The 56,684-nt window shown below is 68.1% G+C and carries 53 protein-coding genes and 3 pseudogenes (1 of these 56 running past the window's edge); 7 read left to right on the plus strand and 49 right to left on the minus strand.

The window, feature by feature from the left end:
* From C2868_RS00320 to C2868_RS00430, 23 genes and pseudogenes are all read right to left on the minus strand, one after another.
* The coding region (locus C2868_RS00320) for a cation-translocating P-type ATPase (RefSeq protein WP_103662770.1) at positions 1 to 2,341 on the minus strand (2,341 nt) is incomplete at its 3' end.
* Between the two features lie 259 nt (positions 2,342 to 2,600).
* Positions 2,601 to 3,263, minus strand: a complete 663-nt coding sequence (locus tag C2868_RS00325; RefSeq protein WP_103662758.1) for a hypothetical protein — start codon at positions 3,261 to 3,263, stop codon at positions 2,601 to 2,603.
* A 55-nt stretch (positions 3,264 to 3,318) separates the two neighbouring features.
* Entirely contained in the window at positions 3,319 to 3,912 is a 594-nt protein-coding gene (locus C2868_RS00330) for a DUF305 domain-containing protein (RefSeq protein WP_100814303.1), read from the minus strand.
* A gap of 96 nt (positions 3,913 to 4,008) precedes the next feature.
* Positions 4,009 to 4,449, minus strand: a complete 441-nt coding sequence (locus tag C2868_RS00335; RefSeq protein WP_100814304.1) for a DUF6153 family protein — start codon at positions 4,447 to 4,449, stop codon at positions 4,009 to 4,011.
* Between the two features lie 31 nt (positions 4,450 to 4,480).
* Positions 4,481 to 6,097 carry a cation-translocating P-type ATPase gene (locus C2868_RS00340; protein ID WP_232711669.1) on the minus strand — a complete coding sequence of 539 codons (1,617 nt, stop codon included), beginning with the start codon at positions 6,095 to 6,097 and terminating at the stop codon, positions 4,481 to 4,483.
* Positions 5,989 to 6,498: pseudogene (locus C2868_RS00345) on the minus strand (IS5 family transposase); the annotation flags it as partial. The gene C2868_RS00340 and the pseudogene C2868_RS00345, both read right to left, overlap by 109 nt.
* The gene (locus C2868_RS17605) at positions 6,488 to 6,703 is read right to left on the minus strand and encodes a helix-turn-helix domain-containing protein (protein ID WP_232711325.1); all 216 of its coding nucleotides are present in this window, start codon (positions 6,701 to 6,703) and stop codon (positions 6,488 to 6,490) included. The pseudogene C2868_RS00345 and the gene C2868_RS17605, both read right to left, overlap by 11 nt.
* 559 nt (positions 6,704 to 7,262) lie before the next feature.
* Positions 7,263 to 8,786: a multicopper oxidase family protein gene (locus tag C2868_RS00355; RefSeq protein ID WP_036298348.1), complete on the minus strand. Its 1,524-nt coding sequence runs from the start codon at positions 8,784 to 8,786 to the stop codon at positions 7,263 to 7,265.
* Positions 8,783 to 9,802: a DMT family transporter gene (locus tag C2868_RS00360; RefSeq protein ID WP_100812072.1), complete on the minus strand. Its 1,020-nt coding sequence runs from the start codon at positions 9,800 to 9,802 to the stop codon at positions 8,783 to 8,785. Before C2868_RS00360 ends, C2868_RS00355 begins: the two co-directional genes overlap by 4 nt.
* Positions 9,799 to 10,017 carry a DUF2933 domain-containing protein gene (locus C2868_RS00365; protein WP_021010678.1) on the minus strand — a complete coding sequence of 73 codons (219 nt, stop codon included), beginning with the start codon at positions 10,015 to 10,017 and terminating at the stop codon, positions 9,799 to 9,801. The genes C2868_RS00360 and C2868_RS00365 overlap by 4 nt, the downstream gene beginning before the upstream one ends.
* A gap of 54 nt (positions 10,018 to 10,071) precedes the next feature.
* Positions 10,072 to 11,130, minus strand: coding sequence for a type II glyceraldehyde-3-phosphate dehydrogenase (locus C2868_RS00370; RefSeq protein WP_033107657.1), 1,059 nt, complete (start codon positions 11,128 to 11,130; stop codon positions 10,072 to 10,074).
* A gap of 38 nt (positions 11,131 to 11,168) precedes the next feature.
* Positions 11,169 to 12,815, minus strand: coding sequence for an AarF/ABC1/UbiB kinase family protein (locus tag C2868_RS00375; RefSeq protein ID WP_103662759.1), 1,647 nt, complete (start codon positions 12,813 to 12,815; stop codon positions 11,169 to 11,171).
* Positions 12,815 to 16,021 carry an HAD-IA family hydrolase gene (locus C2868_RS00380; protein ID WP_051513456.1) on the minus strand — a complete coding sequence of 1,069 codons (3,207 nt, stop codon included), beginning with the start codon at positions 16,019 to 16,021 and terminating at the stop codon, positions 12,815 to 12,817. The genes C2868_RS00375 and C2868_RS00380 overlap by 1 nt, the downstream gene beginning before the upstream one ends.
* 19 nt (positions 16,022 to 16,040) lie before the next feature.
* Positions 16,041 to 18,635, minus strand: a complete 2,595-nt coding sequence (locus C2868_RS00385; RefSeq protein ID WP_103662760.1) for a cation-translocating P-type ATPase — start codon at positions 18,633 to 18,635, stop codon at positions 16,041 to 16,043.
* Positions 18,632 to 21,085 (minus strand): phosphoketolase, encoded by a 2,454-nt coding sequence (locus tag C2868_RS00390; protein WP_033107645.1) that lies wholly within the window; start codon positions 21,083 to 21,085, stop codon positions 18,632 to 18,634. The genes C2868_RS00385 and C2868_RS00390 overlap by 4 nt, the downstream gene beginning before the upstream one ends.
* 58 nt (positions 21,086 to 21,143) lie before the next feature.
* Positions 21,144 to 22,001, minus strand: coding sequence for a F510_1955 family glycosylhydrolase (locus C2868_RS00395; RefSeq protein WP_036302054.1), 858 nt, complete (start codon positions 21,999 to 22,001; stop codon positions 21,144 to 21,146).
* A 196-nt stretch (positions 22,002 to 22,197) separates the two neighbouring features.
* Positions 22,198 to 22,833, minus strand: a complete 636-nt coding sequence (locus tag C2868_RS00400) for a DUF305 domain-containing protein (RefSeq protein WP_036302052.1) — start codon at positions 22,831 to 22,833, stop codon at positions 22,198 to 22,200.
* 105 nt (positions 22,834 to 22,938) lie between these two features.
* Entirely contained in the window at positions 22,939 to 23,430 is a 492-nt protein-coding gene (locus C2868_RS00405; protein ID WP_036302050.1) for a DUF6153 family protein, read from the minus strand.
* A gap of 154 nt (positions 23,431 to 23,584) precedes the next feature.
* A complete protein-coding gene (locus C2868_RS00410) occupies positions 23,585 to 24,166 on the minus strand; it encodes a hypothetical protein (RefSeq protein WP_021065011.1) in 582 nt (193 codons plus the stop codon).
* Positions 24,167 to 24,195: 29 nt separating this feature from the next.
* Positions 24,196 to 24,459: a YHS domain-containing protein gene (locus C2868_RS00415; protein ID WP_021010667.1), complete on the minus strand. Its 264-nt coding sequence runs from the start codon at positions 24,457 to 24,459 to the stop codon at positions 24,196 to 24,198.
* A gap of 21 nt (positions 24,460 to 24,480) precedes the next feature.
* Positions 24,481 to 26,760, minus strand: coding sequence for a cation-translocating P-type ATPase (locus C2868_RS00420; protein WP_021065010.1), 2,280 nt, complete (start codon positions 26,758 to 26,760; stop codon positions 24,481 to 24,483).
* Entirely contained in the window at positions 26,757 to 27,110 is a 354-nt protein-coding gene (locus tag C2868_RS00425; protein ID WP_051513309.1) for a heavy-metal-associated domain-containing protein, read from the minus strand. Before C2868_RS00425 ends, C2868_RS00420 begins: the two co-directional genes overlap by 4 nt.
* A gap of 46 nt (positions 27,111 to 27,156) precedes the next feature.
* On the minus strand, positions 27,157 to 27,441 hold the full coding sequence (locus C2868_RS00430; protein WP_036297866.1) for a metal-sensitive transcriptional regulator: 285 nt from the start codon (positions 27,439 to 27,441) through the stop codon (positions 27,157 to 27,159).
* Between the two features lie 95 nt (positions 27,442 to 27,536).
* Between C2868_RS00430 and C2868_RS00435 the strand changes: the two genes are divergently transcribed.
* On the plus strand, positions 27,537 to 28,058 hold the full coding sequence (locus tag C2868_RS00435; RefSeq protein ID WP_021010663.1) for an AAA family ATPase: 522 nt from the start codon (positions 27,537 to 27,539) through the stop codon (positions 28,056 to 28,058).
* A gap of 113 nt (positions 28,059 to 28,171) precedes the next feature.
* Positions 28,172 to 28,660 (plus strand): hypothetical protein, encoded by a 489-nt coding sequence (locus C2868_RS00440; RefSeq protein ID WP_081766238.1) that lies wholly within the window; start codon positions 28,172 to 28,174, stop codon positions 28,658 to 28,660.
* Here the strand turns inward: C2868_RS00440 and C2868_RS00445 are convergent.
* Positions 28,650 to 29,234 (minus strand): hypothetical protein, encoded by a 585-nt coding sequence (locus C2868_RS00445; protein ID WP_232711316.1) that lies wholly within the window; start codon positions 29,232 to 29,234, stop codon positions 28,650 to 28,652. The two genes, C2868_RS00440 and C2868_RS00445, sit on opposite strands and share 11 nt — an antisense overlap.
* 78 nt (positions 29,235 to 29,312) lie before the next feature.
* Here C2868_RS00445 and C2868_RS00450 point away from each other — a divergent pair, with 78 nt between their 5' ends.
* On the plus strand, positions 29,313 to 30,329 hold the full coding sequence (locus tag C2868_RS00450; protein ID WP_081766240.1) for a hypothetical protein: 1,017 nt from the start codon (positions 29,313 to 29,315) through the stop codon (positions 30,327 to 30,329).
* On the opposite strand, the gene C2868_RS00455 is transcribed toward C2868_RS00450, so the two are convergent.
* Genes C2868_RS00455 through C2868_RS00475 form a run of 5 tightly spaced genes read right to left on the minus strand, consistent with a single transcriptional unit; the run spans position 30,330 to position 34,066 of the window.
* Positions 30,330 to 30,647, minus strand: coding sequence for a hypothetical protein (locus tag C2868_RS00455; RefSeq protein ID WP_036297871.1), 318 nt, complete (start codon positions 30,645 to 30,647; stop codon positions 30,330 to 30,332).
* Positions 30,648 to 30,658: 11 nt separating this feature from the next.
* Positions 30,659 to 31,189 carry a signal peptidase II gene (locus C2868_RS00460; RefSeq protein WP_036297873.1) on the minus strand — a complete coding sequence of 177 codons (531 nt, stop codon included), beginning with the start codon at positions 31,187 to 31,189 and terminating at the stop codon, positions 30,659 to 30,661.
* Positions 31,186 to 31,794: a cadmium resistance transporter gene (locus tag C2868_RS00465; protein ID WP_036297875.1), complete on the minus strand. Its 609-nt coding sequence runs from the start codon at positions 31,792 to 31,794 to the stop codon at positions 31,186 to 31,188. Before C2868_RS00465 ends, C2868_RS00460 begins: the two co-directional genes overlap by 4 nt.
* Positions 31,794 to 33,710: a cation-translocating P-type ATPase gene (locus C2868_RS00470; protein WP_036297919.1), complete on the minus strand. Its 1,917-nt coding sequence runs from the start codon at positions 33,708 to 33,710 to the stop codon at positions 31,794 to 31,796. The genes C2868_RS00465 and C2868_RS00470 overlap by 1 nt, the downstream gene beginning before the upstream one ends.
* Positions 33,707 to 34,066: a helix-turn-helix transcriptional regulator gene (locus tag C2868_RS00475; protein ID WP_036297877.1), complete on the minus strand. Its 360-nt coding sequence runs from the start codon at positions 34,064 to 34,066 to the stop codon at positions 33,707 to 33,709. The genes C2868_RS00470 and C2868_RS00475 overlap by 4 nt, the downstream gene beginning before the upstream one ends.
* A 167-nt stretch (positions 34,067 to 34,233) precedes the next feature.
* Between C2868_RS00475 and C2868_RS00480 the strand changes: the two genes are divergently transcribed.
* Positions 34,234 to 36,087, plus strand: a complete 1,854-nt coding sequence (locus tag C2868_RS00480) for a cation-translocating P-type ATPase (protein ID WP_232711474.1) — start codon at positions 34,234 to 34,236, stop codon at positions 36,085 to 36,087.
* A 9-nt stretch (positions 36,088 to 36,096) separates the two neighbouring features.
* On the opposite strand, the gene ccsB is transcribed toward C2868_RS00480, so the two are convergent.
* From ccsB to C2868_RS00515, 7 genes are all read right to left on the minus strand, one after another.
* Positions 36,097 to 37,143 (minus strand): c-type cytochrome biogenesis protein CcsB, encoded by a 1,047-nt coding sequence (gene ccsB / locus C2868_RS00485; protein ID WP_036297881.1) that lies wholly within the window; start codon positions 37,141 to 37,143, stop codon positions 36,097 to 36,099.
* Between the two features lie 221 nt (positions 37,144 to 37,364).
* A complete protein-coding gene (locus C2868_RS00490) occupies positions 37,365 to 38,303 on the minus strand; it encodes a cytochrome c oxidase assembly protein (RefSeq protein WP_036297883.1) in 939 nt (312 codons plus the stop codon).
* On the minus strand, positions 38,300 to 39,985 hold the full coding sequence (locus C2868_RS00495; protein WP_103662761.1) for a cytochrome c biogenesis protein ResB: 1,686 nt from the start codon (positions 39,983 to 39,985) through the stop codon (positions 38,300 to 38,302). Before C2868_RS00495 ends, C2868_RS00490 begins: the two co-directional genes overlap by 4 nt.
* Complete coding sequence (locus C2868_RS00500; RefSeq protein WP_103662762.1) at positions 39,966 to 40,733, minus strand: cytochrome c biogenesis CcdA family protein; 768 nt, start codon at positions 40,731 to 40,733, stop codon at positions 39,966 to 39,968. Before C2868_RS00500 ends, C2868_RS00495 begins: the two co-directional genes overlap by 20 nt.
* On the minus strand, positions 40,730 to 41,335 hold the full coding sequence (locus C2868_RS00505; protein WP_103662763.1) for a TlpA disulfide reductase family protein: 606 nt from the start codon (positions 41,333 to 41,335) through the stop codon (positions 40,730 to 40,732). The genes C2868_RS00500 and C2868_RS00505 overlap by 4 nt, the downstream gene beginning before the upstream one ends.
* Positions 41,332 to 41,667, minus strand: a complete 336-nt coding sequence (locus tag C2868_RS00510; protein WP_103662764.1) for a DUF6804 family protein — start codon at positions 41,665 to 41,667, stop codon at positions 41,332 to 41,334. The genes C2868_RS00505 and C2868_RS00510 overlap by 4 nt, the downstream gene beginning before the upstream one ends.
* Entirely contained in the window at positions 41,664 to 42,200 is a 537-nt protein-coding gene (locus C2868_RS00515) for a signal peptidase II (RefSeq protein ID WP_103662765.1), read from the minus strand. The genes C2868_RS00510 and C2868_RS00515 overlap by 4 nt, the downstream gene beginning before the upstream one ends.
* A gap of 388 nt (positions 42,201 to 42,588) precedes the next feature.
* Between C2868_RS00515 and C2868_RS00520 the strand changes: the two are divergent.
* Positions 42,589 to 43,820: pseudogene (locus tag C2868_RS00520) on the plus strand (IS3 family transposase); the annotation flags it as partial.
* A gap of 123 nt (positions 43,821 to 43,943) precedes the next feature.
* Here C2868_RS00520 and C2868_RS17795 read toward each other — a convergent pair.
* From C2868_RS17795 to merA, 10 genes and pseudogenes are all read right to left on the minus strand, one after another.
* Positions 43,944 to 44,237, minus strand: a pseudogene (locus tag C2868_RS17795) (copper resistance protein CopC); the annotation flags it as partial.
* Complete coding sequence (locus C2868_RS00530; RefSeq protein ID WP_036297894.1) at positions 44,230 to 45,141, minus strand: cation diffusion facilitator family transporter; 912 nt, start codon at positions 45,139 to 45,141, stop codon at positions 44,230 to 44,232. The pseudogene C2868_RS17795 and the gene C2868_RS00530, both read right to left, overlap by 8 nt.
* A gap of 128 nt (positions 45,142 to 45,269) precedes the next feature.
* The gene (locus tag C2868_RS00535) at positions 45,270 to 45,935 is read right to left on the minus strand and encodes a thioredoxin domain-containing protein (RefSeq protein ID WP_036297896.1); all 666 of its coding nucleotides are present in this window, start codon (positions 45,933 to 45,935) and stop codon (positions 45,270 to 45,272) included.
* A gap of 99 nt (positions 45,936 to 46,034) precedes the next feature.
* Entirely contained in the window at positions 46,035 to 46,475 is a 441-nt protein-coding gene (locus C2868_RS00540; protein ID WP_036297898.1) for a hypothetical protein, read from the minus strand.
* Between the two features lie 61 nt (positions 46,476 to 46,536).
* Entirely contained in the window at positions 46,537 to 47,442 is a 906-nt protein-coding gene (locus C2868_RS00545) for a hypothetical protein (RefSeq protein WP_051513316.1), read from the minus strand.
* A gap of 89 nt (positions 47,443 to 47,531) precedes the next feature.
* Positions 47,532 to 48,137, minus strand: coding sequence for a DUF305 domain-containing protein (locus C2868_RS00550; RefSeq protein ID WP_036297900.1), 606 nt, complete (start codon positions 48,135 to 48,137; stop codon positions 47,532 to 47,534).
* A gap of 77 nt (positions 48,138 to 48,214) precedes the next feature.
* Positions 48,215 to 48,724 (minus strand): DUF6153 family protein, encoded by a 510-nt coding sequence (locus C2868_RS17800; protein ID WP_373457223.1) that lies wholly within the window; start codon positions 48,722 to 48,724, stop codon positions 48,215 to 48,217.
* A gap of 41 nt (positions 48,725 to 48,765) precedes the next feature.
* Positions 48,766 to 49,200 (minus strand): M23 family metallopeptidase, encoded by a 435-nt coding sequence (locus C2868_RS00560; protein ID WP_258034366.1) that lies wholly within the window; start codon positions 49,198 to 49,200, stop codon positions 48,766 to 48,768.
* 354 nt (positions 49,201 to 49,554) lie between these two features.
* Entirely contained in the window at positions 49,555 to 50,997 is a 1,443-nt protein-coding gene (locus tag C2868_RS00565) for an IS1182 family transposase (protein WP_081766114.1), read from the minus strand.
* A gap of 216 nt (positions 50,998 to 51,213) precedes the next feature.
* Positions 51,214 to 52,590 (minus strand): mercury(II) reductase, encoded by a 1,377-nt coding sequence (gene merA, locus C2868_RS00570; RefSeq protein WP_069696261.1) that lies wholly within the window; start codon positions 52,588 to 52,590, stop codon positions 51,214 to 51,216.
* Between the two features lie 99 nt (positions 52,591 to 52,689).
* Here merA and C2868_RS00575 point away from each other — a divergent pair, with 99 nt between their 5' ends.
* Entirely contained in the window at positions 52,690 to 53,079 is a 390-nt protein-coding gene (locus tag C2868_RS00575; protein ID WP_054682943.1) for a heavy metal-responsive transcriptional regulator, read from the plus strand.
* A 14-nt stretch (positions 53,080 to 53,093) separates the two neighbouring features.
* On the opposite strand, the gene istB is transcribed toward C2868_RS00575, so the two are convergent.
* From istB to C2868_RS00590, 3 genes are read right to left on the minus strand one after another with little or no spacing between them, the layout of a single operon-like run.
* Complete coding sequence (istB, locus tag C2868_RS00580) at positions 53,094 to 53,894, minus strand: IS21-like element helper ATPase IstB (RefSeq protein WP_054682946.1); 801 nt, start codon at positions 53,892 to 53,894, stop codon at positions 53,094 to 53,096.
* Positions 53,891 to 55,585 carry an IS21 family transposase gene (gene istA, locus C2868_RS00585; protein ID WP_054686999.1) on the minus strand — a complete coding sequence of 565 codons (1,695 nt, stop codon included), beginning with the start codon at positions 55,583 to 55,585 and terminating at the stop codon, positions 53,891 to 53,893. Before istA ends, istB begins: the two co-directional genes overlap by 4 nt.
* Positions 55,586 to 55,622: 37 nt before the next feature.
* Complete coding sequence (locus C2868_RS00590; RefSeq protein WP_100812060.1) at positions 55,623 to 56,054, minus strand: NAD(P)/FAD-dependent oxidoreductase; 432 nt, start codon at positions 56,052 to 56,054, stop codon at positions 55,623 to 55,625.
* A 243-nt stretch (positions 56,055 to 56,297) separates the two neighbouring features.
* Here C2868_RS00590 and C2868_RS00595 point away from each other — a divergent pair, with 243 nt between their 5' ends.
* A protein-coding gene (locus C2868_RS00595) for an aldehyde dehydrogenase family protein (RefSeq protein WP_100812059.1) crosses the window boundary here: on the plus strand, positions 56,298 to 56,684 show its 5' end (the start). 1,074 nt of this gene lie beyond the right edge of the window; the window shows 387 of its 1,461 coding nt (coding positions 1–387); its start codon is at positions 56,298 to 56,300; its stop codon lies beyond the right edge, outside the window.

The raw sequence follows: 56,684 nt of genomic DNA on the forward strand, positions 1-56,684 counted from the left end.
CGGCGACGATGACGCTGGAGCCGGACATGGTGATTGCCGCGATCTCGGGGGTGAGCATGATGCCCAGCGATGAGACGAAGACGCCGGCAGCGATCGGCAGTGCGAAGACGTTGTAGCCGATCGCCCATCCGAGGTTCTGTCGCATTTTGCGGACCGTGCCCTTTCCGATGGTCAGCGCGATGGCGACGTCGAGCGGGTCCGAGCGCATGAGTACGACGTCGGCGGTTTCGATAGCGACATCGGTGCCCGCGCCGATCGCGATGCCGAGGTCGGCTTGCGCGAGTGCGGGGGCGTCGTTGACGCCGTCGCCGACCATCGCGACCTTCCTGCCTGAGCTTTGAAGTTCAGCGATCTTGGCGGATTTGTCTTCCGGGAGGACTTCGGCGATCACCGTGTCGATGCCGAGGAGGGCGGCGATGCGTTTGGCGGTGGGTTCGTTGTCACCGGTGAGCATCACTACTTCGATCCCGGAGTCATGGAGCGCGGTGATCGCAGCGGCGGCGGTCTGCCGTGGGGCATCGGCCAGGGCGATCACCCCTGCGGCTTCCCCGTCGACCGCGAACGCGATGGCGGTTCGGCCAGAGGCGGCGAGCTCGCTCTGCGCGGCAGCGATGGAGCGGATGTTGATTCCTTCGTCCGCCATCAGTCGAGGGTTACCCATCACCACGCGGCGCCCATCGACGGTCGCGATGGCTCCGAGCCCGGGGATATTCCGGAACGAACTAGCGGTGCGGCGAGGGATGTTGCGGGCGTCCGCGTACGCGACGATTGCCTTGGCCAGCGGGTGCTCGGACTCGCGTTCCGCGGCGGCGGCGAGGGAGAGCAGTTCGATGTCGTTCATCCCGATCGGCATGTAGTCGGTCACTTCCGGTTCACCCCGGGTCAGGGTGCCGGTCTTGTCCAACACAACGGTGTCGATGTGCGCCGCGGACTCGAGGGCGCCCGCGTTCTTGAACAGCACCCCGCGTTTGGCGCCGAGGCCGGTGCCGACCATGATCGCGGTCGGGGTGGCCAGGCCCAGCGCGTCGGGGCAGGTGATCACCACCACGGTGATCGCGAAGAGAATCGCTGTCGGCACCGACGCGCCGATAAGCCACCAGACGAGGAAGGTCACAGTGCCGCCGATCAGTGCGACCAGGACTAGCCAGAACGCGGCCCGGTCCGCGAGACGCTGCCCGGGGGCTTTGGAGTTCTGAGCTTCTTGCACGAGAGCGACGATCTGGGCCAGCGCAGTATCGGCGCCGATCTTGGTGGCCCTAATCCGGATTGTGCCGGTCGTGTTCACGGTCGCGCCGATCACCGGTGAGCCGGGGGCTTTGACGACGGGAAGGCTTTCGCCGGTGACCATGGATTCGTCGATCTCCGACTCGCCGTCCTCGACGGTGCCGTCGGTGGGGACTTTCGCCCCGGGTCGCACGAGCATCAGGTCGCCCGGCATGACCTCGGAGGTGGGCACCTCGATCTCTTCGCCGTCGCGGAGCACGACCGCGCGGGCGGGGGCGAGCTCGAGGAGCGTGCGGACGGCGTCGTTCGCTCCGCCGCGGGCGCGCATCTCCACCCAGTGGCCGAGCAGTACGAAGCTAGCCAGCACCGTCGCGGCCTCGTAGAATACCTCGCCGCCACCGGTGAGGGTGACCACGACGCTGTAGAGCCATCCGGTGCCGACACCGACGGCGACCAGCACCATCATGTCGAGGGTCCGGGCGCGCAGGGCCCGCCAGGCGCCGTCGAAGAAGATCCACGCGGAGTAGAAGATCACCGGCAGGGACAGGATCAGGGAGAACCAGTCATCGCGCAGCCCGAACGGCGAGGGGACGGTGAAGCCCAGCACCTCCCGGCCGATCGGGGACCACAGGATGATCGGCACCGACAGTACCGCTGCGACGATGAACCGGTTCCGCATGTCGCGGATCATCGCGGCCATCGACATCCCTGCGTGGCTGCCGCCGTGCCCCATGACGTCCTGGCTCGTATGAGCGATCGTTTCGTGTTTGGCGCGCGCGTGAGGGTCCGGGGCAGCGGATGCCGCGGCCGTGTCGACGTTGGTGTGGCTCGCATGGTGGCCGGCGTACGGATCGGCCGAGTTGTCTGCAGGGTCGCAGATGTGTTCGGGGACTGATTGTCCGGCGCAGTGGTAGCCGCACTCGATGATCCACTGACGCAGCTGCGCCTGTGAGGTGCGTTGCGGGTCGTAAGAGACGTTCGCGGTCTGCGCGATCGGGTTCGCGTCGACCGCGGTAACCCCGGGCTGGCGGAGCAGGGTCGATTCGACGATGGACTTCGAGGATGCCCAGGAGAGGCCCTCGACTTCCATTACGACGGTGCGGGTCGTTTCGTTCATTGCGTTTCTCTAAATCGGCGGGCTCGCTGCGGAAAGATCACGAGGTCGGCTCCGTCACCAGGACGGTCCGCCAGGTGTTGCCGGCGTCGGTCGTGATCCGTACGCCGCTATCGTCGGCGATTGCTGCGGTCCCGTCCGGGCTGACGGAGATGGCAGCTGGTATCCCGGTGGCGTGTCCAGCGGTCTTCCATACCGCTCCTGGCTTCGTGGTCCCGGTCCAGATGGTGCCGTCCGCGCCGGCCCCGATGATTCCTTCCTCCTAGGTGGGGTCCGCGGCGATGACGACAAGCATCGGGGCGTTGCCAACGGGAGCGAAACTGCTCCCGGCGTCGCGGCTGACCATCAGGCCCTCGGGTGTGGTGGCGGTCACGACATCGGGGTTGGTCGGATCGATGCTGATATCGCGGGCAGTCAGCGCGGCGACATCGGCCCAGGTCTGCCCGCCGTCGACGCTCGCCGCCAGGGCGGCGCGGTCGGAGGGGAGCCCGAGCAGGAAATCGGGTGCGGCGGGAGTGGTGGCGAGCATGTGGAAGTCCGTGACCCCTGCGAGGGACACCTGCTCCCACCCTGTCTCGGTGTGCCGGACGAGGCCGATATTCGGCGGAGCGAACGAATCTTCTTGGTTGTCAGGGGCGGGGTGGCCGGACGCGAGAATGCTCTCCCCTTGGACGGTCAGGCCCATCGCATCGAACACAGTGTCCCCGACCAGGGACACCTCATCGGTGGTGAGGTCGATGCGGTACGCGCCGGTGTGTGCGCCGACCAGCACGGCTCCGTCGGGCGCGAACGCGACGTCGTGAATATGAGCGACGGGCGGAGCGGAGGAAGGTTCATCGCTGCCGGCGGTCGTGCAGGCCGTGGCGGTGACTGTCAGCACGCCAGCGAGGACGGTGGCAGTGAGGGTGCGTGTGCGCGTGTTCATAGTGGCGGGCTCCACGGGCGAGGGCCAGCCGGCGGGTGCGGCCGACCCCTGCCTGTCAGAGGGTCGCGAGGATGTCCTCCATCGTCGTGATCTCGGTGGTCTGCGAGGCGATGATGTTCTCCGCCAGGGCGACCACATCGGCGTTCTCGCCGTCGTCGATCTGCGTCTGCGCCATCTCGATCGCGCCTTCGTGGTGCACGATCATCTGCTCCAGGAACAGGCGCGACGCCTCCACGCCGGTGGCGCCCTCCAGCGCCTCCATGTCGGTGTTCGACATCATTCCCCCGTGATCCATACCGTCCATCTCGCCCATCGGCGTGCCCCACTCCTCAAGCCACGACTCCATCAGCTCGATTTCGGGGCCTTGCGCGGCTTTGATCTGCTCGGCGAGGCTCAGCACGCGGTCATCGATGCCGTCCTTGGCGAGGATCATGTCGGCCATCTCGACGGCCTGTTCGTGGTGCGGGACCATCATCATCGTGAACTGCATGTCTGCGGAGTTCACATCGGCGGCAGGGGATGCCGAGGACGATGAGCCCATCCCGGGCATGTTGTCCATGCCGCCACCGGTCGTGGTGCCAGCGCAGCCGGCGAGAGCGAGCAGGGCGGTCAGGGTGATCGCGGCGGTCGCCGCGGCACGGTTCTTCATCAGGTTCTCCTCAGTCGTTTGTGAGCGCACGAACCGGTGTGTCCGGGCGTGAAAGTGCTGAGCCCACCCGCGGGACGGGTCGGCTGCGAGCACCTCTCAGGTGCGACTGATGCAGAGAACGAGCAGAGACGGGGGTCTAGGAAGGGCAGTGCTAGGGGCGATCAGGGTAGGGCCGGCGCGCAGCGCGGCCCCCCAGGTGTGGCCCACGCGAGGGAGGAAGAGCAGTAACGCCACGAAGAGCAGCGCGAGGACGCAGGTCATCGCCAGCATGCTGGTATGCCCGCCGCAGTCCACGCACTCCCCGTCCGTCGACGGCTGGGGCGTGCCGTGGTCGGCCACGGCCACGGCCGCGCCAGCGGTGCCGTGTTCGTGGATCGCCGACGACGCGGGCGTTGACGTCTCGGCGTGACTGTTCAGAGAGTGCATCGCGAGCAGCCCGACGATGATCGCGGTGGTGACGGCGATGAGTAGCAGCAGCGAGTGGCCGAGCCCACGCGGGCCAGGACGCAGGCGTTGCGCCAGAGCGATCATCGACATGTCACCTCCCTCGCTTCCCAGGGTAAACGGATCAGGCGGGCTGACGTGTGCGGGATATAGGGGTGGCTGCGGCGACCGACGCGGTGGCGTGGGCGCGGAAGCGTCGCAGCCGGAGGCTGTTGGTGACCACAAACACAGACGAGAACGCCATCGCGGCGGCCGCGATTAGCGGGTTCAGCAGGCCGAGCATCGCCAGTGGGATCGCGGCGATGTTGTACGCGAACGCCCAGAACAGGTTTCCCTTGATGGTGCCCAGGGTTCGGCGGGCCAGCCGGATCGCATCCGCCACCACGAGCAGGTCACCGGAGACGATCGTGATGTCACTCGCAGCGATCGCCGCATCCGTCCCGCCGCCCATCGCCACCCCGAGATCCGCCGCGGCGAGGGCCGCGGCATCGTTCACGCCATCGCCGACCATCGCCACCACACGCCGGGAGGCATGCAGCTGCCGGATCGCTTCGAGCTTCCCGGCAGGCGTGACTCCGGAGCGGACTTCGTCGATGCCGACGAGAGTGGCGATGTGTAGCGCCGCACCGGCGTTGTCGCCGGTGAGTAGTACCGGCCGGAGCCCCAGCGCGCGGAATCGTGCGATCGCTTCGGCGCTGGTGGGCTTGACGGTGTCGGACACGGCGATCGTGCCCAGGAACTCGCCGTCGCGTGCAACCGCGATCACCGTCGCCCCGGCGGCTTCCAGGGCCTCAGCTTCGGTGCGGTGGGTGGCGGGGGCGTGGACGGACCATTGGTCCTCGACCCACAGGGGACGCCCGGCGACCACCACGGCGCCATCGATTACGGCTTGCACGCCGAACCCGACGTGCGACGTGAACCCCTCGGCAGGAGTCGGCGTGCCCTCCACCGCCGCGACGATTGCACGGGCGACGGGGTGTTCCGATCCCCACTCTGCGGCGGCGGCCGATGCTAGCAGGTCCTCGGAAGTGATGCCGGGTGCGGGGGAGAGCGTGGTGACGGACATGACACCGTTCGTGATGGTGCCGGTCTTGTCCAGCACGATGGTGTCGACCTGGCGGGTCTGCTCGAGCACCTGGGGTCCGCGGATCAGGATGCCCAGCTGCGACCCGCGGCCGGTGCCGACCAGCAGCGCCGTCGGTGTCGCCAACCCCAGAGCGTAGGGGCAGGCGATGATTAGGGTCGCGACGGCCGCGGTGAACGCGACCTCGAGCGACCCGCCGAGTAGCAGCCACCCGACGAACGCGATGATCGCCAGGACGATCACGATCGGAACGAACACGGCCGAGACGCGGTCAGCGAGGCGCTGCACCTTGGCCTTGCCGGTTTGTGCTTCTTCCATCAGCCGTTGCATCCGCGCCAGCTCGGTGTCGGCGCCGACGCGGGTGATCTCCACGATCAGGCGCCCGCCGACGTTCACCGTAGCGCCGACCACGCGGGAACCCTTGGTGACCTCAATGGGGACGGATTCGCCCGTCAGCATGCTCGCGTCGATCGCGGATGCGCCGTCAACGACGAGCCCGTCGGAAGGGATCTTCTCCCCGGGGCGCACGACCACCTGATCGGCGACGGCTAGGGCATGTCTGACAATTGCCGGGTCCAGGCGATGACGGCGTTGAGGATGACAGCGGCCCGGTAGGTGATCGCGAGTTTGTCGTAGCGGGTGGCGAGTCCTCGCCATTGCTTGATGTGGCAGTAGCGGCGCTCGATGACGTTGCGGCCCTTGTAGTCGGCGGCGTCGAGGCAGACGGGGCGTCCGCCGCGTGAGCCGCGGCGCTTGCGGTGGCCTTGCTGGTCGGACGGCTCGGGGATCACGGCCTTGATCCCGCGGGCGCGTAGATGCCCGCGGATCGCGCGGGATGAGTACGCCTTGTCACCCCGGACCGCGTCCGGACGAGTGCGGGGCCGGCCGACGGGACGGGCGACACGCAGGTGTCCCATCAGCGGCAGGAACATCGGCGAGTCCCCGGCCTGGCCTGCTGTCAGCAGCGCGACCAGCGGGAGCCCGTTGCCGTCGACGAGCTGGTGGATCTTCGTCGACAGGCCGCCTCGGGAGCGGCCGACCGCGTGATCAGGCGGCTCGCGCGTCGTTCCATCCGACTTGCCGGGATGCATCGGCGATCGGCAGGTCGGTTTCCTCGATCAGTCGCGTGAACTCCGTCAGGCGGGTCTCGATGAGGAACCGCATGGGGGCGACACCGACCTGCTGGGTGAAAACGCGTGTGAGATGGGCGCGGGAGACGGCCACCTCCGCGGCGAGCCTGCCGACCGTCCACGGCTCGGTCATGCGCGAGCGCAGCAGGACGACCGAGCGGCGCACGGGGCGAGCGATTGGCGGCTGCGCGAGCCGGCCGCGCACCGGGAGGACGAACCTCTCGGGCACGGCGCCGTCGTCGGCGAGCAGCGTCGGTAGGGCAATCTCGACGGCGCGGGAGAACAGAGAGATCAGTCGGGTGGTCGCGACCTCCGGTGGCGCGGTCTCGTTCACGAGGCTGATCTGGCGCCACAGCGGTTCGATGCGGTGCAGGATGTCCACGCCAGGCTGCAGCACGAGTGCCGAGCCGTCCCAGGCGTCAGGATGCACGCCCGGACGGACGCCTCAATGTGTGCGGCGCCCTCGAGGACGTGGACGATCTTGGCGTGCCCAAACACGGCGCGGTGGATGCGTTCGGCGCGCACGCTCTCCACCGCCGACAACGGCGGACCGGCCGGCCGGCCAATAACGTAGCCGCGGCCGGTATCGTCACGATCCCGCAGGGGTGGGACCGCATCCCGTCCGATCAATGGCGCCGTCACGCGTTCATCGACACGACCAGTTCCGTGGCCTCCGGAAGGTTGCGCCGTGGTCACGCCCGATAGCCGATGACAGTGGTCATGCCGGTTTCGGCGTGGTAGATGTTGTGGCAGTGGGCGACCCAGAGACCTGGGTTGTCAGCGTCGAAGTCGACGGTGAGGGTCTGCTTGGGCAGGATGATCGACGTGTCTTTCCGCGGGCCGCCACCTTCATGCTGGTAGGTGTGACCGTGTAGATGGAATGGGTGCCACATCTCGGTGTCATTAGTGATCGTGAACCGGACGCGTTCGCCTTCGCGGATCTCGTGCGCGCCGTCGAGGGGCTGATTCATATCGAACCGTCGCCCGTCGATGCCCCAGTCGTATTCGGCCATACCTCCGGTGAGAGTGATCGCCACGGTCCGATCAGGCTGCCGTGAGGACAGCGCAACGCTGCTATCTGACGTCAGCAGCTGTGCGGTCCCGATCCGGCTGCTAGTGAGCTCCGGGATGCTCACATCGGCCGTCGGTGCTGCCGCGGCGCTGCCGGTGCGGATGACGGCGAAGCCGCGGTCGCGCTTGCCTTCGGCTTGCGCGACGAGGGGAAACACGCCGTCGCCGAGGGTGAGGGTCGCGTCGTAGCGTTCGCCCATGCCGATGAGGATGCTGTCGACTTCGAGCGGTTCCACGGGGAAGCCGTCGGTATGGGTGATGGTGAGCGTGTGACCGCCGATGGCGAGGCGGAACGCGGTGTCGCTGCCGGCGTTGATGATCCGCAGCCGCACCTTCTCGCCGGCCCGCCCGGTGAACTGGGTGGGGTCAGCGGGGGGTTTCCCGTTGACGAGGTAGAGGGGGTAGTAGACGTCGCCGGCGTCGCCGCCGAGCAGATCGGAGGTGGCGCCCATGAGGGTGTTGCCCATCCGCATGAACATGTCGCCCATCCCGCCCGTGTCACCCATCCCGGCGGACAGCTCGTCAAGGACGTCGTCGGGGGTGGCGGTGACGCCGTCGAGCCAGTCGTCGAGGATGATGACCCACTCGTCCTCGTACCCGCCGGGCTCGGCGGGGTCCTCGACGATCAGCGCCCCGTACAGGCCACGGTCCAGCTGCACCCCGACGTGGGGGTGGAACCAGTAGGTGCCGGGATCGGGCGCGATGAACTCGTAGTCGAAACTGGCCCCGGCCTTGATGGGCTGCTGGGTGACCGGCGGGACGCCGTCCATGTCGTTGCGCAGCGCGAGCCCGTGCCAGTGCACGGAGGTGTCCGCCTCGAGCTGGTTCCGGACGGTGGCCTTCAGAGTGTCTCCGGCGCCGAGACGGATCACGGGCGCCGGAACAGACCCGAACGCCCAGGTCGGCGCGGTCGCCCCGGCTAGGTCCAGCACGGTCGGGGCGGCGGTGAGGGTCGCGGTGGTGACCTTCCCGGTGCCGCCGCGGCGCCGCTCGGCGCCTTGGACCTGGGCGCCGTCGGGCTGCACCCAGTTCGCCGCCGGCGCGCAGGATGCCAGCGCGACCGTCGCGACGGCGCCAATGCTGACGCCGAGGAACCCTCGCCGAGTTAGGAGGAAGCGGGGGCGTGGGGCGGGCGACGGGTTCATCGTTGTTTCCTTTCCGGCCGGGAGCGCGGGCCGTGGTTTTCGTCAGGGAGGCCGTCCGGGTCGGACGTCGCATGATCGGCGGAGGCTCGTGGGGCACGATTGCCGGTTGCCGTGACGGCCGAGGGCTCTGAGCGCCTGGATCCGATGGCGAGCAACGCCATTGCGATCAGCACGATCACGGTCCCGATCCAGCCCCACAGGCCCGGGTCCTCGCGCAGGATCAGCAGCGACAGCAGGATCCCGAAGACCGGCACGAGCAGCGTCCACGCGGCGAGGAGGTCGAGCCGGGCACGTCCGATCTCGGTGAACCAGGCGACCGTGGTGGCGGCGGTGCCGACCAGTGATAGGAACAGCAGGGTGAGGATGAACCGGATGTTCCAGTCGATCGTGGGCGGCCCTTCTGTGACGGCTGCGGTGCCGGCGAGGATCGCACCTCCGATGAGCAGCTGAGCTGCCGCCACGATTCGGACGTCTGCGTGCACGATCCGGCCGATGAGGGTGCCGGCGGTGATCGCGGCGGCGGAGGTCAGTGAGAGCCACGCTCCGGTGCCGAGCCCGGAGGGAAGGACGATGATGAGTAGGCCGGTGAAGCCCAGGCCGATCGCGGCGATCGCGGCGGGGGTGGGACGCTCGCGGTAGAGCCACCACGCGGGCAGCAGGATCAGGATTGGCTGCGCGTTGGCGAGCACCGAGGCGATCCCGGTCGACAGTCCGGTCGCGGCGACGAACATCGTCGTGAATGCCAGGGCGATGTTCACCAGTCCGAGGCAGCCGATCAGTGCCCATGTCTTCGGGTCGCGGGGAAGAGGTGCCCGCTGGATGCCGGCGACGGTTGCGAGCGCGACCCCGGCGATGAGGGCTCTCAGTGCCGCGAGCCACAGCGGCGGGGCGTCTTGCAGGCCGACGGTGATCGCGACGAAGCACGACCCCCAGGCGAGCGTGACCCACAGCATCCGCAGCGGTCGGGGGTGCCCGTGCCGGCTGGCGTCCGCGAGGGGGCGGACGACGGTGTTCACGACGACTCTCGCGTGTCGGTCCCGCTGTCGCCCCCGTGGCGTCGATGATTCGAGTCGTGGGCGCCGGTGTGGTGGCGGTGGCCGAACAGGTGCATGGCGGCCATGCCGATGATCGCGACGTAGGGCAGCACTGCGACGACGTGGGGAAGGTGGTCGATGAACAGGTAGATCGCGATCCCGAGCACGGAGATCCCGATGATCAGCCACGCCGTCACAGGCATCCGTCGCCGCGGGTCGCCTTCGCCGGGACGTCGGCGGGCGGTTGGTGGTCACCGGTCATGGTCGGGCTCCTCCGCCGGTGTGAGGAAGTCCTGGCGCATGCCGAGGCTCTCGTCGGTGAGGCGGATCGAGGTCGCGGCGTCGGGGACGGTGCCCGTCAGCGCGCGGATCGCGTCGATCGTCTCGGGCACGACGATGGCCTCGTTGTAGACCTGGTAGGCGAGGTAGGCCTCGCTGCCGTTCACGGTGACCAGGTCCTCCCACACGGCGACCTCCCACATGTCTCCCCGGGGGCGGCCGAGATCGCGCATCAGCTCGACGGTGGAGTTGAGGGCGACCAGGCCATCGGACATCCGGATGAACGCGATGCGGGGCGCGGCGCGCAGGGCGTCCAGCACCTCGTCGCGGGTCGCCTCCCGGGTCAGTTGTAGCGTCCAGTAGTGGCTGTGGGTCTGCGTGTGGGCGCCTTTGGCGGCGATGGTGACGACATCGAGTCCGGGGAGCACGGTCTGTGCGTCGGGGCCCTGATGAGAGGGGATGGTCGGTTCTGGGACCATCGTGTTCATGATCCCGCCGAGGTGCGATTCCCACGGGTCGGTGGCGCGGCGGATGAGCACCCCACGGGCGCGCAGCAGGAGTCCGGCCGCATCCAGCGCGCCGAGGATCCGCACGATGCTGGTGGTGTTGCAGGAGACCACCCGGGTGCTGTCCCTGCCGATGGCGCTGGCGTAGTTGGCTTGGGCGACGAAGGAGTGGCCGGTGGTGGAGTGGGACTCGCCGCCTTGGAGCACTGCCTTGACGCCGAGGGCGCGGTAGCGCTCCAGGTTTCCCGCTGCCACATGCTTGGGGGTGGTGTCGACGACGACGTCGCACTGCGCGAGAAGGTCGTCGAGCACTCCCTGTGCGGGCACGTCGGCGCCCCGCATGGCCTGCTGCGCCTCGATGGTGGAGGCGAACACGGGCAGGCGGTTCGCTGCGGACTTGATCCGCCAGTCGGTGGCGATGTCCGCGACGCCGACCAGGTCCATGTCCGACTGCAGCAGGACCGCGTCGGCGACGCGCTTGCCGATGACGCCGTAGCCGTTGACGCCGACTCGAATGGTGTTCATGTGCGTGCCTTTCTGATGAGGGATGGGAGCCGCGGCGGTCATCGCCGTCGCCGCGTGGTCCAGAGCAGGTAGCCGCCGAGTGCGGTGACCACGCTCGCGCCGGCGCCAATCATGACGCCTTCCCGCGAGCGCCATCTCGTGTTCCCGCTGACGAGTTCGCCGATGCCGTTGATCAGGGCGGCGGTGATCATGCCGGCGATCAGGCGATTGCCGATCCGTTCAGCCCGTCCCACGAGCGGTTCCAGTTCGGCCGCGCGCAGGTGCACCTCGAGGCCGCCGTTCTCCAGCACCCGCCGGAGCTGCTTGAGTGTTCCGGGCAGCTCGAGCAGCAGTGCTCCGGCATCCGCGGATGCCTGTGCCCAGCGTTTCGCCAGGGCGGGGAGGGAGAACTGTCGCTGCACGATCCGCTCCGAGAAGGGGGTGAGCGCCTGCAGCATCTCGAACTCGGGGTCGAGCCGTGCCGCCAGTGCCTCGCCCACCATCAGGACCTTGAACAGCAGAGCGGTCTGCTGCGGCAGCTGGAGGTGGTGGTGTCGCAGCAGGGCGAGCAGCTCTCCGAGCAGGTGGCTGAGGTTAATGTCGGACAGGGGGCGTCCGAGATACCGCGACACGAAGACGTCCAGGGAGCGGCCGAGCTCGCCGCGGTCGGAGGTGTTCTTGGTGATCGAGAGCGCGAGCAGGGCGGTGGCGAGCGCGTTGGAGTCTCCGCGGGTGAAGGCGAGCAGCACGTCGGAGAGCTGCTCGGTGACCTCTTCGTCGAGTTGGCCGACCATGCCGAAGTCGATGAGGGCGATGGATCCGTCGGTTTGGATGAACAGGTTGCCCGGGTGCGGGTCGGCGTGGAAGAAGCGGTTCTCGAACACCATGGTGAGGATGAGGTCTGCGCCTCGCCTGGCCAGCTGGTTCCGGTCGATGCCGGCCGCGTCCAGGGCGGGCAGGTCGTCGACTCGGATGCCGTGCATCCGTTCCAGGGTCAGCACGCGTGACGTGGTCGTCTCCCAGAACACCTGAGGGACGGCGACGTCGGGTGAGTCGGCGAAGTCGGCGGCGAACCGCTCCGCGTTCCGGCCCTCCTGCAGATAGTCGAGCTCGGCGCGCAGCGTGCGGGAGAACTCCTCGACGATGCCCGGCAGGTTGTACTGGCGGGCGGCATCCCACCGCTTGTCGGCGCGCTCGGCGAGGTTCTGCAGGATCTCCAGGTCTTCGTGGATCTGGGCGACCGCGCCGGGTCGGCGGACCTTCACGACGACCTGGGTGCCGTCGTGAAGGGTCGCGGCGTATGCCTGCCCGATCGACGCGGCGGCCAGCGGTTGCGGGTCGAACTGTGCGAAGAGCTGTTCGGGGTCCGCGCCGAGCTCCTCGCGGATCACCGCCTTCATCGGCTCCCAGGCCTCGGGCGGCGCGGCGTCCTGAAGCTTGACCAACTCGGCGAGGTAAGCGGCGGGCAGCAGGTCGTTGCGGGTGGACAGCAGCTGGCCGAGTTTGATGAAGGTCGGTCCGAGCTCCTCGAGGGCGAGTCGGAGGTGTTCCGGACTGGTGTAGGGCTCGTCCCGGCGCGCATGCCCGAGAACGCCTTTGTTGAAGGGAATCCACTTCTCCAGTCCGAGCAGCCCGAGGCCGAGCCCGAGTCCGTGGTGCTCGAGGATGGTGGCGATGCGCCGATACCGGCTCCGATGCGTGCTCATCAGTCGAGGCCTCCTTCGCGGTTGGTCGCGTCGCGGGCCGAGGTGCCCGGGCCGATCGCGAACGTCTTGGTCTGTCCGGCCGAGAGCGGCACGGCGACCGCGCCGACGCGCACGTGGATCGCGGGTGCTGAGCCGGCGTGCACGCGAAGCTCCAGGCTGCGGTCACGGAGCATCACGTCGACGAGGTGGCCGCGGTATCGGATCTGGAACCCGACCCGGGTGAGGTTCGGCGGCAGTCGGGGGGCGAAGACGAGCTCGTCGTCACCGAGGGCCATGCCGGCGAAGGAGCGGACGGGCAGGTCGATGGTGCCGGCCATCGCGCCGAGGTGGATCCCTTCGCGGGTGGTGCCGCCCTGGGAGTCGTCGAGATCGGCGATCAGCGCCTCGCGGAACGCGATCCAGGAGCGGGACGGGTCGATGCCGGCCAGGACGGAGGCGTTCACGACTCGGCTGAGCGTCGACCCGTTGGCGGTGCGGGCGAGGTAGTACTCGACCGTGCGGGTCAGGTCCTGCTCGGAGAACGGGTAGCCGAGCGTGGCGAGTTGCGCCCGGAGCCCGTCGTGACCGAGCAGGTAGACCAGCATGACGACGTCGGGCTGCTTGGCGAGCTTGTACCGGTTGGTGCTGTCGTTCTCGGACTCGAGGATGAGATCGAGCCGGCCGATGTTCCCGTACTCCTCGCGGTAGTGGTCCCAGTCCAGCTCCTGCAGGCTCTCGTAGCCGTCGAACTGGGTGAGGATGCCGTCGCGGTGGAACCCCACCGCCAGTCGTGTGCTGAGCCGGGCCCACCCCGCGATCTCCTCGTCGGTGACGCGGAGCCGGTCGCGGAGGCCCTCGCCGCGGTGCCCGTGGAGCAGGGCGAGTGTCCGGGCCGCTCGCGTGGCGACCCACGAGGCGAGGACGTTGGTGTACGTGTTGTCGCGCAGGCCGCTGCCGGGAGCGTCCGGGGCGCCGTCGTGGAACTCGTCGGGTCCCATCACCCCGGCGATGTGGAAGCGGTCGGTGGCAGTGTCGTGCTCGGCGAGCGAGGCGAACAGGCGGGCGACCTCGATGATGAGCTCGCCGCCGCGTTCGGCGAGCCACTCGAGGTCGCCGGTGGCCTGGTAGTGCTGCCAGGCGTTGTAGGCGATGGCGAGGCCGACGTGGCGTTGACGGTGGGAGTTGTCCGGCATCCACCGACCGGAGCGCGGGTTGTAGAGCGCCTCGGGCGTCTCCTCGCGACCGTCGCTGCCGCTCTGCCAGGGGAAGAGGGCTCCGCGGAGTCCGGCGGCGGTCGCCGCGGCGCGGGCGGCGTCCAGTCGCCGCCAGCGGTAGTCGATCAGCGCCCGGCTGATCTCGGGCGTGCGCAGAGCGATCACGGGCAGGACGAACACCTCGTCCCAGAAGACGTGCCCCCGATACCCCTCGCCGTGCAGGCCGCGGGCGGGCACCCCGGCGTCGAGCTCGACGGTGTGCGGCGAGAGGGTCTGGAGCAGGTGGAAGACGTGCAGGTTCAGGATGAGTCGGCTGTGCGTGTCGGCGTCCAGGGTGACCGCGAAGCGTTCCCAGAGTCGCCGCCACGCCGCCGCGTGGCGTTCCCGCAGCGCCTCGACGTCGCCACCGCGTTCGGTGAGCAGGGTCAGGGCGGCACCACCCGGCTCGCTGATGGCCCGATCGTGGGAGGTGTAGATCGCGGCCGTCTTGGTGAGGGTGACCGGTCGACCCTGCTCCAGAGGGATGCGCAGCTCCCGGGTGTGCTGCGATGGCGTGTCGATGCGGTGATCGGTCGCGCTGTCGGTTCCGGTGAGGGTCGAGCGGACGGCGGTGGCGATGTGGACCCGGCTCTGCCGGGTCCGCACCTCGCAGAGGGTGGTGTCGCCGACCTGGCGGAACGTCGGCTGCGTGAGGTGGGTGGCGTCCGATCCGAGATACGCGGCCACGTTGCTGTTGCGCACGCCGGCGTCGATCCCGGCGCGGAGGGTGACCGTGCCGCTCCAGTCGGGGGCGGTGAGCGTGGTTTCCAGCACGGCCAGGTGAGGCTCGTCCAGGGAGGTGAACGTCGTCTGCACGAAGTCGAGTCGATCCCCGTTCGGAGCGGTGAGGACCGCGCGGCGGACGACCAGGCCGCGGCGCAGGTCGAGCTCGCGTCGTTCGCTGTGCGTCACGACCTGGCCGGTGGACAGCCACGGCCCGTCTCCGAGGCGGAGGTCCACCGGAAGCCAGTTGGGAGTGTTGACGAGATGCTCCTCCTCGAGCTCGCGCCCGTGGATGGTGCTCGCCAGTCGGTTGTACACGCCGGCGAGGTAGGTGCCGGGATAGTGGATGCCGTCGTCGTGGTGCTCGGGCCGGGCGCCCCGGGTGGCCAGGTAGCCGTTGCCCAGCGCGGTGAGCGCCTCCCGGTGCCCTTCGTGCGCGGGGTCGAAGCCGTCGTAGACCAGCTGCCACGGATCCGTGGTGGAGACGCCCAGGTCGAGCTCGGCGACATCGGCCAGGACGAGGTCGGCGCCCGCGGCCTCGAGCTGCTCCCGCGCTCCGGCGCGGTCGATGCCGACGACGAAGCCGAAGCCTCCGCGCCTCCCGGCCGCCACGCCGGCGACCGAGTCCTCGACGACCGCGGTGCGGGCCGCGGCGACACCCAGTCGCCGGGCCGCCTCGACGAACATGGCGGGATCCGGCTTGCCTTTCAGGTGATGCGAGAGCGCGATCCGGCCGTCCACCACGGTGTCGAAGCAGCCGGCCAGTCCTGCGGCGGCGAGCATCTGGTGCGCGTTCCGGCTCGCGGTGACCAGCCCGACCGGAACGGCCGCGCCCCGCAGGCGATGCAGCAGCGCCACGGTGCCCGGATAGACGCGCAGCCCGCGGGTGCCCAGCTCCGCCAGGAACAGCTCGTTCTTGCGCGCCGCGAGCCCCGCGATCGTCCACGCCGTTGGTGGGTCGTCGGGATCTCCGGCGTCCAGGGCGATCCCACGGGCCGTCAGGTACGCCGATACCCCGTCCTCGCGGGTTCGCCCATCCACATAGCGGCGGTAGTCGGCGACCGGGTCGAAGGTCGTCTCGGGGTCGTCCACCTGCACACGCGGGTCTCGCAGCACCTCGTCGAACAGCTGCTTCCACGCGGCGGCATGGATCGCGGCGGTGTTCGTGACCACGCCGTCCATGTCGAACAGCACCGCGTCGTAGACGGCATCGAGGTGGTGAGTCCCGCGCTCTGCCGACCGCGGAGTCATCGCGGCGCCTCGCGTCCGGTCATGAGGCGCCGCCGGGCGTCGACGCCGGGGCGAGGCTGCTCGCCTCTGCCGGGGCCGCGGGGGCCTGCTGGGCGGGCAGCCGGAGCCGCTTGAGCAGGAGCGCGTTGACGGCGACGATCACGCTGGAGCCGGACATGCTGATGGCGGCGATCTCCGGGGAGAGCATGATCCCGAACGCGGGGTAGAACACGCCGGCGGCGATCGGCAGCGCGATCGCGTTGTAGCCGATGGCCCAGCCGAGGTTCTGCCGCATCTTCCGCAGCGTGCCCTTCCCGATCTTCAGCGCGATCGCCACGTCCAGCGGGTCGGAGCGCATCAGGACGACATCGGCGGTCTCGATGGCGACGTCGGTGCCGGCGCCGATCGCGATGCCGAGGTCCGCCTGGGCGAGGGCGGGGGCGTCGTTGACGCCGTCGCCGACCATCGCGACCTTCTTGCCGGATGCCTGGAGCTCGGCGATCTTGGCGGACTTGTCCTCGGGGAGCACGTCGGCGATCACGGTGTCGATGCCCAGCAGCGAGGCGATGCGCTCGGCGGTGGGCTTGTTGTCGCCCGTGAGCATCGCCACCTCGATGCCCTGCTCGTGGAGTGCGTCGATCGCGGCTTTCGCGGTGTCGCGGGGGGCGTCGGCGAGGGCGATCACGCCGGCGATCTGCCCGTCGACGGCGAACATGATCGCGGTGCGGCCGCCGTCCGCGAGGGCCTGCTGCTGCGAGACGACCGGGCCGGTGTCGATGCCCTGCGCGGCCATCAGCCGGGCGTTGCCGAGCACCACGTGCTTCCCGTCCACGGTGGCGATCGCGCCCTGCCCGGTGACGTTGCGGAACGCGGACGCGGTGCGGCGCGGGATGTTCCGGCTCTCGGCGTAGGTGACGATCGCCTTGGCCAGCGGGTGCTCCGACTCCCGCTCGAGCGCCGCGGCGAGGGCGAGCAGCTCCAGGTCGTCCATGCCGATGGGGATGTAGTCGGTGACCTCCGGCTCGCCCTTGGTGAGCGTGCCGGTCTTGTCCAGCACGACGGTGTCGATGTGCGCGGCGGTCTCGATGCCGGTGGCGTTCTTGAACAGGACACCACGCTTGGCGCCCAGGCCGGTGCCGACCATGATCGCGGTCGGCGTGGCGAGCCCGAGGGCGTCGGGGCAGGTGATGACGACGACGGTGATCGCGAACAGGATCGCCATCGGCAGCTCCGCCCCGGCGAGGAACCACACCAGGAAGGTCAGGGTGCCGCCGACGAGGGCGAGCAGAACGAGCCAGAACGCGGCCCGGTCGGCGAGGCGCTGGCCGGGGGCCTTGGAGTTCTGCGCCTCCTGCACCAGCTTCACGATCTGCGCCAGCGCGGTGTCCGCGCCGACCTTCGTGGCACGCACCCGGAGCGTGCCGACGGTGTTCACGGTCGCCCCGATCACCTCCGAGCCGGGCGCCTTCTCGACCGGCATGGACTCGCCGGTGACCATCGACTCGTCGATCTCGGACTCGCCGTCCTCGACGACGCCGTCGGTGGGGACCTTCGCGCCGGGGCGGATGAGCATGAGGTCGCCGGGGACGACCTCGGAGGTGGGGATTTCGACCTCCTCGCCGTCGCGGAGGACGACCGCGCGGGCGGGCGCGAGCTCCAGCAGCCGGCGGATGGCGTCGTTCGCACCTCCCCGGGCGCGCATCTCGACCCAGTGGCCGAGCAGCACGAAGGTGGCCAGCACGGTCGCCGCCTCGTAGAAGACCTCGCCGCCGCCGGTGAGGGTGATGACCAGGCTGTAGATCCAGCCGGCGCCGACACCGACCGCGACCAGCACCATCATGTCCAGGGTGCGGGCCCGCAGAGCCCGGTAGGCGCCGTCGAAGAAGATCCAGGCCGAGTAGAAGATCACCGGCAGCGACACGATCAGCATGAACACGTCGTCGCGCAGCCCGAACGGGGCCGGCACCTCGAAGCCGAGCACCTCCCGGCCGATCGGGGACCACAAGGTGATCGGGATCGACAGGATCAACGCGACCAGGAACCGGTTGCGCATGTCCCGGATCATCGCGTCCATCGACATGCCGCCGTGATGCCCGCCGTGGCCCATCACATCCTGCGCGCTGCGGCCGGCCGGCTGAGCCCCGTGATCGTGTCCGCCCTCGGTGGCCGGAGCGTGACCGGCATGCGCGCCGGCGTCCATGGCGGAGTGGTCCGCGTGGTCCGCTGCCGGGTGCGGGTGCTCGTGCCCCGCCGGGGTGTCATGACCGGTGGAGACCGCGCGTCCCTCGTGCTCGGCGTGCTCCTGATAGCCGTCGTGCGCGTCATGCTCGGCGTGGGCATCGTGCTCGGCGTGGTCGTGGTGCTCGGCGTGCTCGTGAGGTTCGTGGGCGGGGTCGCAGATGTGGTCCGGGACGGACTGCCCGGCGCAGTGGTAGCCGCATTCGATCACCCACTGCTGCAGGTGCGCGACCGAGGTGGTCTGCGGGTCGTAGGTGACGGTCGCGGTCTGGGAGACCGGGTTCGCGTCGACGGACAGGACGCCCGGCTGGCGGGCGAGGTGGGCTTCGGTGACGTTCTTGGAGGTCGCGCGGATCATGCCGCTGACCTGCAGGGTCACGGTCTTGGTGTCGGTCATCGGATTTCCTTCGCGGTGGAGGGGCGGTTCAGGTCGGTGTCGGGGTGGGGCCAGCGCCAGTCGGCGACGGCGGGGATGTCGGTGCCGTGCTCGCGGGTGTGGGCGCGGGCGCGCAGGCGGGCGTCGACGAGTTCCTGCCGCAGCTGCGCGTGGGTCGCGGCAAGGCCCGGGACGTGGTCGAGGACGTCGATCGCGAGCCGGTAGCGGTCGAGGTCGTTGAGCATGACCATGTCGAACGGGGTCGTGGTGGTGCCCTTCTCCACGAAGCCGTGGACGTGCAGGTTCTGGTGCCCGGCGCGCTTGTAGGTGAGACGGTGGATCAGCCACGGGTAGCCGTGGTAGGCGAAGATCACCGGCTTGTCGGGGGTGAAGATCGCGTCGAACTCCCGGTCCGGCAGGCCGTGCGGGTGCTGGTCCTCGGATTGCAGACGGGTCAGGTCGACCACGTTCACGACCCGCACGGACAGGTCAGGGATGTGCTCGCGCAGCAACGCGGCCGCGGCGAGCACCTCGAGGGTGGGCACGTCGCCGGCGGCGGCGAGCACCACGTCCGGCTCGGCGCCCTCGGTCTCGGTGCCGGCCCAGGGCAGGATGCCCAGGCCCCGGGTGCAGTGCTCGATCGCCTCGTCCATGGTGAGCCACTGCGGGGCGGGCTGCTTTCCGGCGACGACGACGTTGATGTAGCCGGTGGAGCGCAGGCAGTGGTCGTAGGTGGACAGCAGCGTGTTCGCGTCGAACGGGAGGTAGACGCGGACGATGTCGGGGCTCTTGTTCAGGGCGAGGTCGATGAACCCGGGGTCCTGGTGGCTGAACCCGTTGTGGTCCTGCCGCCAGACGTGGCTGGAGAGCAGGTAGTTGAAGCTCGGCACCGGTTCCCGCCAGGGCACCTCGCTGGCGGCTTCGAGCCATTTGGCGTGCTGGTTGAACATCGAGTCGACGATGTGCGTGAACGCCTCGTAGCAGTTGAACAGGCCGTGCCGGCCGGTGAGGACGTACCCTTCGAGCCAGCCCTGGCACTGGTGCTCGCTGAGCACCTCCATCACCCGCCCGGTCGGCGCCAGATGCTCGTCCACCGGCAGCACGGTCGCGTTCCACTGCTTGCCGGTGGCCTCGAACACGGGCGGGGCGAGCCGGTTGGAGGCGGTCTCGTCGGGGCCGAAGATGCGGAAGTTGTCCGGGTTGTGCCGGATCACGTCGGCGAGCCATTCGCCGAGCATCCGGGTCGCCTCCGCCGTTCCCGTGCCTCGCGCCTCGGGGTCGACCGGGTGGGCGTGGTCGCGGAAGTCGCCCAGGCGCAGCGGGACGGTCAGCTGCCCGCCGTTCGCGACCGGGTTAGCGCTCATCCGCCGCGCTCCGGCCGGGGCGGCGGCGACCGTGGCGGGGAACGGGGCGCCGTCGGCGTCGAAGAGCTCGTCGGGCCGGTAGGAGGCCAGCCAGTCCTGGAGGATCTGCAGGTGCTCGGGGGTGTCGCGGACCTCGGCGAGCGGCACCTGGTGGGACCGCCAGGTGCCCTCCACGGGGAGCCCGTCGATCACCGGCGGGCAGGTCCAGCCTTTCGGGCTGCGCAGCACGATCGCTGGCCACGCCGGCCGGCCTTCCAGGGTGCCGGCCGCCGCGGCGGTCTTGATGTCCGCGATCCGGTCCAGCACCTCGTCCAGCACGCCGGCGAACCGGGCGTGGGACTCCCGCGGGTCCTCGCCGTCGAAGCCGACGGTGACCACGAACGGCTCGTGGCCGTAGCCGCGCAGCAGCGCGACCAGCTCGTCCTCGGGGATGCGGGACAGCACCGTCGGGTTGGCGATCTTGTACCCGTTCAGGTGCAGGATCGGTAGCACCACCCCGTCCGCGGCGGGGTTGAGGAACTTGTTGCCGTGCCACGCGGTCGCCAGCGGCCCGGTCTCGGCCTCCCCGTCGCCGATCACGCACGCGACCAGCAGGTCCGGGTTGTCGAACGCGGCGCCGTAGGCGTGGACGAGGGAATAGCCGAGCTCGCCGCCCTCGTTGATCGACCCGGGCGTGTCCGGGGACGCGTGCGAGGGGATGCCGCCGGGGAAGGAGAACTGCCGGAACAGCGCCTTGAGCCCCTCCTCGGTGCGGTCGATCCGCGGGTACAGCTCCGTGTAGGTGCCGTCCAGGTAGGCGTTGGCGACCATGCCCGGCCCGCCGTGCCCCGGCCCGGTCACGTACAGGGTGTTCAGATCCCGGTCGGTGATCGCCCGGTTGAGGTGGGCGTACAGGAAGTTCAGGCCCGGGGTGGTGCCCCAGTGCCCCAGTAGTCGAGGCTTGATGTGCTCCGCGGTGAGCGGGTCGCGCAGCAGCGGGTTGTCGAGCAGGTAGATCTGCCCGATGCTCAGGTAGTTCGCCGCCCGCCACCACGCATCCACCTCCTCCAGTCGTTCCGGGGTGACGGCGGTGGTGCGGTATGCCCAGCGGGCCGGTGCGGTGCTCATGGTCGGTCTCCTCGAGGTTCGCGGCCGAGGCCGCCGAATGTGGTCATGGTGATAGTGGTCATTGTGCGGTCCCTGCCGGGAGGACGACGGTGGTCTCGGTGCCGTGGATCCAGACGATGCCGCGGTCGTCGACGAGCACGACCGCCCCATCTGCGTTCCCGAGCGCCTGGACGGTGCCCGTGGCGGCACCGACGCTGTCCCAGGATCCGGTGCCGGTGACTCGCCAGAGGGTGCCGTCGGTGTCGACGCCGACCAGCCCGCCCGTGGAGTCCGCCTCCACCAGGTAGAGCGGCGGCGCATCCGCGACGAGGTCGAAGGTGGCGCCCGCATCCCGGCTCTCCTGCAGGCCCTGCCGCGTCGCGGCGTAGAGGGTGCCGTCGGTGGTGACGGTCAGGTCGGCGGCGGGGAGCTCGGCGCCGTCGATCCAGGTGGTCCCGCCGTCGGTGCTGGTGCGGATGGTGATCGAGCTGGACCCGATCCCGTGGATCGCACCGTCTCCGGCGGTGAGGACGTGGAAGTCCTCCTGCCCGGTAAACGCGACCGGCTCCCAGGTGGTCCCGGCGTCGGTGCTTCGGATGAGTCCCAGGTTGTGCTCGCCGAGCTCCGCCGGGGTGTTCGGTCCCGGGTGCCCGGAGGCGTAGAGGACGTCGCCGTCGGCGGTCAGGCCCATCGCGTCGAAGTCCGCGCCTCCCAGGGGGCCGGAGATGTCGCCGGTGTCGGTGAGGGTGTAGAGGCCTGCGTGGGCGCCCAGCAGCACGGTGCTCCCGCCGAGGTCGACGATGCCGTGCACATGACCGAGACCGGTATCCGGGGCGGGTGCCGAGGTGGCGGTCGGCGTGGAGGTGCAGCCGGTCAGCAGCAGGCCCGCAGCAGCGGCGACGGCAGCGGCCGTGATCGTGGTGGCGTTGCTGCTCATGCGATCGCCTGGATGAAGAGAATGGTCGCCGCGGACAGGATGATCAGGGCGAGGATGATGCCCACGAAGCACGCGGCCAGAGTCCGGGAAGTCATGATGGGCCTTTCGACGGGCCGGCGCTGTCGGTCAGGACGGATGCGCCGGGCCTCGGGCGGGGCCAGGTCAGGGGTGGTCGGCCCCGCCCGAGGGGTTCGGGTCAGAGGGTGGCGAGGATGTCCTGCATGGTGGTGATCTCGGCGGTCTGTCCGTCGATGATCTGCTGGGCGAGCGCGGCCACGTCCGGGTTCTCGCCGTTGTTCAGCACCATCTGGGCCATGGTGACGGCGCCCTGGTGGTGGCCGACCATGCCCTCGAGGAACAGCCGGGTCGCCTCGACCCCGGTGGCGGCGTCCAGGGCGGCCATGTCGTCGTCGGACATCATCCCGTCGCCGTGGTCCATGCCGCCCATCCCGCCCATCCCGCCCATGTCGGACATGGAGTCGTCGTAGGGGATTCCCCAGTCCTCGAGCCAGCCCTTCATGGTCTGGATCTCGGGGCCTTGGGCGGCTTTGATCTGCTCGGCGAGGGTCACGACCCGCTCGTCGATGCCGTCCTTGGCCAGGATCTGATCGGCCATCTCGATGGCCTGTTCGTGGTGCGGGATCATCATCGTGACGAACATCTCGTCAGCGGAGTTGAACGATGCCTGCTCGGAGGGGGCGGGGGTGCCGCTGGTCATGCCGCCGGGGCCGTGGTCCATGCCGGGCATGGATCCGTCGGTGGGCGCGCAGCCGGCGAGCACGAGCGCAGCGGCGAGCGCGGCGGTGCTCAGCGCGAGAATGCGGAAACGCATGGGTGGGTGTCCTTGTCTAGTCAGTCGAATGGTGAGTTGATTCCCGAGCCGTATGCGGGCACGGCGCAGCATCTCCCGGCACAGCGGCGACGGGAGGGCGGGGAATCAGGTTCGACTGATCGACAGGACGATGAGGGAAGGTGGTCGGGGGTGCGGTAACGCGGTGAGCACATTCCGCCCGTGCAGGCGTAGCAGGGCGAGGACGGTGCCCAGGCGGGCCAGCAGCGCCGGGGCGAGCAGCACGATGGTGGCGGCCAGCAGCGCCAGCACGCACGCCATCATCAGCATCGAATGGTCCGGCATTCCGCCCGAGCTGTCGCAGTCGCCCTCGCAGTGCCCGCCCGAAGCCTCGGTGCCTGTCCCGATGGTGTTCTCGAGCATGCTCCCGGTCGCGACGGTGCCGCCCAGGTCAGAGTCGGGCGCGGCATGGGCGGCTTCGGAGGCCGCTGCGGGGGTGTCGGCGTGCCCGCTGGTGAGCATGCCGGTGAGGGTGTGCATGGCCAGCAGGCCGGCGATCAGCAGGAGCGCGGTCGCGAAGGTCAGCAGCAGCCGGTGCAGCCCGGATGGGGCGTGCACCAGGGTTCGGATGTGGTTCACCGCCGACCTCCTTCCCGCGTCCAGCGTACCCCGGTGTGCCTGGATCCCCGCCGGCGCCGATCGGGCGCACGGCGGTCCTGCCCAGCCTGGTCGCCCGACCGATGCCTGGCCAGGGGCGATGGTCCCGGATGGGGACCGGTGCGCGGCAACCGGCTCATCGGCGGCCCGTTCCGGCACGGTGGGCCTTCTCCATCAGAGCCAGCAGCCCGAGGGTGTCGTCCTTGATCTGGGTGCGACCGACGACGGCCCAGTTGCGGGCGAGGTGATCGCGGAGATAGTCGAGGATGTGCTCGAGGGGGACGGTGTGCCAGGAGCCGGACCGATGGGGGCGGGCGGTGTTGCCGAACGCGACCGTGCGGATCAGGTGGCCCTCCGGGGCGAGGACCTGCCCGGCCGTCAGCAGCTCCTGGACGAGGGCGGGCGCGTCGGCGGGGGTGCAGCAGCCGAACCGGGCGAACGCGGCCTCCAGCACCGCGGGGTCGCGCATCGCGGGGTTCAGCTTCGGGGCGCCCTCCTTGACCTCGCCGACGATCATGTCCGGCGCCCCGGGGCGGGCGCCGAGGGCCGGGTCGGGGTCGTCGCCGGGGATGTGGTGCAGTCGGATCGCGAGGATGTCCAGGTCGGTGACGGTGCGCGGCCCGTCCGGACCGGTCGCGTCCAGCACCGGGTACTCGGCGACGGTGAAGTACCCGTTCACCCGCAGGTAGGCCTGCACCAGACCGACCGCTGTATCCATCCCGCGCCCCCTTTCCCTGCCGTCGTGGGTCAGGCGGCGTTGGCGTAGCGGGCGGGGTCGCCGTCGAACAGCGGCCCGCACTCGGGGCAGCAGAACCAGTACCGCGCGCCTTCGTAGTCACGGAACAGGCCGCGCTTCTCTGCCCACGCCGGGTCGACCTGATTGCCGGGCATGACCGGGCAGGTGACGAGGTTGGTCGCCCCGGCCGGGGGCTCATGGTGATGGTGCTCGTGGGATCCGTGATCGTGCGCGGCGTGCTCGTGGCCGGTGTGGTGCTCGTGGTCGTGCGTCATGGCGGTCTCCTTGCGTGGGTGTCAGGCGTGGACGGGGGTGGTGTCGCGGCTGGGCGTCAGGACGGTGGGCGTCGGGGCGGGCAGGAGGCGGAAGCGGCGCAGTCGGAGGCTGTTGGTGACGACGAACACGCTGCTGAACGCCATCGCGGCGGCGGCGAGGATGGGGTTGAGCAGGGCGAGCATCGCGACCGGGATCGCGGCGACGTTGTACGCGAACGCCCAGAACAGGTTGCCCTTGATGGTGCCCAGGGTGCGGCGGGCGAGCCGGATCGCGTCCGGGACCAGGAGCAGGTCGCCGGAGACGATGGTCAGGTCCGCGGCGGTGATGGCCGCGTCGGTGCCGGTGCCCATTGCGATGCCGAGGTCCGCTTGGGCGAGGGCGGCGGCGTCGTTCACGCCGTCGCCGACCATCGCGACCACCCGTCCGGATGCCTGCAGCTCGCGGATGGTGTCGAGTTTGCCCTGCGGGGTGACTCCGGCGCGGACGTCCTCGATGCCGGCGTCGTCGGCGATGGTGCGGGCGGCGCCGGGGTTGTCGCCGGTGAGCAGGATCGGGGTCAGCCCGAGCCCGCGCAGTCGGGCGATGGCCTCACGGCTGGTGGGCTTGATGGTGTCGGCGACGCTGATCGCGCCGCGCGCCTGCCCGTCCCACGCCACGACGGTCACGGTGGCGCCCGCGGCCTCGTCGGCCGTGATCGTCGCGGCGAGCTCGTCGGGGATCGCGATCGCCCATTGCCCGGTGATCCAGGTGGCGCGGCCGGCGGCGACCATGCGGCCGTCGACGATGCCCTGCACGCCTTGACCGGCCTCGGCGGCGAATGACTCCACGGCATCCGTCGGGCCGTCGGCTGCGGCGGTGATGGCGCGGCCGATGGGGTGCTCGGAGCCGTGCTCGAGCGCCGCGGCGAACCGGATCAGCTCCGCCTCATCGGTGCCGGGAGCGGGGTGGATGCCGGTGACGGTCATGGTGCCGGCGGTGATGGTGCCGGTCTTGTCGAGCACGACGGTGTCGATGCGGCGGGTCTGCTCGAGCACCTGGGGTCCGCGGATGAGGATGCCCAGCTGGGCGCCGCGGCCGGTGCCGACCAGCAGAGCGGTCGGCGTCGCCAGCCCCAGCGCGCACGGGCAGGCGATGATCAGGGTGGTCACCGCGGCGGTGAAGGCGACCTCCAAGGGCGCCCCCGCGATCAGCCACCCGGCGAACGCGGCCAGGGCGAGGACAATGACGATGGGGACGAAGACGGCCGACACCCGGTCGGCGAGGCGCTGCACCTGGGCCTTGCCGGTCTGCGCCTCCTCGACCAGCCGCGCCATCCGGGCCAGCTCGGTGTCGGCGCCGACGCGGGTGATCTGCACGAGCAGGCGCCCGCCGGTGTTCACAGTCGCGCCGACCACGCGGGAGCCGGGGGCGACTTCGACCGGCACGGACTCGCCGGTCAGCATCGACTCGTCCACCGCGGACATTCCCTCGGTGACGAGGCCGTCGGCGGGGATCTTCTCACCCGGCCGCACCACCACGACATCACCCGGAACGAGCTGTGCGACGGGGACGCGCTGCTCAGTGCCTTCGCGGAGGATCACTGCGTCCTTGGCGCCGAGCTCCAGCAGGGCGCGCAGGGCCTCGCCGGACTGCCGCTTGGCACGAACCTCGAGGTAGCGGCCGAGGAGGATGAACACGGTCACCAGCGCGGCGACCTCCAGGTACACCTCGTGGCCACCGGCCTGCGGGGTGCCGACGAAGGTGACGCTCATCCGCATTCCCGGCATCCCCGCACCGCCGAAGAACAGCGCGTACAGCGACCAGCCGAACGCGGCCAGCACCCCGACGCTGATCAGAGTGTCCATCGTCGCCGCCCCGTGCCGGGCATTGATCGCCGCGGCGCGGTGGAACGGCCACGCCCCCCACACCACCACCGGCGCGGCCAGGGTGAGCGTGAGCCACTGCCAGTAGGTGAACTGCAGGGCGGGGATCATCGACAGCACCGCGACCGGCACCGCCAGCACCGCCGAGACGATCAGCCGCTGCCGCAGCGACGCCAGCTCATCGTCCCGCGGGATGGTCTGCTCAGCCGTGTCGGGCACAGGCGGGGCTGGGAGGCTCGCTCCGTACCCCGCCTGCTCGACCGCCGCGATCAGCTCCTCCACCGGCACCGGGGCCTCCGAGTGCACGCGGGCCTTCTCGGTGGCGAAGTTGACCGTCGCCTCCACCCCGGGCAGCTTGTTCAGCTTCCGCTCGACCCGCGTCGCGCACGACGCGCAGGTCATCCCGGTGATGTCGAGATCGACGTCCAGCGTGCTCATGAGGCTGCGGCGAGGCTGTACCCGGCCTCCTCGACCGCCTCCCGCACCCGCTCCGCGTCCACCGGGGCGGTGCTGGACACGGTCACCGTGGACACGCCGCCGGCGTGCAGGTCGACCTCGACGCCGGAGACCCCGTCGATCGCGGAGACCTCCTCGGTGACGCTCCGCAAGCAGTGCGAGCACGTCATCCCCTCCACCAGGAACTGCGCCGACACCTCGCCCGATGCCGGTTGCGCCGTCGCGGAGGCGGTGGTGTTGGCCGTGGCGGCGTGGGAGGTGGGGGCGCAACAGGCGCAGCCACCGCCGTTCGTCGCCTGCAGGCCGAGGTCCTGGAATCCTTGTCCGGTCATGTTGTGCTCCTTTCGTGAGCGTGTCGATGCGTGTGGTGTGAACGTTCTAGGAGCGGACCAGCCGCGCGATCGCGGCGTTCGCCTCGCGGAGCTTCTCCTCCGCGATCGGGCCGCCCTGCGCGGTCGCCTGCGCGACGCAATGCCCGAGATGGTCCTCCAGCAGCGTCAGCGCGACCGACTCCAGCGCCTTCGTCGCCGCCGAGACCTGGGTCAGGATGTCGATGCAGTACACGTCCTCGTCGACCATCCGCGCGATCCCGCGCACCTGCCCCTCCGCTCGACGCAACCGCGCCAGCAGCGCCTGCTTGTCATCCACGTATCCGTGTGCCATCTCAGCCACCTCCGACGTCGATCGTATACCCTATAGCGGTATAAGGTACTTCGTGAAGAGGATATTCCCGGAGCGGGCAGAGCGAAAGGGCGAACGTGACCAACTGGTACGTCATCACCGGCGGGCCCAGCTCGGGCAAGACCACCACCGTGAACCTGCTGCGGGACCGCGGCTACACCACCACCATCGAGCATGCCCGGCACTATCTCGACCTGCAGCGCATCGCCGGCCGCACCGTCGAGGAGGTCCGGGCGAAGCAGCGGCAGTTCCAGCGCGGCGTCCTGGACATGCAGCTCGCGGAGGAAGCTGCCCTCGACCCGGACGCCACCGTGTTCCTCGACCGGGCCGTCCCCGACTCCCTCGCCTACTACCGCTTCCTCGATCTCGAGCCCGACCCCGCCCTGCTCACCGCGCTCGAGCACGTCGACTACCGCACGACGTTCATCCTCGACCTGCTGCCCCTGGCCGCCGACTACGCCCGCACCGAGGACACCGCCGCCCAGCAGCGCATCCACGAACTGCTGACCCAGGTGTACGAAGCGCTGCCCTTGCCGGTCGTGCGGGTTCCGGTCCTCAGCGCCGACGAGCGGGTGCAGTTCATCCTGGACCGGCTCTGACCGCTCTCGCCCGATCGGGATGTCCTGTGCAACGCTTGGGGCCCAGGGCACATCTCACCGGCACAGGTCCAGGCGAGAACGCGCCCCACGGTCGAACAGGACGGATGTCTCGGATGCCCACTCAGGAACGTCTCCGGAAGGACCTGCTAGGCGGCGCTCTCACGACCGCGCTCGGCGTCTTCACCCTCGGGATCGGGGTCTACTTCCTGTTCCTTCGACCCTCCCTCCTGCCAGAAGACATCCGGCATACGGGTATCGACGCCGCCACGCTGCCAGTGGCATTCGTGGACTGGCTCGGGATCGTCTTCTCGACCTGGGGCGGCTTCATCGCGGGGTTCGGGATCGTGCTGCTGGGCATCGGCGCGTCCCTGCTGTCCCGCCGCACGCTGTGGCTCTACCTCGGCACGGCGGCCGGGGTGCTCGTCGCCTTCGGACGCTTCGTCATCAGCAACATCCTGATCGGCTCGGACTTCCTGTGGTTCATCGCGACCATGTTCGTGCTGGCACTGGTGCTCGCAACCGTCCTCGTCTTGAACGTCATCCGACGGCATCGGACGAACGAGACCGCCTCCTCCGACGTCGACCGAACCGCTAGACGCTGACCGCTGCGAGCGACTGCCGGGCGATCTCGAGCTCCTCGTCCGTGGGAACGATCAGCACGGCGACCGGTGAGCTCGGGTCCGAGATCGCTCGCGCCCCGTCGGCCCTCGCCTCGTTGCGTGCCGGGTCGATCAGGATGCCCAGGCCCGCCATGCCGGAGACCACCGCCGCGCGCGTCGCGGCGGCGTTCTCGCCGACGCCGCCGGTGAAGACGATCGCGTCCGCTCCGCCGAGCTGGGCGAGGTAGGCGCCGAGATAGTGGCGCAGCCGGGGATGGTAGACGTCGAGCGCAGCGGCGGCGCTCGCATCCCCAGCGGCGGCCGCGGCATGGATGTCGCGCATGTCCTCGGTGCCGGCCAGCGCCCGCAGGCCGCTCTCGCGCGTGAGCAGCGCCTCCAGCCGATCCCATGCTACGCCGGCGCGGCCGAGCGCGAGGAGCACCCCCGGATCCAGGTCCCCGGCGCGAGTGCCCATCACGAGCCCCTCCAGCGGCACCTCTGCGTCGAGTGCCGCCGGCCCGTCGCGATCCAACAGCTGCTCGCCGACGATGCGGGAGAGATCCGTGAGGATCTCCACCCGCTTGCTGACTATCTGCTCACGCACCATGGCAAAGCGGCGTCGCTCGAACGCTGGCTGCACAAGAGCAAGTGCGCGATGGTGCTCCGCGAGCTCGCGGACGGGACCCTGCCGCTCACCGCCGAGGCGATCATCACCCGAGCCCGGTCGGGACAGTCGGTCGCGTTCCTCCTCTCACTGCTGGTCCGTTCCGGCGTGCTGCCGGAGCTCGACGTCGAGGGCACGCGCTTCGACCACTGGCTCAACGACTGGCTCGGTGGCATCGACCATCCCGAGGACCGGCTGATCCTGCGCCGCTACTGCACCTGGGAGCTCCTCCGATCCACTCGGACACTGCGCAGCGCGTCCAGCCCTGCTTCCGGCTTCCAGAGGCAGAGGGCTGCACTGAAGTACTGCGCCGCGTTCCTCGGGGAGATCCGGGCGCAGCAGGAGACGCTGGCGACGTTCCCGCAGCGCCTACTCGACGCGTATCTGACCGATTCGCCTAGCCAACGCGACGCGCTGGCACCGTTCACTCGTTGGCTGCGAAAACACCGGCTGAGCACCCTTCGGGTCGAGTTTCGAGCCCATCGCCTCGAGGGGCGAGACTACGCCTCTGATCACCGATGGCAGATGGCCCGCAGGTTCCTGTCCGATGCCGACATGGACCCGAAGACCCGGGCCGCGGGTCTCCTCGTGCTGCTCTACGGGATCCAGCTGACCCGCATCGTCACGATCACCCGGGCACAGGTCGACACGAGCTCGCGGCCCGTGACGCTCACCGTCGGGGCCGAGCCGATCGAGGTCCCCGCGATCCTCGGCGACGCCATCGTCGAGCTCGTCGATGCCACAAAGGGCCATCCTGAAGGGTGGTTGTTCCCCGGCCGGAACCCGGGCCGTCACCTCACCCCGGGGCCGCTCAGCCGTCGCCTTCGCGCCGAAGGCCTGCTTGCCGGGAGCGCCCGCACGACAGCGCTCATCGAGCTCACCCGGCAACTGCATCCCCGGATCGTCTCGGATCTCCTCGGCATCACGACGGCATCCGCTGCCTCATGGTCGCGTCTCGCCGGTGGCGAGTGGTCCGATTACCCGGCTCTCCGCTCCACCCACCCCTGATCAAGCATCACCCGTCAGAGCCGGGCCGGAAATCGCTTCGCGCAGTTGCTCGACGGTCGGAGAGCCTCCCAGCCCGGCAGGGGTACGGAACACCCGGCAGGCGAGCCCGACCGGCGTGTGCTCGTCGGCGAAGGGATCGACGCCGTCGACGAGGACGGTCGGTGACCCGTGGAATCCGAGGCGCTCGGCGTGCTCGGCGGTCTCGACCAACTGTCGTGTGACGCGGATATCTGATCGACCGTCGAGCAGCTCAGCAAGCCGGCGGTCGAGTACTTCCCAGTTCGGGCAGCCGTCGAAGTACTGCAGGGTGATCTCCATGGTTGGCCCTCTCAGTTCTCGGTGCCGCGGAGCATCAGGAGCGCTCCGGCAATCGTAGCGGTGACGATCACGATGTCGGCGAGGTTCCCGATGAACCAGTTGCCGTAGGCGAGGAAGTCGACGACGTGCCCCCGGGCGAATCCTGGTTGGCGGAAAAGCCGGTCGCCGGCGTGCGAAGCAGCGGCCCCGCCGAGCGCACCGATCACGATCGCCCACCCGGGGCGTCGGACCCGGAACGCGAACACGATCGCGGTGGCCGTGGCCGCGACGGCGATGAGAGCGAACACCCAGGTGAAGCTCTCCCCGAAGGAGAACGCCGCGCCGGGGTTGTACGCGAGCTGCAGGCCCAACAGGTCGCCGATCAGCGGGATGCGCTCGTGCTCCGACAGGGTGGCCTCGGCCCACACTTTCGTTCCCTGATCGATCACGACGACGACCACGGCGATCAGAAGCGCCCAGGCAGTGAGCCGCCAGCGTCCTCTCTGCGGACGCTCTCCCGACGCCGATGCCGACTCAACGTCGGTATTCGTGTCCGGGGTCATGCGAGGGCCTCGAAGAGACGGACGATAACGCCGGATTCAATGAGGATGAACAGGCCCAGGCCGATGAACACGACGGGGACGAGCCAGTGCTCGACACGTTCGAGCGTTTCGGTGACGGCCTTGTGGGTGCCGATCAGTCGCCCGGCAGCGCACCAGACGGCGACGAGGATCAGGAACACGACGATCATGACCGCGACGTCGCCGGGCGAGCTGGTGCGGAAGATCGGCGTGTAGAGGGAGATGTTGTCGGCCCCGTTGGCGATCGTGATCCCGGCGACCCCCCATAGTCCGACCGCGGTGATCTTGGAGTCGTCATCATCGTCGTCGCCGTTACGGCGCAGGCCGCGAATGAGCGTCCAGATGCCGATGCCGAGCGGGATCAGACCCAGGAAGCCGACCCATTCGTCCGGGACGATCGTGAGACCGAGCGCGGCGATCACGCTGATCACGACGAGTGTGATGAACCCGAGGTACTGGCCTGCGACGATCTGCCACGGTCGCGGCTTTCCCCGGCTGGAGGCGAGGAACAGCACGGTGAGCACGACGATGTCGTCGATGTTGGTCGCCGCGAACAGGCCGATCGCCGACCCGATGGTTGCGAGCATCAGCTTTCCATTCGTGGTGTGCGGGTGCGTGCGGCGCGCAGGCCGTTGAGGATCACGATGACCTCCGCGACCTCGTGGACCAGGACGACAGCCGCGAGCCCCAGGACCCCGAAGAGCGCGAGCGGGAGCAGTGCGGTGATGATCAGGAGGGACAGGATGATGTTCTGGTTGATGATCCGCCGGCCCCGCCGCGCGTGATCGAACGCCCGCGGGATGAGCCGCAGATCATGACCCGTGAAGGCCACGTCCGCAGACTCGATCGCCGCATCGGAGCCGGTCGCTCCCATCGCGATGCCGATGTCCGCGGACGCCAGGGCCGGGGCGTCGTTGATGCCGTCACCGATCATCGCGACCGATCCCGCCTTCGACAACTCGCCGATCGCGGTCGCCTTGTCCTCAGGGCGCAGCTCCGCGCGCACATCAGCGATCCCGGCCTGCGCAGCCAGCGCACGAGCGGTGCGGGCGTTGTCCCCGGTGAGCATCGTCATGCCGACGCCCTGATCCGCAAGCGTGCGGACCACCTCGGGGACTTCCGGACGCAGCTCGTCGCGGACGCCGATCGCCGCGACCGGTGCCTCGTCGCGGTGCACGATCACGACAGTCATGCCCTGCTCCTCAAGCCCTGCAACCCGGTCGCCGAGCTCGCCGGCGTCGAGCCAGCGGGGGCTGCCGACCGTGATACGAGCGCCATCGACGGTGCCGTCGATGCCGTGCCCGGCCTGCTCGGTCACATCCGCGGCCACGGGAACACCCGGGGCTGCAGCGGTGATCGCCGCCGCAAGGGGATGCGTGCTGTGCTGCTCCAGAGCCGCCGCCCAAGCCAGCGCCTGCTCCTCGGCAATGCCGTTCGCAGTGAGGACCGCGGTGACCGCGGGCTCGTTACGGGTCAGGGTGCCGGTCTTGTCGACCGCGACGTGCCGGACCGTGCCGAAGCGCTCGAAGACCGCGCCGGACTTGATGATCACGCCGAACTTGCTCGCCGCGCCGATCGCGGCAACGACCGTCAACGGCACCGAGATCGCCAGCGCGCACGGAGAGGCCGCTACCAGCACGACGAGCGCACGAGTGATCCATACCTCCGGGTCGCCCAGCAGTGACCCAATGATCGCGACGAGCGCTGCGAGAATCAGCACACCGGGTACGAGCGGGCGGGCGATCCGGTCCGCGAGACGCGCACGCTCGCCCTTCTCCGTCTGCGCTTTCTCGACCAACTCCACGATCGTCGTAAGCGAGTTATCGGTACCGGCCGCGGTCGCCTCGACCTCCAGCACGCCGGAGCTGTTGATCGCGCCGGCCGACACCGCGTCCCCGGGCTCGACCTCGACGGGGATCGACTCCCCGGTGATCGCCGAGGTGTCCAGGCTTGAGCGGCCAGAGCGGACGATCCCGTCGGTTGCGATCCGTTCGCCCGGGCGGACCACCATGACCTGGCCGACCGTCAACTCCCTCGCCGGCACCTGCGCAGAGACGCCGCTCTGCAGCACGGTCGCCGTCTCCGGCACGAGCTTCAGCAGCGCCCGCAGGCCGCCACGGGCACGGTCCATCGCCTTGTCCTCAAGCGCCTCAGCAATCGAGTACAAGAACGCCAGAGCAGCGGCCTCCTCCACATAGCCGAGGATGACCGCGCCGATCGCGCTGATCGTCATCAGCAGCCCGATCCCGAGCTTGCCCTTGAACAGCTTCCGAATCGCGCCAGGAGTGAACGTCGACGCGCCCAGCAGCAGGCCGATCCAGAACAGTACGAGCGCCGGGATCTCGAGCCCGGACCATTCAAGGATCAGACCAGCCAGGAACGCGACACCGGAGAAGACCGGCACCATGATCCCACGGTCCCTCCACCAGGGCCGCTCCACCTCTTCGGTCTCATCCTCCGCCGCAGTGGCAGGCTCGTGCTCGCAGCTACACGCCGCGCTCACGCGTCCGCCCCTGTACCGCAGCAGCCCGGCACCGTGCACGACGAGTCCACACACGGCGCGTGCTCATCGACCGCCAGCGTCACATCCACGAGCGCGACGAGCGCAGCCGCAAGATGCGGGTCAGCGATCTCGTAGCGCGTCTGGCGACCCTCAGGCTCGGCGACCACGATCCCGCAGTCACGCAGGCACGTCAGGTGGTTCGAGACGTTCGAGCGGGTCAGCTCCAACTCGCGCGAGAGCACGGCCGGATAGCTCGGTGCGTTCAGCAGAGTCATCAAGATCCGGGAGCGCGTCGGGTCCGCCATGGCCCGGCCGAGCCGGTTCATGACGTCGAGGCGCGAAGCAATAGTCAGCATGTACTGAACTATACAGCAAGCGCTGATCAATCATTGGTGATCAGTGCCCCACCATTCATTGGGAGAAGAGTCGGAAGCCGCTGAATACGCAACTCAGCAACAATCGGCGCTACCAGTATGAGGAGCTCCGCCCTGCCTGGTGGCGCGATCGTGCGCTGCTGCCCTCCGTGCTTTCTGGGGTGTTCCTGCTCGTCGGGTACATCTTCAAGTGGTCTGGGCTCGACATCCTCGCGTTGGCGTTGCAGTCGGCCGCGTTGGTGGCGGGCGCGTACACGTTCGTTCCCGGCGCTGTTCGGCGGCTTCTCCGCGGACGTCTCGGGGTGGGACTGCTGATGACGATCGCCGCGATCGGGGCTGTGCTGCTCGGCCACGTGGGCGAGGCAGCCACGCTTGCGTTCTTGTTCTCCCTCGCCGAAGCCCTTGAGGACCGTGCGATGGACCGCGCAAAGGAGGGCCTGCGCGCGCTACTATCCCTGATTCCAGAGACGGCGCGCGTCTCGCGCCTTGACAGCGATCTCACGATCCCCGCCTCGGAGGTGCGCGAACTCGACATCCTGGTTGTGGGTGCCGGCGAACGTGTCGCGACGGACGGTGTGGTCGTGGAGGGTCGCTCGAGTCTGGACACGTCTGCAGTGACGGGCGAGTCCATCCCGGTAGATGTCGCGCCTGGCGCGACGGTCGCCGCGGGTTCGGTGAATGGGGCGGCCACGCTCCGCATCGAGGCGACTGCGAATGGACGGGATAACTCGCTGACGCAGATCGTTGCTTTGGTGGAGCAAGCTCATGCCCGGAAAGGAGATCGGGCTCGGCTCGCAGATCGCATCGCGCGCCCCCTAGTGCCTGTAGTGCTGGTTGCCGCTGCCGCGATCGTCGTTTTCGGGTTCATCGTGGGGGATCCCGGGACGTGGGTCGAGCGCGCCCTGGTCGTCCTCGTCGCCGCGTCGCCCTGCGCTTTGGCGATCGCGGTTCCGGTGACGGTGATCAGCGCGATCGGCGCCGCATCAAAGTTCGGTGTGGTGATCAAGTCCGGCGAGGCGTTCGAGCAACTCGGCACCATTCGTACCGTGGCACTAGATAAGACGGGAACACTCACCCGCAACAGACCGATTGTCGCGGACGTGCGACCCGCCCCGGGCGTTACCCGCGAGGAGCTGTTGGACTGGGCTGCAGCGGTCGAGGCCACCAGCACACACCCACTGGCTGCGGCGATCAACCAAGCCGGAACGGGAGGCGCCTCCGCGACGAACGTGGTGGAGGACGCCGGCCACGGTGTCACCGGCCAGGTGGGCGACCGGGTCGTGCACGTCGGCAACGCCTGCTGGCTGGACCCCGGGGGGCTCCGCGTCGCCGCGGAAGAGATGGCAGCTCACGGCATGACCGTTGTTGTCGTCGAAGCAGACAGTCAGCTCGCCGGTCTGATTGGGGTGCGTGACGAGCTGCGGCCCGAGTCGGCAGAGACCGTTCGGATGCTGCACGCGCAGGGCATCGACACGATCATGCTCACCGGTGACAGCGATCGCACCGCGCGCGCGATCGCTGAGGAAGCCGGGATTACCGAAGTCCGGGCGGAGCAGCTGCCGAAAGATAAGGCCGACGCGATCGTGGAGCTCGTGGCGACGCATCCGACCGCGATGGTCGGTGACGGCATCAACGACGCCCCGGCGCTGGCTACCGCAACGGTTGGGATCGCCATGGGAGTGCGCGGTTCCGCGGCGGCGATCGAATCTGCTGACGTCGCCTTCACGGGCCACGATCTTCGCCTTATCCCTATTGCCTTGGCGCACGCGAGACGCGGTCGGCGGATCATGACGGCCAACATCGGCCTTGCGCTGGCGATTGTCGTTGTGCTTTTCCCCCTCGCGCTATTCGGGGTGATGGGGCTCGCTGGGGTCGTCCTGGTTCACGAGATAGCCGAGCTGATCGTCATCGCGAACGGCGTTCGCGCTGCGCGTCGCCCGGCTCTCGTTCGCAGCATGACTGAGTCAGCCGCCTCGCAGCCCGCACTCGCCTCGACGTCCTGAAGCTGCCGATCAACTGAGGCCCGAGTATGAGTGCAGGCCCTTGAAGAAGATGTTGACGATGGTGAAGTTGAACAGCACGGTCATGAAACCGATGATGGACAGCCAGGCGGAACGCTTGCCCCGCCATCCGCGGGTCGCCCGGGCGTGGATGTAACCGGCGTAGAGCACCCAGATGACGAAAGTCCACACCTCTTTGGTGTCGAAGCCCCAATAGCGGCCCCACGAGTCGTTTGCCCAGATGGCGCCGGCGATGAGCGTGAATGTCCAGAACATGAAACCGACGATCGCAAACCGGTAGGACAGCGATTCCAGGGCGTCGGAACTGGGGAGTGCGCGCAGAAGTCCAGAGCGGGGAATGTCGGCATCGTCGGACATAGCCAAGTCTCGCGTCTCGCGGCGCGCTTGCATCAACTGCGTGACCGATATTCCGCATGCAATCGCGAAGAGTGCTGTGGCGAGGGACGCGACGAACACGTGGATCACCAGCCAGATGCTCTTGAGCGGGTCCATCAGCGGGACGACCTCCACGTAGAACGCGACCGCCGCCCCACCGAGAAGGAGCACGACCATTCCGAGGAGAAATGCACCCAGGAAACGCAGGTCGTACAACCGGAGGACGAGGAGGAAGACCGCCACGATCAGCAACGTCCCGGTGAGGGCGAATTCGTACATGTTCGCCCACGGAACCCGCTCGGCCGCGATGCCGCGTGAGACGGTGCCCGCCGCGTGGAAGAGAAACCCGAGGACGGTGAGCGCGGTGCCGATGCGCGCCCACAGCAGTCGGGGGCGCAGTCTTGGCGGCACCCGCAGGTCATCGATGACTGCTGGTTTCGCGGCGGCAGTGTTGGCGAAGTCTGCCACGCCGGAGTGGGGGGCGTTTGTGCCCACAGCGACGAGCGCGGGTAGGTGCTCCTGGAGGTGCGCTGTATCGGCGCGCGAGGCACGTTGCGCAAGGTCGATGGTGAAGGCGATGAAGGCTAGGGAGTAGGTGGCGATTGCCGTCCACACCAGCAGCAGTGAGATCCCATCGAGGGAAAGTGGGTCTGTTCCGGGCATTGAGTTGTTTCCAATCGTGAGGGCGAGGTCGGTTGCGAAGACGGTGAGTGAATCCGAAAAGGATCAATCCGGCTCCGGCGCTGATCGGCAGGAGGGTGGTGAGCCAGGCATCGACGATCGAGGCCGGAGTGAGCCGGGTTCGGGGCGGGACAGCGGTGACCCTGCCGTCGCCGGTGTCGGCGTCGCGTCGGGTGAGAGGCGAAGGTGAGCGAGAGCATTCGTCAGGTATCCCTCTTGCGGAGCGTTTCGAGGTAGGCGTTGTAGGCGTCGAGATCGGGGTCGCCGTGTGTGTCGGCGTATCGTGCGGCGGCTGCGTCGCGGGTGGTGTCGTCGCGGTACCAGCGATGCATGACGAAGAGGAGCATCAGCAGGGTGGGTGCTTCTCCGTACGACCAGGCCAGCCCTCCCGCGATTCTCTGGTCTACGAGGGGGTCAACGCCGAGGGCGAGGCTGGATGCGGCGAAGTTGTCGATAAGAAGGCTTGCCGCGATCATCAGGAACACCCCGAAGAATGCGTGCAGCGCGGCTTCCGCGAAGACGTCGAGTGCTCGTCCCGCGTGATTGAGGTGCACGGGCAACGGGTCTGAGGAAAGCACGGGGATGGTGAACAGAATCCCCGCGATGAGGAAGCCGGCCTCGAGGCCGAGATGACCTCCGGGCAAAGCGAGGATGAGGTCGGCGAAGTCGGCCAGGTAGAGACCGTAGAACGCGAAGAGATAGAGCGGCAGCGCGATCCAGGGGCTGAGGAGCCACCGCGCGAACCGGCTGCGAAGCCCCGCGTGAGCTATCTGGAGGACAATGCGGCCGGCGCCGTGGTGAGGGGTGGCGCGCAAGAGGAGCGTGCCCGGCGAGCCGAGGACCAACAGCGGTGGGATCGCCATCATGAGCGTGAGTTGCTGGAACATGAACACCGAGAACAGCGCGTACCCGTAGGCCTCGACTCCCAGCCCGGTGATGGCGGCGAGGCTGACGCAGCCCAGCAGGAAGCTGACTGTTCGCCAGATCGGCCAGCGCCTGCCCCGCGTCCACATCCGGATCGCGCCTACGAGGTAGACGACCGCAAGAGCTGCCGCGATAAGCGGCAGCAGCGGGAAGGGTAGAGGGACAGGGGAGAGAAACCCCAGAAAAGTGGGCGGTACGTCGGGGACCCAGTCCGTCATCGGCGCGAGTCTGCGTTCGGCAGGTCGGTGTAAGCGGTGGAGTGTCGAGATGCGAAGTCGCTGACGGCGCGGGAAAGGGCCGGGTCCTCTCCCCGCGCGAGACCGGCATATTCGACGTGAACCCCGTCCGGCATCAGACGAGCTTTGACCCAGAGGCGTCGGCGCGGGACGAACAGTCCGGCGAACAGCCCCAGGAGGGCGAGGATCGAGAAGACGAGCACCCAGACGCCACTGGGATCCCTCTGGATCTGTAGGGACGCGAACCGTTTCACCGGCTCGCCGACCTGTTCCGTGTCGTCCTCCCAGGTGATGGTGCCCCACCCGTTCGGCAAATCAGCGGTGCCTCCAGGGGTGAGCTCGAGGGAGTCCAGGCCGGAGTCGGCGCCGGTGAGCTGGGTGAGCCCGGCGACATCCAGTGTGTAGACCGACCGGGGTATCCCGTCATCGATGCCGAGATCGCCGCTGAACACATTGAGGGTGAGGACCGGATTCGCGACATCGGGGTAGATCGAGGTGAACGCGCCTGAGGGAAGTACGCCTTGCGTGGGGTAGAAGAAGCCGACGAGGCCGACCTGCTCCGGCAGACCGTCCGGGATCTTGATGATCCCCAAAGAGGTCATCGCAGAGTCCTGCGGAAGGAACGGCTGCGACTCGCTGTAGACCAGCTCGCCGTCGGAGTTGCGGATGGAGAGGGTGGGAGCATAGCCGTTGCCGAGAAGGTAGACCCGATCGCCATCAACGGTGATCGGGTAGTTCACGAGCACGCTCTCGGCGCGGTCGTCGTCTCCCGGTGTGCGGACGGTGACGTCCGCAGAGAAGTCCCCCGCCTGCCCGGCCCCAGGCGCGCCGGGGAGTCGGTACGAGACCTGGAAATCGTCGAGGGTGAGTGAGTACGGTGCGAGCACGGTCCCGTCGACGAACCGGCCGGGATTGAACGAGGAATAGTCGCTGAGCGCGTTGACGAACGTGGTGCCTTCCACCACGACCCGCTGTCCGGTATAGGCGAACCCGGTGCCCACGGCGACCGAGGTGAGCACTCCAACCAGGGCGACGTGGAAAACCAGATTGCCGGTCTCACGCACATAGCCCCGTTCGGCCGACACCGACGCCCAGCCCGCACCATCGTAGCGGTGCACGCGATAGCCGGCCCGACGCATCTGACGTTCCGCGAGGTCAACTGCGAGCCCCATGGCGTCTGTGTTTCCGCCGACGACAGGCAGGGTTGTTTCCTGATAGGCCGGGAGTCGGGCAAGCCGAGCAGGGGTCCGAGGCGGCTGGGCCCGCAGTGCGGTGTAATGGTGCTTCGCGCGCGGGATCACGCAGCCGATGAGGGAGGCGAACAGCAAGAGGTAGATCGCGGAGAACCACGGCGACGAGTACACATCGAACAGGCTGAGTGCGTCGGCGAGCGGGAAGACGTCGGGGTTGTTCCGCTCCCACTGGATGACCCCGTTCGGGTCTGCGCTGCGTTGCGGAAACAGCGACCCCGGAACGGCGGCGATCGCGAGGAAGAGCAACAGGACGAGGGCGGTGCGCATACTGGTCAGCTGACGCCACGCCCATCGCATCCACCCGACCAGCCCGAGAGAGGGGGCGACGATGTCGGCCCGATCGGTGTCGGCGTGATCGGCGGGCCGCAGTGGATCGATCGCCGTATCGGTGTCAGAGCGGGGCGGGAACATTGATCACCACCTGCTGAAGTGCGGACATCAGCGCGGTCCACAGTCCGCTGACCATAAGCAGCCCTAGGGCAACCAGCAATGCGCCGCCGACTATGTTCAGGACGCGGATGTGGCGGCGCAGGACCGACACAGACCGTGACGCCCACCCCCACCCGAGCGCGAGGAGAAGGAAGGGAATCCCGAGTCCCAAAGAGTAAGCAAGTCCGAGCAGTCCCGCGCGAGCCGGATCGCCGAGGTTCCAGGACACAGACAGGATCGCGGCCAGGGTGGGGCCGATACAGGGCGTCCACCCGACGCCAAGTGCGACGCCGAGCAGCGGCGCGCCGATTAGGCCGGCTCTGCCTTGGATGCGGGGGCGGAGAGTTCGTTGCGCGATGCCGAAGAAACCGATGAACACCAGCCCCAGCGCGATCACCACAACGCCGAAAATGCGGGTGAGGACGTTCGCGTACTGCAGTAGCAGGTATCCGAACGTGCCGCCGAGGATCGTCACGGACACGAACACCACGGTGAACCCTGCAATGAACAGCCCCACTCCCACGAGCAGGCGGGCACGCTCTGCAGTGGCGGTGCGCGAATTCGTAACAGCAGCTCCCCCATCACCTACCGAGGTGCCACCGAGGTAGCCGAGGTAGCCAGGCACGAGAGGTAGCACGCACGGCGAGACGAACGAGACGAGACCGGCGAGGACGGCGATGGGGATCGCTACCCACAGGGCGCCATCGAAGACCAACTGACCGGGACTCACGGAGAGTCCTCCACGAGAGCGTCATCGACGAGGGTGGACAGGATGGATGCTGTTGCCAACTGCCCGATTATCCGGGCGGCGACCCGCCCGTCCCGATCCAGGACGAGTGTGGTTGGGGTGGCCTGGATGGGAGTGACCTGCGCGAACGCAAGCTTGACGGTTCCATCCTTCACGTCGATGACGCTCGGGTAGGTGACGTTGTTGTCCCGGGCGAAGGACAGAGCGGTGGCAGGCTGATCGTAGGTGTTGACCCCGAGGAAGGCGACGCCCTCGCTCTGGTAGTTCTGCCATACCTCCTCGAGGAGCGGCGCTTCAACGATGCATGGGCCGCATGCCGCATACCAGAAGTTCACGACCAGAACGTTCCCCCTGTAGTCGCTGCTGGAGACCGGTTCCCCGGTCTCGATGACTCCTTCGAAATCGACCGGATCGCCGCGCTCGCCCTCCGGGATCTCCACGACCTGAAAGTCGCCGGAGATATAGCCCTTCTCGCTCCCGTCCCGGTACTGCTCCGCGAGAGCGTCATTGGCGGCACATCCCGAGAGCACTATGACGACGGCGAGCACCACAGAGGGCCAGCCGATTCGCTCGCGCAGGCTCATGTGCGCGGCACCTTGATCAGCACACCCGCCACGAGGAACGCCACTGCCGCGACGAGCTGAGCGCCCGCCCAAACGGGACCTGCGAACGGCAGGGGGAACACGGGATTCCAGATTACGGCGACAGCGAGGAACACGGGCGTCCACCACCATTGGCGGGCTTGGATCGAGAACCATCCCACGATGGCAGCCATGATGGCGGTGACGAACAGCACCAGGGTGAACCAGTCGTCTCCCATGAGGACGGGGGCGACGAAGAGAACAGCCGCAGCTATGAGCCCGGGGGCGAACGCATTCCGTTGAAAGGGCGAAGCAGCACGGGCTTTGTCGCTCACGGAACAACCTGCGCGTTCGGCTCGCCGGCAGCTGTACTCGCGGGACGGCCTTCGCGGGTGCGCCGGGAGCGATTCAAGAGCGTCACGGCGAGCACGATCGCGCCGGCGCCGAGGGCGATGTCGGCGAGATTGCCGATGAATAGGTTCCCGTACGCGAGAAAGTCGGTCACCTGGCCGCGTGCGAATCCGGGGGGCGAGAACAATCGGTCGATAAGGTTTCCGAGCGCGCCCCCGAGGATCAGTCCGATTCCTGCCGCCCACCCGGCGCTGCGAGCACGCGTTGCGGCGACGACAAGGAACGCCATGGCGCTCGCGCCAAGCAGGGTGAGCAGCCAAGTTGCTTCGGAGCCGAGGGAGAGGATCGCCCCGGGGTTGAACGCCAGCTGCAGCCCGAGCAAGTCACCCAGGATGGGTATCCGCTCCGTCTCGCTCAGCCCGCCAATGGCAGCCGCCTTCGTTGCCTGATCGACCACCACTACGGCTGCGGCGACAATGCATGCCGTCGCGAACAATCGCACCTGGTTACTTTTCATGGGACGCGTCCTTACTTGTGCGCTCGGAATCCTGCTGCTCCTGTCGGTCGACCGCTTCCTCGTTGCGGAGTCGACGTTCGCGGGTGACCTTGAACACCACGATGAACCCCGCTCCGAGGATGATGACCCCGGTGAGTACTGCGAGGATCGGCAGGAGTGCTACACCTCCAAAGGGCTCGCTACCGCCGGTGTTGGTGGTTGTCTCGGCGGAGGTGATGGACGGTTCGGGCGCTTGTTCCGTCGCACCCGCGCCCGGGGTGCTCGCGTCGCTCTGAATCGGTTCGACCGTGTAGGTGTACTCGCCGCTGATCGGGTGGCCGGGCCCTGACCCCAGTTCTTGGACACGCTGAATCCAGCATTTTGCTGGGGAAGCGAGATGATCAGAATCATGGTTAGGAAGAACTACTCCGACGGGTTCCGGCGGCAGGCCGTGGACTTGTACGAGTCCACTCCCGGGGCGACGGTGCGTGGCATCGCCGCTGATCTCGGGATCGAGCGCGGCACGTTGCGGCTGTGGCTGGAGCGGCACGGGACGGGCCGGAAGACGGCTGCGGACGGCACCGCCGCGCGCAGCCCGTTCAAGGCGTCGGCGACCTCGCCGACGGCGGATGCGGGGGCGGATGAGACGCCCGCGCAGCGCATCGCACGCCTGGAGGGGCGGGTCGCGCAGCTGGAGGTCGAGCAGGTCAAGCTCGTCACCGAGCGTGAGATCCTGCGGCAGGCGGCCAAGTATTTCGCGGGGGAGACGAACTGGTGAACCGCTTCCAGTTCGTTGAGGACCTCTCAGCCACCTACCCGGTGAAGCGGTTGTGTCAGCTCGTCGAGATCACGAGGTCCTCGTTCTACGCATGGCGGGCCGGCGCCGCCGCCCGGCGGGCGCGCGCCGCGGAGGACGACGTTCTGGCGGGGCGGATCCGCGCCGTCCACGAAGGCGACAACACGATGGGCGCGCCACGGATCACCGCCGAGCTCAATGACGGCGCCGCGCCGTCCGAGCGGGTCAACCGCAAGCGGGTCGCCCGCGTGATGCGAGACAACGAGATCCACGGGTACCAGCGCAAGCGGCGGGTGCGCACCACCGTCCCCGAGCCGTCGGGACAGGTCGTCCCCGACCTGCTGAAACGGGACTTCACCGCCGAGGCGCCGAACCAGCGGTATGTCGGCGACATCACCTATCTGCCGCTGGCTGACGGGCAGAACCTGTATCTGGCGACCGTGATCGACTGCTGCTCGAGACGGCTGGCCGGGTGGGCGGTCGCGGACCACATGCGCAACGAGCTCGTCGAAGATGCGCTGCGTTCGGCGAGGCTGACCCGCGGCAGGCTGACCGGGTCCGTGTTCCACTCGGACCACGGATCGGTCTACACCTCCAAGGCCTACGCGGGACTGTGCAAGCGGCTCGGCGTGACACAGTCCATGGGCGCGGTGGGCACGAGCGCTGACAATGCCCTCGCGGAGGCGTTCAACGCGACGCTCAAGCGCGAGGTCCTGCAAGACCGGGCCGTGTTCGCCGACGAGGCCTCCTGCCGTCGCGAGGTGTTCCGGTGGCTCGTGCGCTACAACAACACCCGCCGCCACTCCTACCTCGGCTACATCGCGCCCGTCGCATTCCGAAGCCGAACTCACCGCCGCTACGCTACCGATAGCGGCATAATCCCACCCCGTGTCCAAGAACCGGGGGCAAGGCCCGCCGTCGCCGGAAACAACCCGCCACAGAACGGTGAAGGCGCCATCCGGGGGGTTGGGTTCTAGGTGTTGCGTGATCGTGGTGCCACTGACAGTCGGGGCGTCAGTAGCGATGTTCTCGCCGCCGGGCGCGGTCACCTCGATGACCGCTGATTGCATGTCAGAGATGAGTTCGCCGCTGAATGACAGGGTGATCTCATCCGGCGAGACAGCGACCGTGGAATCTGCATCCGGGAAGGAGCCCAGGAGGTCGTCGTGCGCCTGCGCCGGGCCTGCCGCCGCGAGCGTGATTCCAGACCCGAGAAGGACTGCAGCGATGACGGAAAAGAGGTAGCGGCGGGATTTACGCATGGGTGGTGTGCTCTCCGGGGTGTGATTGCGGTTCGATCTGGAAGGTGGCGTGCTCGATGCTGACTGGGAAGTGCTCGGCGACACATTCCTGGAGTGCTCGCAGGAGCCGGGCGGACTGCTCCGGGGTGAGGGTGTCGTCGACCACGACGTGTGCGGTTAGCGTCGGGAGGTCGGTGGAGACTTGGGAGGCGTGCAGGTCGTGCACGGCGACCACCTGCGGGAGTTCGAGGATGTGTCGGCGTACCTCCGCCAGGTCAAGGGCGGGCGGGGTGGATTCGAGCAGGACGCTGCCGGAGGCGCGAAGCAGGATGAAGGTGCGTGGGATGATCAGGAGGGCGATCAGGATGCCGGCGATGGCGTCTGCCTGGTACCAGCCGAGGGTGGCGATCAAGATGGCGCTGGCGATGACACCGCCCGAGCCGAGTGCGTCATTGAGGACCTCGAGGAACGCGGCGCGCATGTTCAGGTTGCGTGTGCGACCGCTCATCAGTACCAGCAGGGACGCGATGTTCGCGACCAGGCCGACGATCCCGAAGAACAACAGGCTGCCGGATGCGATCTCGGGCGGCTCGAATAGACGTCGGATTCCTTCGACGAGAGCGAAGATCCCCACGCCCAAGAGAAGGGCGGCCTGGGCGAGTGCACTGAGAACCTCGGCGCGCCGGAGCCCCCAGGTGTGCCGGTCGGACGGGGGACGGTTCATGAGGTTAGCGGCGGTAACCGCCATCGCGAGGCCGATCACGTCGGTGAGCATGTGCCCCGCATCGACCAGCAGCGCGAGGCTGCCGGTGATGATCGATCCGATCACTTCGACCACGAACACCGCCAGGGTGATCGAGAATGCGATGAGCAATTTATTGCGGGGGGTCGCTTCGCTCATGTCGTGGCTGTGTCCTGCGCCCACGGTTCGCTCCTTTCAGGGGCGGTCGATGATCTGACGGGCCATCGCGATCGCTTCATTCCTCGCCCGCGTCGAGACGTGAGGTCGGTGGCGAGCGTCTACGATTGCCTGCGGCTCGGCTCACGCCGATTTCAGTCGGACGCTCCGTTGACTGCTTGATCGATCGTGTCTTCGAGGTCATTCCACTGCTGCAGCTCCAGAAGTGCCCCGTCTACGAAGAATGTGGGGGTGCTGCTGACGCCGAGCGCGCGTCCGTCGTCGAAGTCCGACTGCACCCGAGCCAGCGTGGCTGGGTCTGCGACTGCCGCGTCGTAGACGGCGAGGTCGAGCCCCAGTCCCTCGGCAAAGCCTCTGAACATATCCGCGCGGGATTCCTGCGACTCGCCCCATTCGGCTTGAGTCTCGAACAGTCGCTGATACATCGCCTCGAACTGGTCCTGCTGCGCAGCCGCTTCGGCCGCGAGCGCGGCGTTCGTGGAGTTGGTGTGCCCGGGCAGCGGGAAGTAGCGGATGACGTAGGTGATCTCGCCGTCGAACTTTTCCCGTATTTCTTCCACGATCGGGTAGAACGCGCCACACGCCTCGCACTCGAAGTCCAGGAACTCCACGACAATGACCGCGCCATCACCTCCGTCGTCGACGACATGCGAGTCGGGGCGCACCACCGAGACAACCCCGGCGTCGCCTGTGAGGGCCGAGGGCTCGCTCTGGTTCACGAGGGCATAGATAATTCCGGCAAGTACCAGAACGACAGCGACAGCAATGGCGATCAATGTCGCCTTTACGGGGGTTTTCACGAAGCAACTCCACACACTCAACACGCGAACGGCATAGAAACGGATGCCTCCGGCGGACGGCCGGAGCGAGACGCCATCACCAAGACGGCGCAGCGAGTATCAGGTTCGAGAAATGCTCAATTGCGTAAGTGAAAGTGCTACCTTGCGAGGCAGGGGCGGCGCGAGGAGGAGTACGCGGGTCATCGCGAGCGCGACGTTGGCGTGGGTTGGGCGCCCCCGCGAATGGAACCAATTGGTCGCCATCAGCACGAGAAGAAGCCCGCACAGCACTCCAAATGCGCACACCGCTATTCCCCATAGGGAATCGGTGCCCGAGTATGTGCTAACGATCGTCTGAACGGCCGGAGCGGGCGCTTCGACGTGTGAATCGATCAGCGCGACGCCGACAGGAACCGGCGCAGCGGCCTCCTGCTCGGAGTGAGTCGACACCCACGCGCCGAGGATGAGAAAGAACGCGAGCGCCACGCTCGTAATGATCTTCGTTATCAACAGGCGTTCGGACAAGATTGACGAGGGTCGGGACGACACCGGGGCGATCATGTCCTCCTCACCCTATCAACGTTCAATGGTGCGCTAAAGGTGCTCCGGCTTAGGCGCGCATTCACGACGCGATCAGGGTCACCCATGACACACCGAAATCCTCCGACGCGAGCACTCCTCGATCATCGGCCGCGAGAAGCATTCCGAACTCGTCCAGATAGCTGAACGCCTGCGCCGTACCCGAGAGAGCGCCCCCGGAAACCCATTCCGCGGAAGGTCCGTCCTGGTAGCGAACCGTGCCAGCGAGGTCGACTCCGACGAGGCCTCCGTCGTTCCGGGCGGCGATGACATACATCACGGGCGCCTGGGGGTCGGTGACGAAGCTCTCGCCGCCGTCAGAACTCACCGCCAGCCCCGCTTCCGTTGTCGCGTTTAGCGTGCCTCCGCTGCCGGGGGACACGACAATGTCGCGGGCCTGCACGGGGGGAAGGTCGACCCACGTCTGGCCGCCGTCGTCGCTGCGGCGCAGCGCCTCGCCCTGCAGCCCGTATATGGTTTCGGATTCCTCAGACGCGGCACTCAGGTCGTGAAAATCCGCTACCCCGGCAAGCGACACGCTCCGCCAGGTGAGGGCGCCGTCGTCCGATTGAACCAAGCCCACGTTCGGACTGCCGAAACCCTCCGGTGTCGCGGGCCCAGGATGCCCGGAGGCGTAGAGAGTATCGGCTGTCGAGGTGATGCCCATTGCATCGAATTCCCATCCGCCGACAAGCTTGGTCAGTTCTCCATTTCCGTCTACGGAGTCGAGACCATAAATGCCGGCGTGGGTCGCGATCAAGATGCCGTCTCCGTCGGGATTGTCGACTATGCCATGGACGTGTTGGAGCTCGGCGATGCCTTCCGGTGTTGTTGCGTCGGGTGAGTTGCTGCAGCCGACGAGCGTCAGCGTGGCGATGACGACTGTGACAGCGAGGCGGAGTTGTTGACTCCCGCCTCGCTGAGAGCGATGTTTGGACGTGCGGGTCATGAGCGCTTTCTGGCGAAGAGGGGTAAGCGAGGGGTCGCCAGTTTCACGGCGACCCCTCGTAATGGCAGGTGGCTACGGGCACGAAGCGCTTAGAGCTGCGTGAGCAGCTGCTCCATCTCTGCGATCTCCGCTGTCTGATCGTTGATGATCTTCTGCGCAAGTTCCACGGCGTCCGGGTTCTGCCCATCCGTCAACTGCGCTTGCGCCATCTCGATGGCTCCCTCGTGGTGCACGATCATCTGCTCGAGGAACAGCGAAGATGCCGCCGGTCCCGAGGCGTCTTCGAGAGCGGTCATATCCTCTTCCGACATCATCCCGCCCATGCTGTCCATGGAGCCCATGGAACCCATTGTCTCCCGGCCCCAAGACGCGAGCCAACCGTTCATGGTGTCGATTTCGGGTTGCTGCGAGGCTTTGATGCGTTCGGCGAGAGAGATGACCTCGGGCGCGACGTCGTCTTTCGCGAGGAGAACGTCGGACATTTCTATCGCCTGCTGGTGGTGCATGATCATTTCCATCGCAAAGGAAACGTCGGCGTCGTTGAAATCGACGTCCGTCGCCTCCGCCGACATGCCTGTCGATGGCTCGTTGCCATTCATGCCGTCCATGCCGTCCATGCTCGTGCCGGTACAGCCGGCAAGAAAAAGTGCAGTGGCAACTGTTCCTGCTGCGAGCAGGGTGGATCGAGTGCGCATTTCTTGTCCTCAAAAGTTCGTCGTTTGTGTTGGGTGAAGCCGTGGTCAGAGCGGGCTGCGTGGTGGCAGCTACCCGTTCACGTTCGACTGATGGAGAGGACGTTCAGGTCAGGAGGCTCGGGTGGCGCACTATCTTCGACACGGCGGCTTATTCGAGGAGAAATGAGGTGCCGCGGGAGGACGCGCATGGCCTTCGGGCGGACGCCGACGAGGAGGGCGCCTACCATGAGGGCCACTACGCACGCGAGCATGGACATCATGTCCCCTGTCGGGCACATTGATGAGCAGTCTCCTGCGGTTTCTTCGAGATCCGTTGACGCGGGCTTGTCGTGCGTCAACGACTCCGAACCAACAGCGTGTGCCTGAGTAGAGGCGGGCACCGAATGTTCGGCGGTACCGCCCATCCCATGCATGGACAGTAGCCCAACGATGATGAGTGCGGCGCCCAGAGTCGCGAGAAGAAGGGGGCGGATATAGCCGACGCGGCGAGTGAGGGCGACGCGTAGATGCATCACGCTCATGTGCGAAACCTTTCGCCGAATCCGATTATCGGCGGTTATACCGCCACGGGGTATCTTACATTCCATTCCTGGTGAGTCGGCTGGTACCGCCGCCTCTAGCTGCCAGATCAGATAGAGATGCCGCGCTCGCTCATGAATGGTTCCGGGTTGATTCGTTGCCCGTTTCGCCACACTTCGAAGTGCAAATGGCAACCCCGCGACAATCCGGAGTTCCCTTCCCGCGCAACCAACTGGCCCGCTGCGACCTGTTGCCCGTAGCTCACCAATATCCCGCCCTGCTGAAGGTGCGAGTATGCCGTCAATATGCCACCGCCATGATCGATGCGGACGTGCTGGCCGAACGCTCCATATGTCCCGGCGTATGCAACACGACCCGCACTCGCCGCAAAAACGCCAGCCCCGCAGCCCGTCGCCATGTCAGTGCCGTAGTGATAGCCGGTGCAATAACCGTTCTCGCAGATTGTCGCGCGCGCTCCGTAACGTGATGTCGGTCGCCCGCCGGACGGTCGCGCCCAACCCGACTGCCCGATCTGTCCTGCCATGCCGCCGCCGCTGCCGCCCCCGCCAGCCGCAGCCGCTGCCTCGGCTGCACGCCGTGCCGCTTCCTCAGCGCGTCGTCTCGCTTCCTCCTCGGCGCGCCGTCGAGCTTCCACGCCGGCCTGGTAATCCGCCACGGTGCGTGCCGTGGAATCCTGTAGTGCCGCGAGCTGAGCCTCTAGGTGCGCGGGTCAGAATCGGGTGGCGTGGCGCGCGGCGTTGACTCTGGCATCGCGCGCTGACGGTCGCGAACGGGAACGGGCGGGCCGTTGCGGTGTGAGAGCGTGCGGGATCGCACGGCGAGGGGCTCGTGGCGACTGTCGGTGCGTGCTGTGACGCCCAGGGACCCCTGGGGAGGCCTATGCGGGCGCCAGCCCGGCGGCTGTAGCGACGCGGAGCTTGCGGAGGTTGTGGCAGATCGTGTGGAGTAGCCATTCGCCTTGGGCGCCGGCGAGTCCGCGTAGCCGGAGCTGTCCGGCGTTTTGCCGGGTCTTCATCTGCCCGAACGCGGGTTCAACGATGGCTTTGCGGCGCGCGTAGTCGGTGCGGCCCTGCTCGGTGCGCAGCGCGTGCGCCATCCGCTCCCGCCGGCTCGCGTCCTCTGGGGCCGGGTCCGGGGCGCCGGCGGTAGGGAAGCTCTCGCCGTGACGTTGCCGTCCCGTCGCGATCAACACCTGTGCGTCCAGATCGTCGGCGGCTTCGAGGTTGGCTTCCGAGCAGTAGCCCGCGTCAGCGAGGACGACCTCTGGGGAACGCTCGATTCCTGCCGCGTCGAGGTTCCGTAGGGTCTGCTCGGCCATCGGGACGAACTGCTGGATATCGGTGGCCTGCTGGGTGACCTCGGCGCTCAACACGATCTGGTGGCCCTCATCGACAACGGCCTGCGCGTTGAACGCGTAATCGAAGCCGCGGACCGTCTTCATCATCCGCGCCTCAGGATCGGTGAAATTGCGTTGCGCTTTCGGCTTCGGCGCCGCCGTGTCCACCGCAGTCGCGACGGCCGCGTCGGCCTGCTCAGGGGGCTGACCGGCGGCGTCGGCCTTCTTCCGCGCCACGGCTGCCGCCTTCTCGGCGGCGTCGGCCTCGATCGCGTCCTTCGCGGCACGTAGTTTTGCCAGGCGCCCCTCACGGCGGGCCAGCTCCGGGGCGACCTCGTCCCCGCGCCGGTCCTGGCCGAACTGCTGATCCTCGGCCTCATCGACCGCCTCCGCCTCGGCGAGCAGCGCAGCGACCTCGGCTTGGAGCTGATCGATCTTCGGCACGATCCGGTCATAGCTCATCGCCTTATGCCGCGACGCGTTCGCAGCCAGCTTCGTGCCATCCAGCGCGACCCGCCCCAACCGCACCAGCCCCGCCTCCGCGCAGACCCGCAGCACCTGCAGGAACAACCCCGGCAGGGCATCCAGGTGACGCCGACGAAACCGGGCCAGCGACCGGTAGTCGGGCGCCTGGTTGCCCGACAGCCACCGGAAGGCGATATCGCGCTTGCAGCGCCGCTCCAACTCACGAGACGAGGTCACGCCCGTCGCGTACGCGAACAGCAGCAGCTTCAACATCATCCGCGGGTCATACGGAGGCGCACCCGAGGCGGACGCGTACGACGCGTAGACCGGCGTCAGATCCAAGAGCTCTTCGACGACCTCGGAGATGAACCGGGCCTCATCATCCTCGTCCAGCCAGTCATCCAGACTCGGCGGGAGCAGGAAACACTGCCCCTGGTCATACCCACGGAACGTCTTGCCCGCACCCGCCGGTGCAGCCGATCCCGGCGCCCGCGCCTCACCCGGCTCGACCTCGAACAGACCCTCCAGGCTGGCAGTCACCGTCATGAATCGATTCTCCCAGCACCCCGCGCTATCCACCGGATTCACCCCGGCGCGTTAACGGAAGGATCTGACCCACGCACCTAGCCGCTACGCGCCCGGATCGTCAGCCGCACTCTGGCATGATTTTGTCAACCTGATTTGGCCCCGGGGTGACGGCTAGAACTGGCCCCGGGTGTGTGCTGCTGTTTGCTGTTAGGCGCAGCAGGAGGTGGGGAGTTCGTTGCGGAAGAGGTTCGCGGTGAGTCGGATGCCTTCGGCCATGGTGAGGTACGGGGCCCAGGTGTCGGCGAGTTGGGTGACGGTGAATCCGGCTTTGATCGCGTAGGTCGCGGCGAGCATCATCTCGCCGGCGGTGTCGGCGAGGGCGTGGACGCCGAGGACTTTGCCCGTGTCGGCGTCGGCGACGATCTTGATGCCGCCGCGGGTGTTGTGGTTGGCGATGGCTCTGGGCACGTCGGACAGTCGGAGGTAGCGGCAGGCGCATCGGTAGCCGGCGGCGAGGGCTTCGGCTTCGGTGATCCCGGCCGAGGCGAGTTGGGGTGAGGTGAACAGGACGGAGGGCAACCCGGTGTAGTCGACCTGCTCAGAGTGACCGAGGGCGTTGTGTGCGGCGATCTTCCCGGTCCTCGCGGCGACGTACACGTACTGAGGCACATCGGTGACGTCGCCGGCGGCGAACACCGCCGGGTTCGTGGTCCGCTGTTGTTCGTCGACAATGATGAAGCCGCGGGTGTCGGTCGCGATGCCCGCAGTGGCGAGGCCGAGCCCGTCGGTGCGGGGGGTGCGGCCGGTGGCGACGAGGACGCGTTCACCGGTAGCTACTTTCCCGGTGCGGGTGAGGACTCGGACCAGGTCGTCGTGTGGGGTGATCGTTGCGGCGCGGTCGCCTATGACGGTGATTCCGTCGGTCAGGAAGGCTTTGCGGAGCTCGGAGGAGAGTTCTGGTTCGGCGTGCGGGGCGAGCCGGCCGATGATGGTGACCTCGACCCCGAGCCGGGCGAACAGCTGGGCCTGTTCGAGGCCGACGAATCCGCCGCCGATCACCACGAGCGAAGCGGGCAGCTCGGTGAGTTCCATCGCCGTGGTCGACGTGAGGTAATCGATCTGCTCGAGGCCGGGGATCGTTGGGATGGTCGGTTCGGCGCCGGTGGCGATGAGATACGACTTGGCGCGAACCGGTCGTCCATCGACGAGCAGTGTTGAGGGATCGGTGAATGTTGCGGTGCCGGGGAGGATGTCGAACCCGTAGGCGGCGGCGATGTCGGCGTACTTGGTCTGGCGGAGCATGCCGACCAGCTCATCCTTCTGCTGCACGAGCGCGCCGAGGTCGACGGCCCCAGCGGAGGTGGCGGCGCCGGGGAACGGGTTCGTGAGCGCGGCGTGGCGGGTGTGCGCGGCCGCGAGGAGGGTCTTGGAGGGCACGCAACCCACGTTCACGCAGGTGCCACCGAGCGTGCCCGATTCGATGGCGACCACGCTCGCCCCCTCGAGTCGGGCGTGGATCGCCGCGGACATCGCCGCGCCGCCCGTCCCGACCACCGCAAGATCGAACTCGTTGTGCTGAGTCATGATGCCTCCTCGGGTGGACCGGGCCGCACGTGCGGCCCTATGCGACAGAATGGACCTTCAAGCATGCTTGAAGGTCAAACTGACGGTGGAGGTGTCACGATGCGGATCGGAGAACTCGCGGAGAAGGCGAGGACGAGACCGTCGACGCTGCGGTACTACGAGGAGCGCGGGCTGCTGCAACCGCCGGAGCGCACCCCGGCCGGGTACCGCAGCTATGGTGACGAGACGGTGCAGCGGCTCGAGTTCATCGATCGGGCTCGCGCGGCGGGGCTCACCCTTGCGCAGACCGCGGAGATCCTCGATGTTCGCGACACGGGTGGTTCGCCGTGCGCTCACGTGCTGGATCTCCTTGACCGCCGGCTCGTGGAGATTGATGAGCAGCTCGAGCAGCTGCGCGCCCTACGAGGGAGCATCGTCGAGCTTCGGGCGCACGCGACGGCAACGGCGTCCGAAGCCTGCACGCCGGAGTCCATCTGCCGCTACCTCTGATGACTTTCGGATCGCTACTGCCGCTGACGGGTGTGGTTGAGGCGGTACGAGGTGGTGCCGGTTTCGATGATGGTGCCGTTGAACGTGAGCCGGTCGACGATTGCCGCACACAGGCGCGGGTCAGTGAAGGTCTTCGTCCACCCGCTGAACGACTCGTTGGATGCGATCGCGACGGAGTTCTTCTCTTCCCGCTCTGTGAGGACCTGGAACAGGAGTTCGGCGCCGCGTCGGTCGAGTTCCATGTAGCCGAGCTCGTCGATCAGGAGCAGGTCAACGCGTCCGTACCGGTTGATGGTGCGGGTGAGTTGTTTCTCGTCGGCGGCTTCAACGAGCTCGTTCACGAGCTTCGTCGCCAGGGTGTACCGGACGCGGAAGCCCTTCTCTGCAGCGGCGGTGCCGAGGCCGATGAGGAGATGCGACTTCCCGGTGCCGGAGTCCCCGATCAGACACAGCGGATCGCCGCGGCGGATCCAGTCCCCGTTCGCGAGCGTATGGATCGTTGCAGGGTTGACGTTCGGATTCGCGTCGAAATCGAAGTCCCCGAGCCACTTGTTCCTCGGGAACCCGGCTGCCGACACGCGGCGGACAACGGACCGGCGGTCCCGGTCGTCGCACTCGGCGAGGAGGAGCTCGGCAAGGAACCCTTGGTAGGTCAGCTGCTCACGTTCCGCGGCCGTGATCGCTTCGTGCATCACCGCCCGCATGGTGGGTAAACGGAGCCTGCGGCAGGCTTGGTCAACTGCGGCCGCGGCGGCTTCTTCGGTCAGCCCGCGCTGCCGACGCAGGGTCGTGGTGACATTCGTGGGGTTGCTCATGATCCGGCGATTCCTTCTCTCTCATCGGTGACCGGCGGTTCTGGTTCGGAACGTCGGTTAAGGAGTTCGTCGTAGTGCGCGACGGATGGCAGTGGCCGCCGGTCGGCTGGGAGTCCGGCGATCACCGCGGCCGGATCCATGAGGCGACGCTGGGTCAGGCTGACAACTCGTTGCACGTCACGTCGTGGTTGTTCAACGCGATGACGGTCTGACTCGGGCCCGGCGGCGTGCAGTCGGGCTTCGACCGCGACGACGTCGGCGGACACCGCCCCGACCGTGAGGGCGGCACGGATCCCCGCGATCACGTCGACGGTTCGCATGGTCCTGTGGAGCAGGAGCACATCGATCAGAGCCCTTGTGCCGGCGCTGTCGCCATCGACCTTCCGCGCTTGCTGCCAGAACGCGTCATGCGCTGTCGTGAACACGCCGGCTTCGCGTGCACGGGCCAGCGCGGTGGACCCGGGCAACGCGCCGGGCTTGCGCCTGAGGACCTCGAGGTAGTGGTCAAGGTTGATCGACTCCCCGCCGCGGGCCACGACCCGCTCGTGCCGAGCGACCTCGGCGTGGCCGTCGAACACCACGAGTTCAGACGCCCGCAACGAGACCCGCACCTTCCGCCCGATCAGACGGGCGGGCACGGAGTACCTCGCCATCCGCACGGTGATCAGGCTCGAGCGGTCTACCCGCGGGTAGAGCACCAGGCCAGGATCGAACCGCTCGCCTGGCAATGGCGTAAGGCGGGCTTGTTCGTCGATGAAGTCTTGCCCGACAGTGCGGATCCGGGTGTTGATGCGTCGCTCGTTGTCGCGGGCGTCCCACCGGCGGATCTGCTCGTTCAACTCGGCGAGCGAGTCGATGACCGGCATCGGCGACAGCCAGGTGCGGCGAAACCGACCAACTTCGCCTTCGACGCCACCCTTCTCGTGGGCGCCGTCGATTCCGGGCTGGCAATAGAACGAGTCGAACCCGTAGTGCGAGCGGAACAGTACCCATCGGTCGTTCTCTACTCGGCTACGGCCCTTCCCATACAGCACCGTCTGTACCGCGGCAGTGAGATTGTCGTACCGGATGTGCCGGGTCGGGATCCCACCTATCTCGTCGAACGCGTCGATATGTCCTTCCAGGAACGCTTCCTGCGATTGCGTCGAGTACACCCGGTGCACCGCCTTCCCCGAGTGCGAGAGCCGGAACGTGAACATGTGGCACTTCGTTTTCACCCCGCCAAGGATCACCCAGACCTCGCCGAAATCGACTTCGGCTTCCTCACCAGGTGCGTGTTCCTGTGGGACGAACACCTCGACGCGGCGCCCGGCTGCGGCATCGATCTGGGCACGACGTACGCGCACGTAGTCGCGGACCGTCGAGTACGACAGTCCCGCCGCTTCGTGCTCGTCGACCAGCCGCGCGAGAACCCTTGTCGCCGTGTGCCGCTGCTTACGAGGCGCGTCCAGATCCTGAGTGAGCATCGCGTCGATCACCGCCTTGTACGGCCCCAGCCGTGGAGACATCCGTGACGGTATCTTCCGCGGCGGCGGAATTGGCGACGCCAAGGCCTGCCGCACCGTGCGACGGTGGACCCCGAACCTGTCTGCCAACGCGCGCACCGATAGCCCGTCGACGCGCGAGGCACGGCGGATATCCGCGAACAATTCCACTTTCGACCCCTGCCGGGCCCGCTCATCCTGAAGCAACACGAAACACACGCTCAGGTGGGGCCAGATCAAACCGTCAGAACCGCCCCGGCAAGTCAGAAAGTGGGGCCACTCCTAGGTACTCGTCGCCGTCCTCGGTGCCGACGGTCCATTCGAGGGCGTCCTCGTCCCAGCGCGCCGACTGCACGTTCGTCTGCAGGCGCACGCCGTCACGCAGTCCGTACCGCTCGGCGACGTGGTGGAGGTAGGCGAGGATCTCGGGCTGGCCGGCGTACTTCTCCGTCCAGACCCATTCCTGCTGCAGCTCCTCGTCGAACGAGAAGGAGTAGTCGAAGCTCTCCACGTCGCAGCGGGCGCCGGGATAGCGGTTCCAGTACCAGGTCCCGCCGATGTCGCTCCCGCGCTCGAGCACCACGGCGTCGAGCCCCTGCCTGCGCGCCCGGATCAGGGCGTAGAGCCCTCCCACTCCCGCGCCGACGATGACCAGCTCGTGTCTGAAGATGCCCATTCGCGGCTTCCCTTCCTCTGCTTCCTCGCAGAATCAGCCTCACACCTGCCGGGCCGTCGCGGTTGCGTCAGCGCGTACAAGAGTTGTGCCCGCAGTGCACGAGCGGATCGACCCGGTGCGCCGCCCCGCGACCCCTGGCAGACTGGATCGTGCAGGGCCGCGAGGCCCCCGGGATCCGCGCCCAGTGGGGGACGGATCCGCAGAACCGTTTCGACAGGGTCATTCGACGAGGAGAGATTCATCATGGGCTTTTTCGACGAGCAGACGTGGTCCGGCCGCATCTACAGCGGCGGCTGGCGAGCGGGCGGCGGCGGATCCGCCGATATCGTGGCCCCGGCGACGGGCCAGGCCATCGGCTCCTACGGAGTGGCGAACGTCGCCGACCTCGACGCGGCGGTCGAGCGCGGGGTGGCGGCGCAGCGCGAGTGGGCGGCGATGTCCTTCGAGGCGAAGGCCGCGATCTTCCGCAAGGCGGGCCGGCTGGTCGAGGAGAACGCCGGAGAGCTCATCTCCTGGCTGACCCGCGAGGCCGGATCGGGCGTCGGCAAGGCGGGCTTCGAGTCGCACCTCGTGGCCGCCGAGTTCTACTCGGCCGCCGCCCTCGTCGAGCAGCCCTACGGTGAGCTGCTG

The organism is Microbacterium sp. CJ77 (genome assembly GCF_002911615.1).
Lineage (GTDB): Bacteria > Actinomycetota > Actinomycetes > Actinomycetales > Microbacteriaceae > Microbacterium.

What these genes read in the sequence shown, in the direction of transcription:
- C2868_RS00325 (WP_103662758.1), bottom strand. Translation starts at nt 3,263, where the DNA reads ATGAACACGCGCACACGCACCCTCACTGCCACCGTCCTCGCTGGCGTG.
- C2868_RS00330 (WP_100814303.1), bottom strand. Translation starts at nt 3,912, where the DNA reads ATGAAGAACCGTGCCGCGGCGACCGCCGCGATCACCCTGACCGCCCTG.
- C2868_RS00335 (WP_100814304.1), bottom strand. Translation starts at nt 4,449, where the DNA reads ATGTCGATGATCGCTCTGGCGCAACGCCTGCGTCCTGGCCCGCGTGGG.
- C2868_RS00340 (WP_232711669.1), bottom strand. Translation starts at nt 6,097, where the DNA reads ATGGCGAGGACTCGCCACCCGCTACGACAAACTCGCGATCACCTACCG.
- C2868_RS17605 (WP_232711325.1), bottom strand. Translation starts at nt 6,703, where the DNA reads ATGACCGAGCCGTGGACGGTCGGCAGGCTCGCCGCGGAGGTGGCCGTC.
- C2868_RS00355 (WP_036298348.1), bottom strand. Translation starts at nt 8,786, where the DNA reads ATGAACCCGTCGCCCGCCCCACGCCCCCGCTTCCTCCTAACTCGGCGA.
- C2868_RS00370 (WP_033107657.1), bottom strand. Translation starts at nt 11,130, where the DNA reads ATGAACACCATTCGAGTCGGCGTCAACGGCTACGGCGTCATCGGCAAG.
- C2868_RS00375 (WP_103662759.1), bottom strand. Translation starts at nt 12,815, where the DNA reads ATGAGCACGCATCGGAGCCGGTATCGGCGCATCGCCACCATCCTCGAG.
- C2868_RS00380 (WP_051513456.1), bottom strand. Translation starts at nt 16,021, where the DNA reads ATGACTCCGCGGTCGGCAGAGCGCGGGACTCACCACCTCGATGCCGTC.
- C2868_RS00385 (WP_103662760.1), bottom strand. Translation starts at nt 18,635, where the DNA reads ATGACCGACACCAAGACCGTGACCCTGCAGGTCAGCGGCATGATCCGC.
- C2868_RS00390 (WP_033107645.1), bottom strand. Translation starts at nt 21,085, where the DNA reads ATGAGCACCGCACCGGCCCGCTGGGCATACCGCACCACCGCCGTCACC.
- C2868_RS00395 (WP_036302054.1), bottom strand. Translation starts at nt 22,001, where the DNA reads ATGAGCAGCAACGCCACCACGATCACGGCCGCTGCCGTCGCCGCTGCT.
- C2868_RS00400 (WP_036302052.1), bottom strand. Translation starts at nt 22,833, where the DNA reads ATGCGTTTCCGCATTCTCGCGCTGAGCACCGCCGCGCTCGCCGCTGCG.
- C2868_RS00410 (WP_021065011.1), bottom strand. Translation starts at nt 24,166, where the DNA reads ATGGATACAGCGGTCGGTCTGGTGCAGGCCTACCTGCGGGTGAACGGG.
- C2868_RS00415 (WP_021010667.1), bottom strand. Translation starts at nt 24,459, where the DNA reads ATGACGCACGACCACGAGCACCACACCGGCCACGAGCACGCCGCGCAC.
- C2868_RS00420 (WP_021065010.1), bottom strand. Translation starts at nt 26,760, where the DNA reads ATGAGCACGCTGGACGTCGATCTCGACATCACCGGGATGACCTGCGCG.
- C2868_RS00425 (WP_051513309.1), bottom strand. Translation starts at nt 27,110, where the DNA reads ATGACCGGACAAGGATTCCAGGACCTCGGCCTGCAGGCGACGAACGGC.
- C2868_RS00430 (WP_036297866.1), bottom strand. Translation starts at nt 27,441, where the DNA reads ATGGCACACGGATACGTGGATGACAAGCAGGCGCTGCTGGCGCGGTTG.
- C2868_RS00440 (WP_081766238.1), top strand. Translation starts at nt 28,172, where the DNA reads ATGCCCACTCAGGAACGTCTCCGGAAGGACCTGCTAGGCGGCGCTCTC.
- C2868_RS00450 (WP_081766240.1), top strand. Translation starts at nt 29,313, where the DNA reads ATGGTGCTCCGCGAGCTCGCGGACGGGACCCTGCCGCTCACCGCCGAG.
- C2868_RS00455 (WP_036297871.1), bottom strand. Translation starts at nt 30,647, where the DNA reads ATGGAGATCACCCTGCAGTACTTCGACGGCTGCCCGAACTGGGAAGTA.
- C2868_RS00460 (WP_036297873.1), bottom strand. Translation starts at nt 31,189, where the DNA reads ATGACCCCGGACACGAATACCGACGTTGAGTCGGCATCGGCGTCGGGA.
- C2868_RS00465 (WP_036297875.1), bottom strand. Translation starts at nt 31,794, where the DNA reads ATGCTCGCAACCATCGGGTCGGCGATCGGCCTGTTCGCGGCGACCAAC.
- C2868_RS00475 (WP_036297877.1), bottom strand. Translation starts at nt 34,066, where the DNA reads ATGCTGACTATTGCTTCGCGCCTCGACGTCATGAACCGGCTCGGCCGG.
- ccsB (WP_036297881.1), bottom strand. Translation starts at nt 37,143, where the DNA reads ATGCCCGGAACAGACCCACTTTCCCTCGATGGGATCTCACTGCTGCTG.
- C2868_RS00490 (WP_036297883.1), bottom strand. Translation starts at nt 38,303, where the DNA reads ATGACGGACTGGGTCCCCGACGTACCGCCCACTTTTCTGGGGTTTCTC.
- C2868_RS00495 (WP_103662761.1), bottom strand. Translation starts at nt 39,985, where the DNA reads ATGTTCCCGCCCCGCTCTGACACCGATACGGCGATCGATCCACTGCGG.
- C2868_RS00505 (WP_103662763.1), bottom strand. Translation starts at nt 41,335, where the DNA reads ATGAGCCTGCGCGAGCGAATCGGCTGGCCCTCTGTGGTGCTCGCCGTC.
- C2868_RS00515 (WP_103662765.1), bottom strand. Translation starts at nt 42,200, where the DNA reads ATGAAAAGTAACCAGGTGCGATTGTTCGCGACGGCATGCATTGTCGCC.
- C2868_RS00540 (WP_036297898.1), bottom strand. Translation starts at nt 46,475, where the DNA reads ATGATCGCCCCGGTGTCGTCCCGACCCTCGTCAATCTTGTCCGAACGC.
- C2868_RS00545 (WP_051513316.1), bottom strand. Translation starts at nt 47,442, where the DNA reads ATGACCCGCACGTCCAAACATCGCTCTCAGCGAGGCGGGAGTCAACAA.
- C2868_RS00550 (WP_036297900.1), bottom strand. Translation starts at nt 48,137, where the DNA reads ATGCGCACTCGATCCACCCTGCTCGCAGCAGGAACAGTTGCCACTGCA.
- C2868_RS17800 (WP_373457223.1), bottom strand. Translation starts at nt 48,724, where the DNA reads ATGGAATGTAAGATACCCCGTGGCGGTATAACCGCCGATAATCGGATT.
- C2868_RS00560 (WP_258034366.1), bottom strand. Translation starts at nt 49,200, where the DNA reads ATGGCAGGACAGATCGGGCAGTCGGGTTGGGCGCGACCGTCCGGCGGG.
- merA (WP_069696261.1), bottom strand. Translation starts at nt 52,590, where the DNA reads ATGACTCAGCACAACGAGTTCGATCTTGCGGTGGTCGGGACGGGCGGC.
- C2868_RS00575 (WP_054682943.1), top strand. Translation starts at nt 52,690, where the DNA reads ATGCGGATCGGAGAACTCGCGGAGAAGGCGAGGACGAGACCGTCGACG.
- istB (WP_054682946.1), bottom strand. Translation starts at nt 53,894, where the DNA reads ATGAGCAACCCCACGAATGTCACCACGACCCTGCGTCGGCAGCGCGGG.
- C2868_RS00590 (WP_100812060.1), bottom strand. Translation starts at nt 56,054, where the DNA reads ATGGGCATCTTCAGACACGAGCTGGTCATCGTCGGCGCGGGAGTGGGA.